Origin of the sequence: Hoeflea sp. CAU 1731 (genome assembly GCF_039888615.1) — a bacterium.
Classification (GTDB): domain Bacteria; phylum Pseudomonadota; class Alphaproteobacteria; order Rhizobiales; family Rhizobiaceae; genus Flavimaribacter.
The window spans coordinates 1-56,212 of sequence record NZ_JBDQQS010000026.1; the positions used below are offsets into that span (position 1 = coordinate 1).

Here is a 56,212-nt window from a genome sequence, read left to right on the forward strand (position 1 = left end):
TACACGCCGGCGAAGGTCACTGGAAAGTGCATGGGTCATCGAATCATCTCCTCGACCCAAAGAATCACACCGCCGGCACAATTGGAAGCATCCCTGATTCACTCAAAGCACACGATGCTCTAGGACAGAGCCCGGGCGACGGCCGCCTTTGCGTGCAGCGCTGTCGTGTCGTAGACGGGCAGCGCGCTACTAGCGGGATCAACAACCATGGTGATTTCCGTGCATCCGAGGATGACGGCCTCGGAGCCGGTCTGTTTCAGCCGCCCGATGCATTCAGCGAACGCCTCTTGGGAGGCTTCGGTTACGACGCCCCGGCACAGTTCCTCGTATATGATGCGATGAATAGCGGCGCGATCGTCGGCCTCCGGCACTGTTACGCCCAGTGCGAACCGGCGCTCGAGATAGGACCGGTAGAAATCTTCTTCCATCGTAAACCGCGTTCCGAGAAGGGCCACGCGCTTGACGCCGTCAGTCACAAGAGCTGCGCCGGTCGGCTCGGCGATATGAAGAACCGGAAGGCCAGAGGCCCTCTCGATCCGGTCGGCGAGTTTGTGCATCGTGTTGGTGGCGATCACCAGGAATTCCGCACCGGCCCTCTTCAGTCCGACCGCCGCTTCGCAGAGGATATCGCCGGCGCCATCCCAATCGCCGGCATGCTGGAGCGTCTCGATGTCCTGGAAATCGACCGAATGCATGACAATCCGCGCGGAATGCAGTCCGCCGAGCCGCGCCTTCGTCTCCTCGTTCATGAGCCGGTAATAGAGGGCGGTGGATTCCCAGCTCATGCCGCCGAGCACGCCGATGCATCTCATTTTGCCGGCTCGACCAGATGGGCGAAGGCCGCGACGACGTCTTCATAAACCTTGCGCTTGAACGGCACGACCATGTCCGGGAGGTCCCGCATTGGCGCCCAGCGCCAATCATCGAACTCCGCATCATGTCCGTCCGGCGGCGGATTGATCGCAATCTCGCTCTCGTCTCCTTCAAATCGGAAGGCGAACCAGCGTTGCGTCTGTCCGCGATACTTGCCCTTCAGCGCGACGCCTATCTTGTCTTTGGGCAAATCATAATTAATCCAGTCGGGCGCTTGCGCCAGCAGCGAAACGCTGCGGATGCCGGTTTCCTCGTAGAGTTCGCGCTTGGCAGCTTCGAGCGGGTCTTCCCGTTTGTCGATTCCGCCCTGGGGCATCTGCCAGAGTTGCAGCATGTCGGGCGTCACCTCGCTGTTGACGTCGTTGACGCGCCGTCCAATCCACACCTGCCCTTCGCTATTCAACACCATTGCGCCCACACACGGGCGATAGGGCATATCTGCGTGCTTGTCCTGTGACACGAATGCTGTCCTCTTCAGTGTTCAACGAGCGCCGAGACCGGAACGATTTCCACGCCCCGCCGCTCGACTTCCCCGATCCATGCGGCCACAGCGTCCACGCTGACTTCGAAGGCGGAAGCAACAGCTATGGCTTCACCGTTTCTCCGGGCGATCCTTTCAACCTCGTCGAGGCGCTCCATGATGACGTCTTTCGACAATTTCTGGTCCACCACCATGTCTGCCTGTGCGAACGGAACGCCAACAGATTGCGACACGACGCCCGCCAGCGATTGCGCCGACGTGCCGTCGTCGAGGAAGAGGATGCCGCGTCCGGCGATATCCTGCAACACCGGTTCGATGGCGTCCGGATCGGACAGGAAGCGGGATCCCATGAAATTCATGACGCCTGTATAGTTGGTGATTCGGCCGAGCGCCCAGTGCAGATCGTCAATGTTCTGCCTCGTCCCGTCTTCTGTGACCAGCGTATGCGGACCCGGGTCCGTTGACGGATAGCCGAAGGGTTCGAAGGGAATCTGCAGCAGAACCTCGTGGTTGCCGCGCCTGGCCTCCTGCAGCCAGCGCTGCAGGCTGTTGCCGCTCGCAGCAAACGCCAGGGTCACGCCTTCCGGCAGCATTCGTATTGCATACTGGGTTCCGGTCTGGCTGACGCCCAGGCCGCCGACAACGATGGCGATCCGCGTGCCCCGCGCCTCCGACCAGGGACGCGCATAGGCGTCTAACGGTTTCTTCCCGTCCGGGCCGATAACAGGCAGATCGCCATGTTTTCCCGGCTCCAGCAGCTCCGGGATCGGCAGATGCGCCATGTGTGTGCTTTGGCCGATGGCGCGGGCGCCGGTCAGGATCACCGGCCCGTCCTTCGGGCGGTCGAGCGGCGTGACCTTCGTCACGATGCTTCCGTCGCCATTGCGGATCGTCTCCACATCGGCTCCGGATTCGCCGCTTTGAAAGATGGTCGAGTCCGATTTCAACTCCGCTCCCTCGACAACGGTGCTGACGATGTCCGTCGCGGGAGCCATGGGCGCTGTCGCCATGGACTGGTCGCGAAGGGAAGGGCGATGGAGAGCGGTCGCGGTAGAGGCGGCGATGACCGCCAAACACAGAACTCCGGTCAACCACGCTCCAGGGCTCCCCGGAATAGCGACAGTTCGTCTCCGCTCCGGACGGTCCTGACCCAATGGCTTGTTGATTTCGGAATCGCTGTTCAAGGGAGTCGTACGGAAGTGTCGATGATTCGCTGTTCCGACACAATCCACGGGCGATGATGATTTGGCAACTGCAATAAGACGGCGGGTGGGTTGATCAACGCCACCCGCCGCCAAAAGCCTTATTCAGTCGTGGCCGGAGCCTCTTCCTTGTCCATCTGAATGGCGGCCGCCTGATCGGACTTCGGAGGATAGGCCGGATTGGTGATTTCGCCGCGAATGAGCTTCAGCGCATATTTGAGCTGCTCGTCGTCCTCGGCTTCCGGCGGCACGTAAGCGATCGATCCGGAACCTTCGTCGGTTTCGTTATCGCCTTCGATATGGCCGCGCAATTCGGATTCACCGGTTTCACGTACGCGTCCCTTGAGGTCGTTGGGCAGCGGCTGTTCGACGATGATCTCGGGCTCGATGCCGGACCCCTGAATGGAGGTGCCGGATGGCGTGTAATAAAGCGCCGTGGTCAGGCGCAAAGCGCCGTTTTCGCCGAGCGGGATGATCGTCTGTACCGAGCCCTTGCCGAACGACCGGGTGCCGACGATAGTCGCGCGGTGATGATCCTGCAAAGCGCCGGCTACGATCTCGGACGCGCTTGCCGATCCGCCGTTGACAAGCACCACGACAGGCTTGCCGCCCGTCAGATCGCCCGGTCGCGAATTGTAGCGCCGCGTCTCGTCAGGATTGCGTCCGCGCGTCGAAACGATCTCTCCGCGGTCAAGGAAGGCGTCGGACACGCTGATCGCCTGATCCAGCAAGCCGCCCGGATTGAGCCTCAGATCGAGGACGTAACCCTTGAGCTTGTCTTCCGGAATCTGCTCCTTGAGTTCCTTGATCGCATTGTCCAGGTCGTCATAGGTCTTCTCGGTGAATGAGATGAGGCGAATATAGCCGATATCGTCTTCGGCGCGGAACTTCACCGCCTTGATCTTGATGATGTCGCGCTCGATGTCGATGTCGATCGGCGCGTCTGCGCCTTCGCGCAGGATCGTCAACTTGATGTTCGTGCCAACCGCGCCGCGCATCTTGTCGACCGCCTGGCTGAGGGTCAGGCCGCGCACCGGCTCACCGTCGATCTCGGAAATCAGGTCGCCGGCAAGTACGCCCGCCTTGTGGGCCGGCGTATCGTCGATCGGCGTGATGACCTTGACCAGTTCGCTGTCCTGGTCGAGCGTCACCTCGATGCCGAGCCCGCCGAATTCGCCACGGGTCTGGGTGCGCATATCCAGCGCGTCCTTGGCGTTGAGGTAGCTCGAATGCGGGTCGAGGGAAGTCAGCATGCCGTTGATGGCGTTTTCAACCAGATCGCCCTCGTCTGGCGGCTTGACGTAATTCGCCCGCACCCTTTCGAAAACTTCGCCGAAAATGGAGAGCTGCTTGTAGGTGTCGGAATTGGCTGCGACCGCCGTCGTTCCCGCATATTGCAGACCGGCGACGGACATAGCGCCCATCACAGCGCCGGCAGCTAAAAGAGATACCTTACGAATCATTGCTTATCCTTCCCGAAGGAGACTTGACCCACCATGGGCCGGGATCGATGGGTTTGCCATCTTTTCTGAATTCAATGTAGAGCGTCGGGGCATCCGACGCCAGACTCAAAGCGCCCCTTGCCGCAAGTCTTCGTGAACTCATGCGGCCGACGGGTTCGCCGGCGACGACGAACTGGCCGATGGAGGCGTCGATGCGGCCCATGCCGGCGAGAACGAGATTGTACTCCTCGCCGACGTTGAGAATCAGCAATTGTCCGTAGGATCGGAAATTGCCGGCATAGACGACCCAGCCGTCCGCAGGCGAGGTGACCAAAGCGTCCGGTTGCGCCGAAACCATGGTTCCCATCAATTCGTTGCCGGTTCCGTCATCGTCGCCCCAACTGGCCGTGACTTCGCCCCTGACCGGCAATTCAAGGCTTTCCGACAATTCCGAAAACGCGTAGGCGGGAGCCATGCGCTCGATATCAGGGTCTCCCTCGCGTTTACGGGCCTTCAGTTTCTCGCGGCGGCGTTCGGTTTCCTCCAAGCGACGGATTTCGGCAAGCCGGGCCTGCTCGGCGGCCTCGCGGGCTGATTCAATCTCGCTGCCAAGCGAGGCGATCAGATCGTTCAGGCTGCTCGCCCGCATCGCCAGTTCCTCGGCCTTGCGACGTTCTTCGTCCAGCCTGTCATTGCGCGCTGTCGCGAGCCGGTTCTTTTCCTCAAGCAGCAGGTTCAGTTTTTCCTCTTCCTCGGCCTGCTCGCCAAGCGTCGCAATCAACCGTTCACGCTCATTGGCGATTGAGGCGTGAATCTCCGTCAGTTCCTCCAGATCAGCCACCAGCTTGCCGGTTTCCTCGCGAATTTCGGGCACCACTGCGCCAAGCAAAATGGCGCTGCGCACCGAGGAAAGAGCGTCGTCAGGGCTGATCAGGATGGCCGGCGGGGGGTTGCGCCCCATCCGCTGCAAGGCGGCGAGAACTTCAGCCAGGATCGCCTTGCGCGATCGCAGCGACGCTCTGATTGCTTCCTGGCGCCCGGCAAGCGCAACAAGCCTCTTTTCGCCGTCCGATATGTCGTCGGACAGTTTCTTTTGCGTTTTCGCGCTTTGCAGCAGCGCTGTGCGCAGCGAGGCCTGGTCGTGCTTGAGCGACGCGATTTCCTGCTCGAGCTCAGCGCGACGTTGCTCCGACACATCGATGTCGGCCTTGATCTGTTCCAGCCGCTCGCGGCCTTCCACCTGCTGTTTTTCGAGGGTTTCGATCTCGCCAGCCGGCTCATCCGTCGGCTGAGCGCCGTCCCGGGCGGCGACGGGAGGCGCTAATGCCGGCGACAGGCCGAAAACAAGCAGCAAAGCGATGGTCCGGATGGTGCCGAACCCGCTTCTGCCTGATCCGTTGCTGTTGCCTGCCGAAGACCGCATCTACGAAACTTTGCAATAATCTTAGGAGCCGAATGGTCTGGCCGTGAATGAAGATCAGAACACGCTCTGACTTTTGCCTGTGACAGTCAAGCGTGGCATGGATAAGGCAGGGTTGAAAAGACGCAAAACCTGCATCCTGCGGGCAGCCGCCAACACTGCGTCAGGAGCGGTGATAGGGATGGCCTGCAAGGATCGTCGCCGCGCGATAGAGCTGTTCGGCAAGCAGTATCCGCACGACCTGATGCGGCCATGTCATGCGGCCAAAGGATAAAACGGCGTCGGCTCTCGATCGCAAGGCTTCGTCGTGCCCGTCTGCGCCGCCGATCGCGATTGCAAGATCGCGGCGTCCGGCGTCGCGCCAAGTTCCCAGCATTTTCGCGAATTGTTCGGAACCTGGCGTCTTGCCCCGTTCGTCTAGGACGACAAGCAGGCTGTCGCCGGGCAGGGCGGCCGCGATTGCTGCGGATTCGTCGCGCATGCGTGTATTTGCGTTGGACGCTCGACTTTCCGGCAATTCGATCACCCGATTGAAGTCCAGACCTTGCGAGGGGCCGAATTTCGCGAACCGGTCGATATAGCGCGCTGAAAGATCTTTTTCGGGGCCGGATTTCAGCCGGCCCACGGCGCAAATTGTCACCCGCATTCAGCCTCGCTTACGCTTGGATAAGCCAGCGATTTGCGTCCACTGGCATGCCTAGTGGACTGTGCCTTCCTCGATGTCCGGAGCCATCCACAATTTCTCGATATTGTAGAACTCCCGGATTTCGGGACGGAACACGTGAATGATGATGTCGCCGGTGTCGATCAACACCCAGTCGCCTGTAGACAATCCCTCGACACGGAGATTCCCGTATCCGGCGGATTTCATGTCGCGAAGCAGATGGTCGCAGATCGCCGTGACATGACGGCTCGACCGTCCCGACGCGACCACCATGTAGTCGCCCAGCGCGGACTTGCCCGTAATGTCGATGGAGACGACGTCTTCCGATTTGGATTCCTCGAGGCTGGCGAGGACCAGTTTCAACGCATGTCGGGCGGCGGCGCCACTCTCCATGACGGTAGAGGAAATATCAGCGATACTTCTCTTGCTTTGTGCTGTTCTCAGTGTTTTTCCTTTCTGTAACAGAACAACCTCTTCAGATTTGCAATATGGGACTCAATACCTGCCGCACAAGGCCGGTCTCCGCTACTTGATTGTAAGGGGAGGGTCGAAACCTGCTCTGCATGACAGCCGCATCGCAAATCATGGGACAAGAATAGCCATGGTTTTGTTAAGGTTTCAAGACGGTGGCTATCACGAATTTGCATGAAATCTTTCGATTTTCTCGCAATTGACGAATTTTCGCGCCGTCACAGACCGTTCGGATCGGCCCCGTCCTTGCGAATCGCGGTTGATGAAAGCGCTGATCGCGGTCCATGGATGAAGGTCCAGGCCGGTGGTTTCATGCGCGCCAGAAGCGCTGCGTCGTCTTCGTCGACCCGCGCAAAATCATAGGTTTTGGCCATGCGCGAAGACAGGTACGCCAGCGTTGAGCCGGGCCGGTCGAAGACAGCGATCGGCACGGTTTCGGCGATGTTGCGCCAGTTTTGCCAGCGGTGAAACCCAGCCAGACTGTCGGCGCCCATGATCCATACGAAATTGACCCCGGTGTTGCGGCTACGCAGGTAGCGCAGGGTCCCTTCCGTATACCGGAAATTATGGGCCGCCTCGAAGGTGGTGAACCGGATTCGCGGATTGTCGACAATCTCCCTGCACCATTGCAGTCTCTCGGCCATGCCGGCCAGATCAGCGGTGTTTTTCAGCGGATTGCCCGGCGTGATCATCCACCAGAGCTGGTCGAGGCGCAGGCGGCGCAACGCCGTCTCCGCTACAAGCGCATGACCGGCGTGCGGCGGGTTGAACGATCCTCCGAACAGGCCAACGGCCATGCCTCTTTCGGCATGAGGCGTGCGCATGGCCTGCGTCAGGTCGGAATTCGCCGTCACCGGCTCAGGGACGCGTCTGTCCGGAACCCCGGACGCGATATTTGAACGAGGTGAGCTGCTCGACGCCCACCGGTCCTCGGGCATGCATCTTGCCGGTGGCGATGCCGATTTCGGCGCCCATGCCGAATTCACCGCCGTCGGCGAATTGAGTCGAGGCGTTGTGCAGCAGGATCGCCGAATCGATCTCGTTGAAGAAACGTTCCACCACGGCCGGATCCTCGGCGATCACCGCCTCGGTGTGGTTCGATGACCAGCGGGCGATGTGGTCGATCGCGCCGTCGACGCCGTCGACAAGCGCGACGGAGATGATCGCGTCGAGATATTCCGTCGACCAGTCGGCCTCGGTCACCGGTTTCGCCTTGTCGAACCGGGCGCAGACCTCTTCCGAGCCTCGGATCTCGCAGCCAGCTTCCGCCAGGGCCGACAGGACAGGCGTCAGATGCGTGTCAGCGGCGGACCGGTCGACGAGCAGCGTTTCCGCCGCTCCGCATATGCCGGTGCGGCGGAGTTTCGAATTCTCCGTGATCTTCACCGCCATGTCTACATCGGCTGATCTGTCCACATAGACGTGGCACAGGCCTTCCAGATGCGCGAAGACGGGCACACGCGCTTCGGTCTGTACACGTTCCACCAGGCTTCGGCCGCCGCGCGGCACGATCACGTCGATGGCGCCGTCGAGCCCTTTCAGCATCTCGCCAACCGCCGCGCGATCCGTTGTCGGCACGATCTGGATCGCATGTTCGGGAAGTCCCGCCCTTTTGAGCCCTTCGACAAGACAATCATGGATGGCTGTCGACGAATTGATCGAATCCGAGCCGCCGCGCAGGATCACCGCGTTGCCGGCCTTCAGGCACAGCGCGCCGGCGTCGGCCGTCACGTTCGGGCGGCTTTCATAGATCACGCCGATGACGCCGAGCGGCGTGCGCACGCGCTCGATCTTCAGGCCATTCGGCCGCGACCATTCGGCAATCACGTCGCCGACCGGGTCCTTGAGGTCTCTTATCGCCCGGATGCCTTCCGCCATCGCCGTCACCCGAGCGGCGTCCAGCTTCAGCCGGTCGCGAAAGGAGGGGGTCATGTCGGCCTCCTCTGCGTTTTTCATGTCGATCGCATTGGCGGCCAGGATATTGTCGCGGCCGGCGAGAATGGCGTCGGCCATGGCGTCAAGCGCGCTGTCCTTGGCGGCGGTCGGCGCGGTTGCAAACCTTGCGCTGGCTTGCTTGGCGTTCCTGCCGAGGGTCGCCATCAGTTCGGCGATGTCGCCGCGGCTTGCCGAATGTTCCAGCATCCTCTCGCTCCCTTACTTCTCAACCGTCTTCATTCGTTGCTAAATCACCGACTGTCAACACCATGTCGTCGCGGTGGATCATCGCGGTGCGGCCTGCATAGCCGAGAATCTCGATGATCTCGGACGATTTACGGCCTGCGATCCGAGTGGCCTCTTCGGCGCCATAGGCGGAAAGTCCCCGGGCAATTTCCCTGCCTTCGAGATTGCGGATGACAATCGTGTCGCCGCGCTCAAAACTGCCGTCGATGTGTCTCACGCCCGCCGGAAGCAGGCTTTTGCCGGAAAGCAGCGCCGCAGCGGCGCCCTCGTCGATGGTAAAGACGCCGGCCGGCTGCAGTTGGCCCGCGATCCAGGTCTTGCGCGCGGTGACATGGGCGTTGCGCGCGGCAAAGAAGGTGTGGCGCGCACAGTCATCGATGGCGGCGATCGGGTGATTCACCTTGCCGGACGCTATGATCATGGCGCAACCGGCTCCGGTCGCGATGCGGCCGGCCTCGATTTTCGTCTTCATGCCGCCGCGCGACAGTTCCGATCCGGCGTCGCCCGCCATTTCGAAAACGCTGGCCGTGACTTCAGGCACGTAGTCGATGAACTGCGCCTGCGGGTCGACGCCCGGCGCCGCCGTGTACAGCCCGTCGACATCCGATAACAGCACCAGCAAGTCCGCGCCGGCCATGGTTGCGACGCGGGCCGCCAGTCGGTCATTGTCGCCGTAGCGGATCTCGGAGGTGGCGACCGTGTCGTTTTCGTTGATGACGGGAACAGCGCCGAGCTTCAGCAATTGCCCGATCGTGGCGCGGGCGTTGAGATAGTTGCGGCGCGCGCGCGTGTCTTCCAGAGTCAGCAACAACTGGCCGGCGAGGATGCCGTTTGCGGACAGCGTTTCCGACCAGGCCTTGGCGAGCGCGATCTGACCGATGGCGGCGGCTGCCTGGCTTTCCTCGAGCCTCAGGCTCTTCGCCCTGGCGAGCGCGGATCCGGAGGGCAAGATGGTGCGGCCAAGCGCGATGGCGCCGGAGGAGACGACAATGATCTCCACGCCCGTGGCGTGCAGGGCGGCGATATCCGCGCACAGCGCCTCCAGCCAGCCGTGGCGCAGGCCGCGGGCGCGGTCAACCAGCAAGGCGGAGCCGATCTTTATGACCACCCTGCGGTATTCGCGCAGTTGCTTGCCCCTTTTGCCCATTCTCAAACCATCATTGTCCGGTGTGTTACGTCACTCATCGGCGTTGACCGTCTGGTCGATGGCGGCGCGCAATGCGCGCAGCGCTACTGTCATGCCTCCGCCGGTCACCGCAGATAGCACCAGCGGAGCCTTGCCTGCAACGGCCTGCAACGCTTCGCTCTTTTGCGCCCGCTCGTCATCGTCGAGAATGTCGCATTGCGACAGCGCCAGTATTTCCGGCTTGTCGGAAAGGCCATGCCCGTAGGCTTCGATCTCCGCGCGGACCGTCTTCCATGCGGCTGCGACGTCTTCCTCCTGCGCCGAGACGAGATGCAGGAGCACGCGTGTGCGCTCCACGTGGCCGAGAAACCGGTCGCCGATGCCCACGCCCTGATGCGCGCCCTCGATCAGTCCGGGAATATCGGCGATGACGAACTCGTGGCTGTCCACCGTCGCGACTCCCAGATTGGGATGAAGCGTCGTGAACGGGTAACTGGCGATCTTCGGCCGGGCGCGAGTGACGGTTGCGAGAAAAGTGGACTTGCCGGCATTGGGAAGGCCGATCAATCCGGCGTCGGCAATCAGCTTGAGACGCAGCCAGATGGTTTTTTCGACGCCGGGCAGGCCGGGATTGGCGCGTCTGGGCGCCTGGTTGACGGAGGTCTTGAAATGCGCATTGCCGAAGCCGCCATTGCCGCCGGCTGCAAGGAGAAATCGTTGGCCTTCCTCCGTCAGGTCGCAGATCAGCGTCTCGTTGTCTTCCTCGTAGACCTGGGTGCCGACCGGAACCTTCATCGTCACGTCAGCGCCGCCGCCGCCGGTTCGATTGCGGCCCATGCCGTGCATGCCGGTCTTCGCCTTGAAATGCTGTTGGTAGCGGTAGTCGATCAATGTGTTGAGACCCTGGACGGCCGCCACCCAGACATCGCCGCCGCGTCCGCCGTCGCCGCCGTCCGGACCGCCGAACTCGATATATTTTTCCCGGCGGAAAGAGACCGAGCCGGCGCCGCCGTCGCCGGACCGGATATAGACCTTCGCCTGGTCGAGAAATTTCATCGTTTCAGCATTCCGTTTGTCAGGCGCCGGTGACGTCGCCGGCCCATTCGCATGGTCTTCTTGATAAAGCGTTGCCCGCAAACGTCAATTGTCGCGGGCAACGCCGATTTACCGGCTTCACGCAGCGGCCCAGCTTCTGAGCGAAATCCAGGTCTTGCGATCCAGTCGGTACCATTCGACCGGCACGGACGCCCCCAGCGCCAGTGACGTCACCATTCCGGTGCCCTGGAACTGGAAACCGCATTTGTGAATCACCCGCCGAGACCCCGGATTGGTTACCCGGCAGCGCACATCGATGAACTCGATATCCCGCGTGCGGAAGGCCATGTCGATGACAGCGTGGGCGGCTTCGGTCGCATAACCCTTCCCCCAAAAAGGCTCTCCGATCCAGTAGCCGAGTTCCAGTGTTACCGCGTCCTGTTGGGGCTCGACGCCGCAGCAGCCCAGAAAGCGGCCATTGTCGGCGTCCGTCACAGCATAGATACATTTGCCGAGCGCCCCCGTTTTCGTTCGCTTGATGAACTCCGCCGCGTCCTTGCGCGTATAGGGGTGCGGCATGCGAGACACCATGGTCGCGACCTGCACATTGTTGGCGAGACACGCGATCGCGTCGGTGTCTTCCTTGTGCGGCGCTCTCAGCACCAATCTGTCGGTGACCAGAACAGGGCAGCCGCCCCGGTCACTGCTGCTTTCATCTTCCCGTTCTTGCTGTCCCATGATCAAGACCTCCAGTTGCAAAGGAAAAGGGAGATGGCGCCCCATCTCCCTTGAACTTTTGGTCTGATTTCTCAGCCGGGTCGATGAGACGCCGGCTGTTAAGACTTTAACCGGCTATTCCGCTGCTTCCGCATACGGCATTACGGACACATACGTGCGGCCGTTTGCTTTTTGACGGAAGGTCACATTGCCTTCCACGGTGGCGAAGATCGTGTGATCTTTGCCGAGGCCAACGCCTTCGCCCGGATGCCATTTGGTGCCGCGCTGACGCACGATAATGTTGCCGGGAATCACGGCTTCGCCGCCGAACTTTTTCACGCCGAGACGTTTGGATTCTGAATCGCGACCGTTGCGCGACGAACCGCCAGCTTTCTTGTGTGCCATTGGTCTACTCCTTTTCCCGCTCGATTACTTCTTGGCTTCTTCGGCCAGAGCCTTCGCCTGGCCCAGCCAGTCGTCGCGCTCGATACGGCCCTTGAAGTTCAACGTGTCGTCGAGCTTCGCGATGTCTTCCTTGCTGAATGCGGCGATCTGCGCGAACTGGGTCACACCTGCTGCACGCAGCTTCTTTTCCAAAGCCGGGCCGACGCCAGAGATCTTCTTCAGATCGTCGGGCTCGCCTTCAGGCGCGGTGAAAGCCGCGGCTTCGGACTTGGCGTCTTCCTTTTTCAGCGCAGCCTTGGCTTCGGCCTTGGGCGCGCTGTCGGCCTTTTTGGCGGCAGCCTTCTTCGACGGCTTTGCGCCTCCGGTCAGGATCTCGGAGATGCGGATCGTCGTCTCGTGCTGGCGATGACCGCGCGTGCGCTTCGAGTTCTGGCGACGGCGCTTCTTGAAGGCGATGACCTTGCGGGCGCGGCCTTGCTCGACGACTTCCGCCGTAACCATGGCGCCGTCCACGAAGGGCGTTCCGATCGTGGCGTCGGCGCCTTCTCCGACCATCAGCACTTCGCCGAACTCCACGGTGTCGCCGGCTTCGCCGGAAAGCTTCTCGACCTTCAGCAGGTCGTCGGCGGAAACGGTGTACTGCTTACCGCCTGTCTTGATGACTGCGAACATCTTTTACCTTTCCATGTTCAGTACGGCTTGTGGCGCATCGCCCAGCCGTCTTTTTATCCAGTCGGTTTCGGGTTGCCGTCCGGTTTGCTTGAAGCCTTTCCGTTCGGCGTTTCGTCAGCGGTTTACGCGTGCGCGCAATCCTGCCAAAAACATATGGCGCAAGTTCCCTTACGCCATCGATAGCGCGCAGATACGGGACTGCGGTTGCAAAGTCAAGGCGAGAAGCGCGATTCCGGAGCAGTTTGGGCTTGTGCGCGAACCGATTTGTGCCTGTGACAGCGCCCGCGCCGGACCACACGCCGACAAGCGCCTTCAGGAGAGGTGGCTGAGTGGTCGAAAGCACCGCACTCGAAATGCGGCATACGGGCAACCGTATCGGGGGTTCGAATCCCCCCCTCTCCGCCAGAAAGTATTTTAACACATTGTAATTATTGCCACATTATATTGCATTTTTAGTCAGACCATCATTCAGACCCACATTCGCCACAGCATAGTTCAGCTTCCACTCTCAATAAGCCGCAAACAGGTTGACAGTAAATTGGCTGTTTCTCGTTCCAACAAGACTGAGTGTTGCAGGCTGTTAGCGAATCAGACAGATTGAGGTCATCGATTGACGAAGCCTCAGCGCAGGATGTGCGTGGCTCCAACCGCTGCTTTGCAGCATGGGAGCACACATGTCGCGCAAACCATCATATTCACAACAATCTGAGCTGTTTGAAAATCTGAGTTCGAGCACAGCAAGACTCCTTGTTGATAGCTCTGATCAGATCCCTCGTTTCGATCAGGCTCAAGCAGCACCTTCATTTCCAATCGGAAGTGAAGCTCCTGCCGCAGAAGGGGAGGAAAAACCACCCTCGCGGACTGTTCAGGCGCCGAATGTCCGCCCACGACCTACTCCCCAAAACTATTTAAGCGTTCGTGACCTTTGCACGCGTTTTCATGTAGCGAAAGCAACGATCTGGCGCTGGGCTGCAAATAGTTCGGGATTTCCTCGACCCGTCAAGCTGTCACCCGGGACGACCCGATGGCGAGAAACTGACATCCAGGCTTACGAAGAGGGCTTGGAGCATTAGCCGTGACCAAGGACCAGGAATGTGACGCTGGATCTTTGATTTTACCGACCACATCCAGTCACACCAAATCCGGCCCGGCTTTTCGTCGTCTACATTCTTCGCATAAGGCAAAGAAGCATTGGGTTTACGATCAGAAAGCCATCCGAGAACTCTATGGTGTAAGTCGAAACACACCTCTCAACTGGATCAAGGCTGGTCTGAAGCCGATTGACGATCAGAAGCGCATACTCGTTTCGGGCGGCGAATTGAACCGTTTCCATCATGAGCGCTGGCTGAATTCGAGACGCCCGCTGGAGGTCGGAGAACTCCCTTGTTACTCGTGCGGTTGTCCAAGGCGGTGCCCAATAGAAACAGTACGTTTTGTTGAGATAAAACGTGGCGCAGGCCAGCTTTCTGGAACATGTCCCAAATGCCTCAAACCCTGCTATCGTTTCGCCAGTGCCCGTCAGGTCGAAGAGTTTTACAGGAGCTATGAGTCAACTACCGAGAGGGATTCCCACACTAGTGTGGCTGGTCACACGCCTCGGCACTTGTGCATTCCGGACCTCACAGACGATATCGGCAAGAATCCTGGCAATGCACGGATTCGATATCTACTTCAGCGCCACCTCGTTCAAGGACTGGGATGGGATACGACAACCGTCGATGCGATCCTTTACGGATGGACCCGTTTCGAGGTCTTCTCAGGTCATCGCGACTTCGCGAAACTTGATGGCGAACAGGTCATCCAGTTTCGGGATCATTTGAGAGATGCCATCAGCGAACAAACCGGCAAGCCGCTTAGTCGCTCATCAGTCTTGCACATACTCGGCGATTGCAGAATCTGCTTTGAATGGCTGTCCGGCCGCAAGGGTTTTCGAGGCATCGATCGCGATGCAATCTCCTATTTCGGCATGCCACGCAAGGACCGGAAGCTTATTCGAAATCCAAAAGAGCGACGCGTGGCTAACATCGCTGACCTGAAGCAGGTGCTAGCGCAAATGGAGGGATCAAGCCTCGTAGATCGGCGAAACAGGGCAATAGTATCCGTATTCCTGCTGACCGGTCTTCGTATCAACTCCGTAGCATCCGTGTTGCTGAAACTCGTCGACCTTGAGTGCAGATGCATTAATGCGGATGCTACGCAGATGCGGATGAAAGGCGACCGTTCCGAAAAAGTGTTTTTTGTTCCCATCGACGCTCTTGCCGAAAAGTACTTTATCGAATGGGTTGAAGAATTGAGATCTTTGAGTTTCCCGGAGGAGTCCGCCCTGTTCCCCAAGACGCCCACCCTGCAGGCAATCAGGAACGGAGCAGTGCCTGCTTCTGTTGATTTCAGCGTGTGGAAAGGTCCGAAGCAGGTTCGGAAAGTGTTCAAAGATGCATTCGATCAAGCCGGGGTCGATTATGCCATTCCGCACAATGTGCGAAAGTCCATCGTGGCGCACTATTTTTCATTCGGCTTGACGCCTGAGGAGATCCTGGCGTTGTCGGCGAATTTGGCGCACATCTCTCTGGATACGACAATCAAGAGTTATGCAAAGCCGACTGATGAACGGCGACGGCACCTCATTGCAAACCTGAAGCGATTCGAGAATGAAGGGTACACAGAGAGCATTCAGCAAATGACCATTGCAGATTTGGTCCGTAAGCACCCTGATCTGGCTGCTCACATAATCTCTGAATTATTGAAAGGCGCGAAATAGCTGACAGCAAGTTATTTAAACAACATAATAGGTTTTCCGCTGTCAATTCCGGTGAAAAAACCGGCCATTGGTGGAGTGCGCCCCTGAGGGTGGACAGTTTAGCACTGAGATATTGACCGGGCCGGGGTTCTGTTAAGGAGAGCCCCATGACGAAGAGACACCGACGCCCCAGCACGGCCAGGAAGCGCGAGATTGTCGAGGCCTATTTCAATGGCGCGTCAATGCGCGCGCTCAGCCAGAAATACGGTGTTTGCCGCACCCTGATCCCGATCTGGATCGACAAATACGAGCGCGGTGAGTTTGACGATGACGCCGTCGAGGAAGAACTGTTGCCCGAATATGAGACGCGGATCGCGGCACTCGAGCGGCTTGTTGGACGTCAGGCGCTTGAGATCGAGTTTCTAAAGGGGCTCGTCGGCGCGAACGATCGCAGAAAAGCGCGCCTGGATCCGTGATCACCGGCCCGCCGCAATCTCCGTCAGACGGGGGCGCGAGCTGATGGATCTGCCTCGTTCCAGCTTCTACGCAGTTCCCGCGTCGGCAGAGGAAGATCCGGTGATCGGCGTGATCCGGTCGATCAGCGAAACCTGCCGGAACTACAGTTATCGTCGTGTCACCGCCGAACTTCGCCGCCGCGGGTTTGTCGTGAACTCGAAGAAAGTCCGGCGGATCATGCGGGAGAACGATCTGAACCCAAAGCGGAAACGCCGCTACGTCTCGACGACCGACAGCGATCACAACAGCCCAATCTACCCCAACGTCGCAAGGAATCTCGAGGTTCACAGTCCCAACCAGCTCTGGGTCGGCGACATCACATATATCGCGATAAGCACCGGCTTTGTCTATCTGGCGGTCGTTCTGGATGCCTGGTCGCGCAAGGTCGTTGGTTACGGTCTCGGCCGCAACATCGATACCCGTCTCACCGCAGCGGCGCTGAATGCGGCGATCCGGGCCCGCCATCCGCTGCCAGGCTGCGTCTTTCACACCGGCAGAGGAGCCCAGTACGCCGCATCTCGACATCGACGCATCCTGAAAATCCACGGCTTTGTCGGATCCATGAGCCGAAGAGGAAATCCATATGACAATGCCCAGACCGAGAGCTTTATGAAGACGCTCAAGGTCGAGGCAGTCTACACCACCGAATATGATACCTTCGAGGACGTTGTCGCGGACTTGCCGGCCTTCATCGATAACATCTACAATGCCACCCGGTTGCATTCAGCGCTCGGATATCTGAGCCCCGATCAGTTCGAGGAGATCAACACTCCGGCACGGTCAAAACAGGCTGCCTGACGTGTCCACCCTCAGGGGCGCACTCCAGGTAGCGGCGGGAAAGTCCTGCTGCGGGCGGCGTAAAAGTCGTCCACCTATTGTCCTTCTGCAATGAGCGCAGGAGGATTAGATGTTTGATCCCAGGGATTGATGGTTCATTCTTGTCATCCGAATCAAAGGAGGCACTATGGGCCATGTATGGACGGCCTCCGCATGGCAAGGATTTTCTGGCGCTTCTGACGATTTGGTCGGGTGCAGGCATGTATACGGCCTCGAAGCTGCGGCCGCATAGCGGCGCGGGCCCTGATGTAGTCCGCTGATCGGGTTCCTTTCAGGTTCGCGCGCTCTTGGCGCATGGCCCATAACGGAGTCTCCCGATCACGGCTCGACCGTTCGTCATCACACCATCAGCACCTCACCAATTGGTAGCTGCCTTGCCCAGCTCCAATGCTACGCGTTGGCAGTTTCGAATCTCTTCCCGGTCGTCATTAGTGCCCAGACGATCCGCGCCATCTTGTTGGCTAATGCGACTGCGACGACGTTGTAGGGCTTGCTTGCGAGCAATTCTGCCGCCCACCGCGCCGATTGCGTTTTGGCTTTGCGACTGTATCGAAGAACAGCGTGGGCTCCGACAATCAGTAATTTGCGAATGTAAGGATCGCCTTGCTTGCTGATCCGGCCGAACCGCTCCTTGCCGCCGGAGGAGTTCTGCCTCGGCACAAGGCCAAGCCAAGCTGCGAGTTGCCGGCCGGACTTGAACAACGAGACGTCCGTAACGGTGGCGGCAATTGCGCTCGCGGTGATCGGGCCGATACCGGGGACCGATTCGAGACGGCGGCTCACGTCACTCGCGCGATGCCAGCGTTGGATCTGCCGATCCATATCGCCAACCTTCGCATGGACCCCGCGTAATTGTTCGACAAGAGGAAGGAGAGCAGCCCGTGCAAGTTCCGGGAGAAGGTCTTGATCTTCGTCCTCGACCATCGCAATCAGTATGCCGGCACCGGCAATGCCTTGACGTGTCACGACCCCGAACTCGGCCAGATGGCCGCGCAGAGCGTTCACAAGCATTGTCCGCTGCCTGATCAGAAGCTCGCGGACGCGATGGAGCATGAGAAGGCTCTGCTGTTCCTCACTCTTAACAGGAACGAAGCGCATTGTGGGCCGCGTGACCGCCTCACAGATCGCCTCAGCATCCGCAGCATCGTTCTTCTGCCTCTTTACGTATGGCTTCACGTAGGATGCCGGCATCAGTCGAGCGTTGTGCCCAAGCTTTTTCAGCACCCGCGCCCAATAGTGGCCTGTTGCACAAGCTTCGATGCCGATCAGACACGGCGGCAGTTGCTCGAAGAAGGCGGTGACATCGTTCCTGCGCAGCTTTCTCCTCAAGACAACGGTGCCGTTCGCATCGACACCATGGACCTGGAAAAGGTGCTTGGCGATATCCAAACCGATTGTTGTAATGTTCTCCATAGAAGACTCTCCTTGATATGAACCTCGACAACCACACTATGGCACGTCGGTGCAGGGGCGGAGGTCGTCCATCACATCAGGTTCTTCATGGCAGCGCCACGACGACAAAGGCAATTCGTCGAGCGATACAACATAGTCAAGAGAGCCTGAGGGTGCTGGCAAAGCGCTACGGCATCAATCCCAAGACGGTTTCCAAGTGGAAGAAACGGACTTCGGTTGCAGACCTGCCAACCGGACCGCGAGAGCCGAGATCGACGATCCTGTCAGTGGAGGAAGAAGCCGTGATCGTTGCTTTCCGGCGCTACACGCTGCTTCCCCTTGACGATTGCCTCTACGCCCTGCAGCCGACGATCCCTCAATTGACCCGCTCATCGCTGCATCGCTGCCTGCAGCGCCATGGTGTCAGCCAGTTGCCGAATGTTGAAGGCAACAAGCCGGACAAGAAGAAGTTCAAAAGCTATCCGATCGGCTACTTCCACATCGACATTGCCGAGGTGCGTACCGAGCAGGGTAAGCTGCACATGTTCGTCGCCATCGATCGGACGTCGAAGTTCGTCTTCGTCGAACTGCACGAAAGAGCCACCACAGCTGTATCCCGTGAGTTCCTGCTGCGGCTGATCGAGGCCGTACCTTACAGGATCCACACAGTTCTCACTGATAACGGCATTCAGCTCACTACGCCTGGCGCCGGAGGGTCTGCCGTGCCGCTGATCAGGGAAGCCATCGCAAATGGAGAATTGTTCCGGGCTCATGCCTTCGAACTTGCCTGTGCCAAAAACGATATCGAGCATCGGACGACCAAAGCAAAGCACCCATGGACCAATGGCCAGGTCGAGAGGATGAACCGCACCATCAAGGACGCGACCGTCAAGCGCTTCTACTATGAAAGCCATGACCAGCTAGGCGGACACCTCGCTGACTTTATCTCAGCCTACAATTTCGCCCGCAGGCTCAAGACCCTCAAGGGTCTCACGCCGTACGAATTCATCTGCAAGACATGGACTTCACAGCCGCAACGCTTCAAACTCACCCCGATCCATCAGATGCCGGGACTGAACATCTAGAGGATCTACACCGTTGAATTATATCTGAAGGTCCGTCTGGCCTGCTCGGAAGGGATGATACGCTGCCAGGCCGCGAAGCATTTCAACATATCGCGCGCGAGCGTGCGCAAGATGCTGTCCTATTCGACCCCGCCCGGCTATCGACGCCAGGCACCGATCCGGCGACCCAAGCTGGATGCGTTTGTTTCAACAATCGATCACTGGCTTGATGAGGACATGAAGGCTCCGCGCAAGCAGCCGCACACGGCCAAGCGTGTGTTCGACCGTCTTCGGGACGAGTGCGGGTTCACCGGCGGCTTTACGATCATCAAGGATTACATGCGCGAGCGCGATCAATGCCGGCAGGAAGTGTTCGTGCTGCTGTCGCATCCGCCCGGCCATGCCCAGGCCGACTTTGGTGAGGCGATGGTGGTGATCGGCGGTGTCGAGCATAAGTCGCGCTGGTCAATGGCGGCACCCGAAAGAGCGGAGATCCTATTTCTTATGTATCGATTGAAGGTAAGCGGTGTTTTGATCACACCCTGGCGTCGTAATTCCACGGCAGGAGTTCATCGATGCGGCTTTGTTTGTGGCCATTTACGATGGCGGTCAAGGTCGCAGCCAGCCAGGCTTGGGGGTCGATAGCATTGAGCTTGCATGTCTCGATGAGTGAGGCGATTGCCGCCCAGTTTTCGGCTCCGGCCTGATGACCCGCGAAGAGAGCGTTCTTCCTGTTGAGGGCAATCGGCCTGATGGTCCGTTCGACGGTGTTGTTGTCGATCTCGATCCGCCCATCGGTCAGGAACAGGCACAAGCCCACCCAGTATTTGGCGATATACTTCAGGGCTTCGCCCAGGGGCGATTTGGCGGCGACACGGGCACGGTGATACGTGAGCCAAGTTTCCATGTCCGCGATGAGCGGCGCCGTTCGCTCCCGCCGGGCAGCCAGCCGCGCCTCGGGATCGAGCCCGCGCAATTCGGCCTCGATCCGGTAGAGTTCGCCAATGCGCTTCACACCTTCTTGTGCGATCGGCGCAGAGCCGGTGCGGGTGACCTCGACGAGCTTGCGGCGGGCATGGGCCCAGCAATAGGCTAGCCGGATTTGCGAACCGACGCGATCGGGTGCGATCAGCCGATTGTATCCGGCGTAGCCGTCCACCTGCAGAATGCCCGAGAAGCCCTGCAATATCTGTTCGGCATGCTGCCCGCCGCGGCCGGAGGCATAGGTGAAGGCCACACCGGGCGGCGCCCCGCCGTTCCACGGCCGGTCGTCGCGAGCCAATGCCCAGAAGTAGCCGGTTCTCGTTTTGCCGGAACCGGGATCGAGCACCGGGGCACGGGTTTCATCCATGAACAGCTTGGCGGACCGCTTCAGGTCTGCGATCAACGCATCAAAGACCGGACGCAACTCGAAGGCTGCCCGGCCAACCCAGTCTGAAAGCGAGGAGCGGTCAAGATCAATGCCCTGATGGCTCATGATTTGAGCCTGCCTGTATAAAGGCAGGTGATCGGCATACTTGGATACCAGCACGTGGGCGATCGTGGCCTCGGTCGGCAGACCCGACTGGATCAGCCGAGCCGGCGCCGATGCCTGAACGACGCCATCGGTGCAGGAGCGGCAGGCGTATTTCGGGCGGCGGGTGACGATGACGCGGAACCGGGCTGGGATCACGTCCAGCCGCTCGGAGACATCCTCGCCGATAGGATGCAGACATCCGCCGCAGGAACAGATCAGGCTTTCCGGCTCAATGACCTCTTTGATACGGGGAAGATGCTTTGGCAAGGATCCGCGATTGACTGATCGTCGTTTAGGGGTTCGTCGGCTGTCGGAGCTATCTGCCTCCTCCTCGGCATGAACCGCCGCAATGGCCGTTTCCAGATCCTCCAGCGCCAGGTCGAACTGATCCGGGTCCCGTCTTTCGGATTTGCGCCCGAAGGCCGCCTGCCTGAATGCGGCAACCAGCTTTTCCAGACGTTCGATCCGCTCATCCTTGCGCAGATTGCGCGCTTCCGAGGCAATCAGCATCGCTTTTAGGGCGGCAGGATCATCGGGCAGATCGGTGACGGTCAGCATGGCCCGGCTCTATCAAATCCGGCGCTGGCTTGCGCGCAAAAAGCAACGCCCCAGTCATCGTGCCGCAGCTATTCGACGGCCGCTGGCGCACGCGCCTCGACGGCGCGAACGCGACGACAGTCCAGCCCTGCGAACAGAGCCTCGAACTGGGCATGGTTGAGCGTCATGAGCCCATCCCTGATGCCCGGCCAGGTGAACGCATGCTCCTCCAGCCGCTTGTAGACCATCACCACCCCGCTGCCGTCCCAGTGGATGAGCTTCAGCCGGTCCGACCGGCGCGAGCGGAAGACGAACACCGTTCCCGTGAACAGATCCTTGCGCAATTCGTTCTTCACCAGGGCCGCCAGACCGTCGTGGCCCTTGCGGAAGTCCACCGGCTTCGTTGCAACCACGACCCGCACCCGGTTCGACGGAAAGACCATGAGGGCAGCGCGCCGAGAGCGTGCGCGACGACTGCAATCCGCTTCGCGGACACGCCTGTCTCCAAACGGATTGTAATCTGGCCGATAAGGATCTCGGGGCGCTCTGCTTCAACCGCAGTTTCACATTCATCCGGAGCCGCGACGATCATCGCCGCAAACTCCACGTCATCTTCCGGAGCCGGCAGAACCAGCTCGCCACGCCGCGCCAACGTTCGCCATTCGGACAGGTGGTCCGGCTTCAGACCGTACCGTCCCGCTACCTCATTGACCGTCACACCCGGGCGCAAACTCTTCGCAACGATCCGCGCCTTCACGTCGTTCGGCCACCGGCGTTGGCCACCTGTATCACGCCTGTCCGAGAGAACCTCAATCGTAGTCTCCATGGAGAAACTCCCTAGCAATCCAACAGGATCAGCCGATCACAGATAAAGAGGGGCAAAACTACGTGGGGGTAGAACAGCGGTTACGATTGAAGGGCGTGTGCCTCGACATTAATCACCGCGACAGATCTGAGAGATAGTGAAAAAAGTTCTTCAAGGTTTGAGCGTCGATTCTACATCGACCATTTCCCGGCTTGGCCTCCCTCAACCCCACCGGAGCATCTACGCCGTGTGCTTCTCCTGCAGGCGTTTCATTCGATCCAGTCGGAAAGGCAATTGATGGAAAAACTGAATATCATCATGCTGCTAAGCGAATATGGAACCGGGATAGTATCCGATGCTGGCGGGTGGGAATCCACCGCATCAGTTCAAAGTGCTTTCGAACTTACTTTGGTTAGCGGTCAGAGCGTTCTGATTGATTCACTTCCTTGGCGTAATGTGATCATGTATTATTGCACGCCGCATTATCTTCTCCACCAGCGTTCTATTTCGTCTTCCGTGATGCGATCGGACAAACCGATTGCCACCAGTGTTGTCGCAAGCGGTTGTCCAACCGGCTTGATACTTGTTGTCGGGCCGACGCATTGAACCTGCCAAGCTGTCTCGTCGTCATTTGATACAAATCCCTTCAGACGAAGTATGTCATCAGGTCGTTGCTTAAGCTTGGCCAAGAGGGCCGCGCGGCATAGTTTGATCTTCCCCGAATACTGCCAGGATATGTACGAGTTATGTCCCGTAAGATATCGTGCGGGAATATTCGATGGTCGAAGGCCAAGCAGTGCTGGAGAAATCTGATCAACCTTTGCGAGATTCACAATGGGTGCGCAGGCTTGAGCGTCCAGAAGGGGTTCGCTCGCCGGATCTGAAGACGTTGCTTTGCTGATACAAACCAGATCAGCCGCCGCGATTTGCTGGCGTACCTGCTTGCCAATGCGTAGGTCTTGGAGTTGCTTTGGCAACAATTGTGCGTCCACGACGGTAGTTATGCCCCCGTAGGCTAGTTGCGGTTCTGCTTTCGCCACCTGTGCTATGCGTGATGGATCCGCAATACCAGAAGCTTCGATGAGGAGGTGATCCGGACGATCGGCTCGGTCCAGTATGTCACCCACGGCCAGAAACAAATCCGCGCCCATGGTGCAGCAAACACAACCATTTGCCAATACCAGCGTATCCTCCGTCGCGGACTCCAGCAAACATTCATCTATACAAATTGCGCCGAAATCATTCACCAGAACAAATAAGCGCTGTCCATGTTTTTCGGCAAGAACCCTATTTATCAGCGTCGTCTTACCTGCGCCAAGATAACCAGATATTACACTGAGTGGCAGACGGTCATTCATAGAAGGTTCACTGCTCCGCCAAAGACTGTTCCCAAGACCTCAACGTCTTTCAAGTTCATAGGATCGACCTCGTACGGATCGGCACCAAGTATTGCAAAATCCGCACGTTTTCCAGTTTCCACGCTACCGATTTCGCCATCCAGTTTCAGTGTGTAAGCGGCGCCCATTGTAATTGCAAACAGCGCTTCTTGCACAGAGATGCATTGCGCCGCTCCCAAGGTGCGTTCGGACATCGTCTTGCGATTGACAGCACACCAGGCCGTAAACAATGGAGCCATGGGCGTCACCGGCGCATCGGAATGAATGGCAATGTTAACCCCGACGTCTAGTGCTGTTCGACAAGCGTCCATACGAAGCGCACGATCTTCTCCAATTGTAATCGCTGCGTGTTGATCTCCGAAATACCAAATGTGGTTTGCGAATATGTTGCAGCATACGCCCAGCTCAGCGGCGCGGCGATAGAGATCTCGCCCCATAAGCTGACAATGCTGCAATACATGGCGATGGGACGGCCAGGGGTGTTTGCACAATGCTGCCTCGAGAGCATCAAGTGTCACTTCAGCAGCCTCGTCTCCATTAACGTGAATATGCATTTGGATGCCGCACTGATGCATTTCTTCAACCAGGGCAAAAATTCTTTCGGGCGGAGTATTCCAGATGCCATTTGGCTTCCCCCCTACATAGCCCGGAGATTTAACCCGGGCAGTCCATCCTTGAATTGCGCCGTCGGTCATAATCTTCACCGCGCCGAGGCGCAGATTATCTCGAGATCGCTTGCGGATCTCCATCGCCCTCTTTGCGACATCCATCGGCGCTTCCTGCGCGGCCAACGCAGGAACTATCCGCAACATGAAATCGGTCTGCCCGGTCACCTGCAACATGGTGTCGATGTCACAATCCTGCAGACGGGAAAACAGGTCCGTTGCCGTTGTTACTCCAACGCGGCGCGCGACTTCAGCATAAGCTCGTATCGAATCTGGTTGTCGATTGAGACCACGAAAGTCGATGTTGAGACGATGCATTACCGGGAACATTGATGCGTGTTCGCGCAACTCTCCGGTCGGCTCTCCAGCGGAATCCTTGGTTACGCCTTCTGCGTCCGTTGTTGAATCCAATCCGGCCATTTCAAGTGCAACTGAATTAACGCACATGATATGAAAGTTCGAGAACATGATTGCAACGGGACGTGCTCGACTGATCCTGTCCAGATGATGCCGATTAAGCCGCTCACCGGGCAGAAAAATTGGATCAAATCCCCAGCCAATCAGTGGCATTTCGGGTTGGAGCTCATCGAGCCGTTCCCTCATTCGTATAATGAAGGCATCAATGTCACGGAGGCCCGGCCAGAGGACGCCGGAAGGATCATAACGATCATGATAGCCTGCGTATGCGTATCGCCAAATTGCACCGGCTGTCATGTGGGCGTGCCCTTCAACAAAGCCAGGCATTAAGACTGCATGCTTCAATGATCGATCGAGTCTAGCGGTTCCCCACTGTTGCGCACAGTCTTCGCCGCCAACTGCCAGTATCTCACCCTCTCGGACCGCGACATGCGTTGCTAGGGGACGGTTCACGTCCATCGTTATAATATTACGTGCTTCGAAAAGCGTAATTTCACTCATAGCCAACTCCCCGCGGTACCTTCCGGATCGATAAATCCCATGACTAGCAGACCACTCTTCGCGTTGTAAAGACATTGTGAAATTTCACTATTGCTGAAGACATTTGTAGTGTGATAGGCTCGTAGTCAGGAAACGTAAGAGAGGAAAGAGATGTCCATATTGATGCGAATGCTTGGCGCGGCCAGTGTGGCAGCTATTACATTAGTGAGTCAGCTATCTCATGCTGATGATGGATCGCTAGTTATAGTTTCAACGCAGGTACCCAGACACCTCAATGCTGCGTTCCAGTCTGGCAGTGCAACCGCCGTACCATCGGCGCAAATTTTTGCTTCACCGCTACGTTATGACGAAAATTGGGAACCTCAGCCTTACCTTGCCAAAAGCTGGGAGTTCTCCGAAGATGGCTTGAGTCTGACTTTGAACCTCGTAGATAACGCGACATTCCATGACGGCGAGCCCATAACATCGGAGGATGTCGCATTTTCAATTATGGCAATCAAGGAGAACCACCCTTTCAAATCCATGTTTGCCCCGGTTGATCGAGTGGAAACACCTGATGAGCATACAGCTATCATCAAGCTGAATAGCACGCATCCTGCGCTTCTGCTGTCTCTTTCGCCGATACTCGCACCCATTATGCCTAAGCATGTCTATGGTGACGGACAGGATTTGAAATCACACCCAGCGAATTCATCTCCGGTCGGCTCCGGACCGTTTATGCTTGAATCCTTTGTTCCGGGTGACGCCATCGTCCTAAAGAAGAATCCAGACTACTTCATTGAAGGTCGTCCTAGACTTGACGAAATCATAATTCGATCGATCCAGGATCCAGCTGCGCTGCTGATAGCAATGGAAAATGGCGACGCAGATATGTACCCCTTTATGGCTGGCAGTCAGGAAATCCGGCGGCTGGAGAAGGTCGACTCGCTTAACGTCACCTCCGAGGGATACGATGCCGTGGGCCCTATCAACTGGCTGGCATTTAATCTGGCGTCCGACAAACTCAGCGACGTTCGCGTTCGTCGCGCGATTGCCTATGCCATTGATCGTGATTTTATCACGCAGGCACTTCACCGTGGCGTGTCCACCCCGCAAACGGGTCCGATTGCGAGGACATCGCCATACTTCGAGGAGAAAGTAGAAAAATACGACGTCGACCTTGAAAGGGCGAAAGCTTTGATGGAGGAAGCAGGATACGCAGACGGCATGGATCTCACGATTGACTACATTCCTGGTCCGCGTGAGCAGCATCAAAATGTGGCGGAGTATCTCAAATCTCAACTGAAGAAGATCGGCATCAATCTCACAGTTCGGGCCGCTCCCGACTTCGCTACATTCGCAGGACGGGTTGGGTCACATGATTTCGAGTTGACCATGGATATTCTATTCAACTGGGGTGACCCAGTGATCGGCGTACATCGCTCGTACCTGACAAACAACATCCGGAAGGGAGTCATCTGGTCGAACACGCAGTCGTACAGCAATCCGAAGGTTGACGAGCTACTGAATGCTGCCGCAGTCGAACTTGATGTCGATAAAAGGAAAGCGCTCTATTCTGAATTTCAGAAAATCGTGACTGATGACCTTCCAGTATATTGGATCAATGCCCTTCCGTATCGGACCGCTTATAAGCAAACATTGATGAACGTTCCCAACGGTATCTGGGGAACGATGCATCCCATGGACACTGTCGAGTGGTCCAAGTGACTTAATAACGTAGCCCGGGGGCGGCGTGCCGCCCTCGTACGCTTTGTAACCGGAATCTCTGTATGTCACTAAATTTTGTTCTGCGTCGTATCGGCTACGGGGTCATTCTGGTGCTCGCGGTTATTGTTCTCAATTTCCTGCTGATCCGTCTTGCCCCGGGTGATCCCGCATTGGTTATTGCGGGGGAAATGGGGGGAGTCACACCTGAAATTTTGGAGTCGATCCGTACGAAATACGGTCTCGACAAACCTTTATTTCACCAGCTGTGGATTTACGTAGCCGGGGTGCTGCAGGGGGAACTCGGGCAAAGCATGTTCTTCAACAAACCTGTCTTGTCCCTAATAGCACAACGGATTGGTCCCACAATATTGTTGGTATTTTCTGCACAACTGTTGGCAATGGTAATCGGTATAATTCTTGGCGTCCTTGCAGCGAATAAACCAAATGGCAAACTGTCTGGGCTTGTGTCAATTTTTGCATCAATTGGTTACTCGGTTCCCATATTCTGGACTGGGATCATGTTGATAATTCTGTTTTCGTCTATGTTTCCGATTTTTCCGGTCGAAGGGATGCGATCGGTCAGACTACGAGATGCTGGGCCGTTCATCCAGTTTGTTGATGTTCTGCACCATTTATGCCTCCCAGCAATTACTCTCGCCATCGTATACTTGGCTCAGTATGCCCGTCTGAGCAGGGCCTCAATGGTCGATGTTCTAGGGTCTGATTATATTCGTACGGCCAGAGCTAAGGGCTCGCCCGAGCGGACCGTCCTTTTCAAACATGCGTTGAGAAACGCTGCGCTACCGATCATTACCGTTGCCGGGTTGCAGTTCGGAAACCTGATCTCTGGTGCGGTGCTTGTAGAAACAGTTTTTAACTGGCCCGGATTGGGTCGATTGGCTTTCGATTCGATATTGCGTCGTGACTATTCCACAGTATTGGGTGTGCTTTTCTTTGCAGCATTGATGGTCGTGTCTGCCAATATCCTTACAGACATGGCCTACCGCTGGGTAGATCCGCGTTTAAAGGAGGGCGGATAATGCAAGTTTGCTTCTGCTTGCGCCTGAACTTAACCAAAAGTGTATGGGCAGTGGATCTCTCGGACCCCCATCTTACCCATTTCTTCAATCTCGGAAGAGCATCGGTTAGATGACATGAAAAACCATGAAGTCAATATGACTATTGATAATGATCCAGTTCGAACGATTGCCGAGCCGTTACAAGCGGTAAGCCCAGGGCGCGATGCGCTCAGGATGTTCATGAGAAATCCGCCTGCAATGTTCGGGCTGATACTGTTTCTAATCGTTCTGATTCTTTCTGTATACGGAGGCCTGTTCTATACAGGAGACCCCTACAACATTGTTTGGACGCCGCACGAGCCGCCACTAAGTAAACCTGGGCTTCCACTTGGCACAGACTATCTTGGGCGCGACATCGTTGCAGGAATGTTTGCGGGCGGCGCACCCACGTTGATGGTAGGTGCAAGCGCGGCAATCTTGACAATGGCTATAGGCGTCTCACTCGGCGCCTTGTCCGGGTACTATGGAGGTTGGGTTGATACCCTTTTAATGCGGGTAACCGAGTTTTTCCAGGTTGTTCCAACACTGCTTTTTGCAATGGTTCTGGTAACATTGTTTTCTCCTTCTCTGTGGACGGTCTCATTCGCAATAGGTGTTGTAAGCTGGCCCCAGACCGCACGGTTGACGCGGGCAGAATTCCTCAGAATACGAGAACTTGAGTACGTCCTTGGGGCGCGCGCGATAGGCTCACGAAACTCTCGTATTATCTGGAAAGTCATACTGCCAAATGCCGCGCCACCCTTGATTGTTTCTGCCACTCTCGCCATCGGTGTCGCAATTCTGTTTGAAGCGGGCTTGTCGTTTCTTGGTCTGGGCGATCCGAATGTCATGTCCTGGGGGTTGATGATTGGCGCCAACCGAAACGAAATTCTGGAAGCCTGGTGGCCTGTCACATTTCCCGGCCTGGCGATCTTCGTAACGGTTTTGGCAGTATCTCTCGTTGGAGACGGGTTGAATGATGCTTTCAATCCAAAACTTAGAGAACGATGAGTATGCTTCTGGAAATTGAAGATCTCGTTGTAACTTTCAAGTCTCAGCATGGAGAAGTGACGGCGATTGACGGGGTCTGCCTTCAGGTGGAAGAGGGTGAAACACTTGGGATCGTTGGCGAATCCGGGTGTGGTAAGTCGATTACCGCGCTGTCGGTTATGGGACTGGTGCCCTTTCCCGCTGGTCGGATTGCAGGTGGTTCTATCCGCTTGCGGGGCGAGGAAATGACCAAGGTAAGCGCGGCGCGCGCGCGTGCTGTGCGGGGAGGCGAAATGGCGATGATATTTCAGGAGCCAATGACCTCCTTGAATCCGCTTTTTTCGGTCGGATCGCAGATTTCAGAAGCGATCATGCTTCACAAGAATGTACGCTCGGACCAGGCGATGGCGGAGGCGATCGAGTTGCTGGAGAGGGTTGGCATACCCTCACCGGAAACAAGAGCGCGCAATTTTCCGCATCAAATGTCCGGCGGCATGCGTCAACGTGTCATGATTGCTATGGCTGTTTCCTGTCGGCCGAGTGTCTTGATTGCTGACGAGCCAACCACGGCCTTGGATGTGACGGTACAGGCACAAATATTCGACCTGCTGAATGAAGTTCAAAGAGAGTCCGGTGCCGCCATCATACTTATTACCCACGATATGGGTGCCGTATCAGAGATGGCCGACCGGGTCGCGGTGATGTATGCAGGGCGCGTGATTGAAGAAGGCATGGCTGACGATGTCTTGGACAATCCTCAACATCCCTATACCCGAGGACTGATTGATTGTGTTCCCAATGTTTCCAAGGGGTCTGCCGAACTCAAAGAAATACCTGGTATGGTTCCACCTTTGCATGCGTTAAAGGACGGTTGTTCGTTTGTTGACAGATGCTCGCATGCCTTCGCAAGATGTCGCTTGGAAAAGCCTGCTCTGAATGCATATCAATCTCACCCTGTCGCCTGTCACCTTTTGGAATCGAGCAAGTGATGAACCCCATACTGGACGTTCGCAATCTCACGGTTCGCTTTAGGTTGCCGCGTTCCTCATTGTTTGCGCCACCACGCTTTCTCGAGGCGGTTCGTTCGGTATCGTTCACGGTCGAAAGAGGCCGTGCGAGAGGGATCGTTGGAGAGTCCGGATCCGGAAAGACGACCGCTGCGATGGCTTCGGTATGTCTTACAAAAGCATCTGAAGGGAAAGTCTGTCTCGAGGGCGAGAATATTCTTGACCTGAAAGATGAAGCAATGCGTCTGCGGCGGCGTGATATCCAGGTCATCTTTCAGGACCCGTATTCCTCCTTGAATCCGCGGATGCGAGTTGGCGATATTGTTCGAGAGCCTCTTGATCTTACGGCTATTGGTAGTCGAACTGCTCGTGACGAGCGTGTAAGGGAATTGTTTTCGCTTGTCGGACTACGTCAAGACCAGATGGCGTTGTTTCCTCATCAGTTTTCGGGAGGGCAACGGCAAAGGATTTCGATCGCACGGGCATTGGCGACTAATCCGAAGGTTCTGGTCTGTGATGAGCCAGTCAGCGCATTAGATGTGGCAATCCAAGCTCAGATTCTGAACCTTTTGACCCGATTCAAACAGGAGCTTGGTTTGAGTTATTTGTTTATCAGCCATGATCTAGGGGTGGTTAGATACATATGTGACGACGTTAGTGTGATGTATCTGGGCAAGATTGTCGAACAGGCTCCAGTCGAGTCACTTTTTTCTAATCCCCAGCATCCCTATACACAAGCGCTGCTTGCAGCGGCACCCTCTCTGGAACGCCGAAAATCAAAAGGCTATGTTCGCGCTCTAGGTATTGAGGGTGATCCGCCATCTCCTATTGATCCACCACCTGGGTGTTCTTTCGCCTCCCGGTGTCCGCGAAAGCAGGAAATCTGTCTTAAGCAACAACCTACACTTGGGGAGACGGGAGTCCATCAAAGTGCATGCTTTTTTCCCGGGGCGTAGCCGTCCACCTGCAGAATGCCTGAGAAGCCCTGCAATATCTGTTCGGCATGCTGCCCGCCGCGGCCGGGGGCATAGGTGAAGGCCACACCGGGCGGCGCCCCGCCGTTCCACGGCCGGTCGTCGCGAGCCAATGCCCAGAAGTAGCCGGTTCTCGTTTTGCCGGAACCGGGATCGAGCACCGGGGCACGGGTTTCATCCATGAACAGCTTGGCGGACCGCTTCAGGTCTGCGATCAACGCATCAAAGACCGGACGCAATTCGAAAGCCGCACGGCCAACCCAGTCGGCAAGCGTGGGCCGGTCAAGATCAATGCCCTGGCGGCTCATGATTTGAGCCTGCCTGTATAAAGGCAGGTGGTCGGCATACTTGGATACCAACACATGGGCGATCGCGGCCTCGGTCGGCAGACCCGACTGGATCAGCCGAGCCGGCGCCGATGCCTAAACGACGCCATCGGTGCAGGAGCGGCAGGCGTATTTCGGGCGGCGGGTGACGATGACGCGGAACCGAGCCGGGATCACGTCCAGCCGCTCGGAGACATCCTCGCCGATAGGATGCAGACACCCGCCGCAGGAACAGATCAGGCTTTCCGGCTCAATGACCTCTTCGATACGGGGAAGATGCTTTGGCAAGGATCCGCGGTTGCCTGATCGTCGTTTGGGGGCTCGTCGTCTGTCGGGGCTATCTGCCTCCTCGGCATGAACCGCCGCAATGGCCGTTTCCAGATCCTCCAGCGCCAGATCGAACTGATCCGGGTCCCGTCTTTCGGATTTGCGCCCGAAGGCCGCCCTGCCTGAATGCGGCAACCAGCTTTTCCAGACGTTCGATCCGCTCATCCTTGCGCAGATTGCGCGCTTCCGAGGCAATCAGCATCGCTTTTAGGGCGGCAGGATCATCGGGCAGATCGGTGAGGGTCAGCATGGCTCGGCTCTATCAAATCCGGCGCTGGCTTGCGCGCAAAAAGCAACGCCCGAGTCATCGTGCCGCAGCTATTCGACGGCCGTTGGCGCACGCGCCTCGACGGCGCGAACGCGACGCCAGTCCAGACCTGCGAACAGAGCCTCGAACTGGGCATGGTTGAGCGTCATGAGCCCATCCCTGATGCCCGGCCAGGTGAACGCATGCTCCTCCAGCCGCTTGTAGACCATTACCAGCCCGCTGCCGTCCCAGTAGATGAGTTTCAGCCGGTCCGACCGGCGCGAGCGGAAGACGAACGCCGTTCCCGTGAACGGATCCTTGCGCAATTCGTTCTTCACCAGGGCCGCCAGACCGTCGTGGCCCTTGCGGAAGTCCACCGGCTTCGTTGCAACCACGACCCGCACCCGGCTCGACGGAAAGATCATGAGGACGCTGCAAGCGTACGCGCAACTGCAGCAATACGTCGGGCAGACGCACCTTCCTTCATGCGAACCGTTGCCGGGCCTATGATGATCTCAGGTTGCAGGTTAGCGCCGTCGGCGTTACTCCCGCTGGGATCGCCGACAACCATCGCCCCAAGTTCCACCGCGTCCTCGTGCGCAGGCGGAACCAGCCCGCCCCGTTGCGCAATCTACACTTTAACCCTGAGTGCACCCCCTGAGGGTGGACAGTGATCAGACCGCCGGGTTGTGTGCTGAATCACGAATAGCAAAGAAGCTCAAACACCAGACGACCCTAAAATTCCGTTTGCAGCTTCGAGCCACTGACGCCTAATCTTTCAGGGGTGCCGAACAGGAGCCTCCATTGCAAACGACCGAGAAGGTCGAACAAGATCTGTCTATTGATATTCTTCAGAAGAGATGCTGAAATTTCACTATTGAAACATAGAAATATTCATGCTATCGAAATGTTTAATGAGGTAAAAAATTGTCTGAAACATCATTTTCTGTCGCCGACGCTTTCCTGTCGCAACTCGCAAATCGCGGCGTTGACGTATTGTTCTATAACGCAGGAACTGATTTCCCGCCTATTGCTGAAGCATACGAAAAGGCCGAGCAAGAGGGACGCAAAGTACCGCGCGCGGTCCTGGTGCCTCACGAAAACGTCGCCGTGGCCGCAGCTCACGGCTACTATCTCGCCACTGGGCGAATGGCCGCTGTCATGGTTCACGTTGGATTGGGAACGGCAAACGCGATAAATGGAATCTTCAACGCGTGTCGCCAGAACATTCCGATCCTGCTGCTTGCAGGCAGGACGCCCTGGACAGAATCAGACCTGCTGGGTGCTCGCGATAATTACATTCATTGGGCGCAGGAGATGTTCGACCAGGCGGGAATGCTGCGAGAACTCGTAAAATGGGATTTCGAGCTCCGCCACCCGCATCAACTTGAAACGGCGATCGACCGTGGATTGGCGGTTGCAAATAGCGACGCAAAGGGACCGATTTACATGGTTCTGCCGCGTGAATTGCTCGCTTTTCCTGCCTCCGAGCCTCATCAAGTTGCTAAAGCCACCTTCCCGGCTCTTCAAGCAACGGGATTGCCCGAAGACGAATGCAGACACATAGTCTCTCACTGGCGGAAGGCCAAACGCCCCCTGGTGGTCACATCTTCAGCAGGCGCCGACCCCGACGTACCTGCCTTGCTTGGCCGGTTGGCCGAAATGTCTGGAACGCCTGTCGTCCAGTTCCGGCCCAGATATGTCAATCTCACTGGCGATCATCCCTGCCACGGCGGCTGGGACGCGTCGTCGCGATTGGCGCAAAGTGATTTCGTGCTGGTTCTTGATTCGGATGTACCGTGGATCCCGGACCAGGCAGAGCCCGATCCCAACGCCGTCATTGTGCATATCGCCCCGGACGCCTTGTTTTCGCGATATCCGTTGCGCGGTTTCCGCGCCGATATTGCCGTAAGCGCGAACATTAAGCGCGCCTTGCAGGATCTTCTCAACGCCTGGCCCAAAGTGTCCGAGGTCGTAGAAATGCGTCTCGAGGCGTTGCGCGCAGAAAGTCGAGCCCGGCGCGATGCGCGCGCCTCGCAGGTTGAAGACCTTGCCCTGCAGGAACCGATCCATCCATCCTGGGTCAGCCATTGTCTCGATACCATTTGCGACAGCGAAACCGTGCTGGTGAATGAATACCCCATCGATCTGGGAATGATGAGCCATGCGCACCCGGCGGGTTATTTCTCGCACAGTTCGGCTGGCGGCCTTGGCTGGGCGCTTGGCGCGGCGCAGGGCATCAAGCTGGGCTCGCCGGGAAAAACCGTCATAGCTGCAGTCGGTGACGGAGCCTACATGTTCGGCAACCCGGTTCCGGCGCACTACTCCGCGAAAATCAATGATGCGCCCACCCTTACCGTCATCTTCAACAATGGAATGTGGCTCGCGGTCCACCGCTCGACCGTGAGTATGTATCCTGCTGGAGCGGCGGCAAAGGCTAACCAACCGCCAATGGCGCAGCTCGATCAGGACGCCGCCTTCGAAGAGGCGATCAAGGTGAGCGGCGGATGGGGCGCCAAAGTCACCAAACCCGGCGATGTGCTGCCGCAACTGACTGAAGCACTGCGGGTCGTGCGTGAAGAACAACGGTCAGCCGTTTTAAATGTCTTGGTGAAGCCCGTTCTTGAGCGGAAAAGTTGAGATGAGGCCATGAAGTACATAAGGACAGGCGATTTCAATCCTGAAGCGGTCGAAATTCCACTGGGTTCGTTCATCAACGGTGAACTGATCCAGGGTGCAGGGGATGAACTCGATATCTTCCGACCGTCAGACGGCAAACTGGCGGGTACAGTCCGCCAGGCAAACGCTGCGGATGTCGAACGCGCCGTTTCGGGCGCCAGACAGGCTTTAGAGGTCTCAAACTGGGCCAGACTTGCGCCACGCGCCCGTGGCGAAATCATGCGGAACTGGGCGCAGCTTCTCGACGAGAATGCGGAATACCTGTCCCGACTGGAAGCCCTGAGTTCGTCGCGTCCCATAAAGGAATGCCGTGATCGCGACATTCCCGCTTCGGCTGACATGATCCGGTATTATGGCGAATGGACGGACAAAATGGCGGGCGACACTTTCGCCAGCGCCGACGCCATATTCAACACGACCATACGAGAACCCTACGGCGTCGTCGGCGCGATTTCTCCATGGAACGTGCCGATCCTGCTGGCGACGGTAAAATTCGCGCCGGCTCTCGCCGCCGGCAATGCGGTCGTTCTGAAACCATCCGAAATGACTCCCTTTTCCGCAATCGCATTCGCCCGGCTGGCGGTGGAGGCGGGCCTGCCCGCGGGCTTGTTCAACGTACTCGTGGGAACCGGCGAAGTGACGGGACGCCCTCTTGTTGTCCATCCCGACATCAGTTTCGTCGCCTTTACCGGCTCGACGAAGACCGGCCAGAGAATCATGACCGATTGCGCGCTTTCCGGTCCTAAACCTGTCAGTCTGGAGCTCGGCGGCAAAAGTCCGCAAATCGTCTTCGACGACGTCTCGGATCTGGATCGGGTCGCAAACGCCATCACAGCGGGTATGACGCGCAACAGCGGGCAGTTGTGCTTTTGCGGGAGCCGCCTTGTTGTTCAGAATGGCGTAGCCGACAGATTGCTTGAGATGGTGCTGAGCAAACTTCACTCCGTCATGAGTGGACCAACCTGGTCGGAGACAACCGGTCTGCCTCCCATAATATCTGATCTGCAGCGCCGGCGCATCGCGGGAATTCTGGCAAAGTCGGACGCCGCCGCCAGTAACACTCTTACGGGCGGCAACAGTTTCGATATGAACGGCGGCAAGTATTTCGAGCCCACCATCGTCATGGATGTGCCGACTGACGACGCGCTCTTCACCGAAGAGGTGTTCGGGCCCGTGCTCGCAGTCCAGCGGTTCGACGACTTCGATGAGGGACTGCGACTGGCGGATCATCCGGACTACGGCTTGACGGCCTCAGTGCATACCTCCAGCATCGATCGGGCAATGGCGGCCGCGCGGCGCATTGAAGCCGGCACTGTCTGGATCAACAATTTTGGTCGTACTGCAGACGTGTCCAGTCCGTTCGGCGGCTTCAAACGCTCCGGGTTCGGTAAGGAGTTCGGCCGAGAGGGTTACGAAAAATATCTTAAAACAAAGGCGATCTGGTTTCAGGGTGTGGAGACCGTGCAGTGACTGGTGCAATAGTCGTTACTGGTGGAGCTAAAGGAATCGGGCGCGCAATAGCTGAGGCGCTTCTGGATGATGGAAAGAAAGTGATTCTAGCTGATATCACTGGCGCTCCGCAAACAGCCGAACAACTGCAGAATGATCGCTGTTATGGCGTGAAATGCGATGTAACGTCACCAGACAGTATCAATCTTGCATTGTCCAAAGCGTGTGAGGATTTTTCCTCCATTTCTGGGTTGGTGAACAATGCCGGGCTTTATGCAACTCTTGAGCCGGGGTCGTTTCTTGAACAAACATCCGAAGATTGGCATCGGGTTCTGGACGTGAACGTTGTTGGCACGTTTAACATGTGTAAGGCTGTTGTTCCTTTGCTTAAAAAGAACGGTGGCGGTTCGATCGTGATGATCGGTTCCGGTGTTGCTTTTACCGGATTGCCAAACCTCCTTCACTATGTCGCTAGCAAAGGTGCGATTGTGTCGATGACACGCTCACTGGCCAACGAACTTGGTGACGATGGCATTCGTGTAAATTGCATAGCTCCTGGATTTACAATTTCAACAGGTGTTGAAGCAAATAGACACAAGTTTGAAAAAGTAAGCAAGCTGGCGATTTCTACGCGGGCCATTAAGCGCGACCAGTATCCGGCAGACATCACCGGGGCCGTAACCTTCCTTTGCAGCAAAACTGCATCCTTCATCACTGGCCAAACGCTTGTGGTCGATGGCGGTCGACACTTCCACTAAAATAGGAGACTGGGATGACTTGTATGACGATCAGAATTGCAGCGATCGGGGTGATGTTAGCGACTTTGTGTACAACTGGTGTCGCACAGGTGACGACATTGCGGGGAGTAAGCTGCTTTCCTGAGGGTACATATTACTCCCAGCGATTTGAGACTTTTGTTGAGAAGGTTAATGAACGCGGAGAGGGGCTTATCAAGATCAATTATCTTGGTGGCGCACCCAAGGTCATGGCAACCCTAGAGGTAGGTAAAAATCTCAAGGACGGAATCGTCGACATCATCGGCTGCACTCTGGGTTTTTACTTGAATGTGGTGCCGGAAGCGGATGCGTTAAAGATGATTGAGGTTCCTGTTTCAGAATTGCGCCAAAATGGCGGTATGGCATTGCTTGATGAAATACATCTCGCAAAGATGAACGCTCACTATTTGGGGTTAGTAAACAGCCATGCACAGTTCCACATTTACCTTACTAAAGAAATTGATAAGCCAGATCTTTCAGGACTCAAAATTCGGGTGAGTTCTGTTTATCGTAAACTGGTGGAAGCGCTGGGCGGGACTGCGGTTACTGCACCGCCATCGGACGTATATACCATGCTGGAGCGAGGCACAGTTGATGGGCTTGGGTGGCCGTCAGCTGGCATATTCGACTTCAGTTGGGAAGATGTCATTAAATACCGTGTGGATCCAGGTTTCTATCAGACAGAGATCAATATCCTCGTTGGCAAGGATGCTTGGTTAAGGCTCACGAAGGAACAGCAGGCAATCCTAAACGATGTGATGCTTGAACTAGAGGCGGAGGACGCCAAAGAAGCAGAATACGCTGCAAAACAAAAGGAAATGCAGGCTGATGCTGGTATCGAGGTGATTGAATTTTCGCCAGATGCGAAAGCTGTCTTTTTGGAAACTGCCTACAATGCTGCTTGGGACGATATTATCGAGAAAAGTCCCGCGTACGGTCCTCGCTTGAAAGAACTGTTCTCCAAGTGAGCGACTACACCAACAACTGTATTTGGCGGGCAAACATGGTCAGATTCGACTATTGGCTTGGCTATCTTGTGAATGGGTTGGGTATGACTTCTGCTCTTGCGATCAGTGCTGTCACAGTGCTGATCGCACTCGATATCGCAGTGCGTTACTTGAAGCTAGGGGCACTGCCGTGGGCAGTCGAGATCGTCGAATATGTCATCTACGCTGCTACTTTTGTCGGTGCGCCCTGGGTGCTGCGAAAACATGGTCATGTCCGCATGGACGCCATGCTCACCAAGCTAAATAGCGGTGTGCGCCGCTTTGTTGATGCAGTTGTTTCGCTAATCGGCATATTCGTGTCTGCTATACTTATGGTGTACGGATATATTGCGGCTCACAATGCGTGGCAGGAAAATCTATTTGCATACAAAAGTTTGACATATCCGGAATGGTTGCTGCTTTCACCGATCCCGGTATGTGGTTTCGTTCTTTGCCTTCAATTCTTTTCACGGCTATTTTTAAGTTCTGATAAAGAAGCCGTCACTAGTACGGGGCTTTGAGATGGAGTGGGGTTATGCACTCCTAGTAATGCTTGGCACCGTGGGTTTTCTCATGTTACTCAGTGTGCCCGTTGCTTTTGCTTTTTTGTCAGCGAATATTCTCGGCGCCGTTCTGTTCCTCGGCGGCAGTGCGGGCTTGGTATCCTTTGTGCGTGGGATGGTCAGTTCAGTGGCCAACTACAATCTTGCACCTATTCCACTATTTATCTTCATGGGAGAGATACTTTTTCGAACTGGTGTAGCTTATTCGGCTATCAACGCTGTTGATAGGCTTATAAGCAAGGTTCCTGGTCGTCTGTCGATCGTTGCTTTGGGTGGAGGAACCGTTTTTTCGGCTCTCTCGGGGTCAACAATAGCGAATACCGCCATGTTGGGCGGTGTAATGCTCCCTGAAATGCAGAAACGTGGATACAGCCCAGCGTTGTCCATGGGGCCGATTATGGCGGTGGGTGGAATTGCGATGTTGATTCCACCAAGCGCACTGGCTGTTCTGTTGGCAAGTCTGGCGCGCATGCCGGTCGCGGAACTCTTGGCCGGGGGGATTATACCAGGTCTCTTAATGGCCGGCCTGTTCATTAGCTATGTCGTGGTGCGAAGTTCACTCAATCCTCGGCTAGCACCTACTTATGACATGCAAAAATTCACCTGGCGTGAGCGGATTGTTCCGTTTCTTACTGACGTATTGCCTTTATCCTTGGTGTTTATATCGGTGTTAGGCAGCATCATTGCCGGAATTGCATCGCCAACAGAGTCTGCTGCATTGGGCGCGCTCAGTGCCTTGTTGTTGGCGGCATACTATCGAAAATTGAGTTGGCGCTCTCTGTGGATGGCCATTGAAGAAACCGGAAAAACGTCAGTGATGATATTATTTATCGTTGCCTGTTCGACCACGTTTTCACAGATCCTTGCTTTTTCTGGTGCAACTGATGGCGCTCTGACACTAATCCTCCAGCGCGAAATGACCCCGTTAGTGGCGATGGCCGTCATGATGATGGTGCTTGTTGTCCTTGGGTGCTTTGTTGATCAGATCAGCATGATGTTGATTACCTTGCCATTTTTCTTACCAATGGCTGATGCACTTGGCGTAAACGAGATATGGCTCGGTGTAATGATGCTCATCGCTATTGAACTGGGGCTTATTACACCGCCTTTTGGTCTACTGATATTTGTGATGAAGGGCGTAGTAGGCGATAGCTACGGAATTCGGACTATTTATGCTGCCGCGTTTCCGTTTGTGCTTCTTGAACTGATTGTTCTTGCGGTACTTTTATTGATTCCGAACATTGTAACATTTTTACCAAGTTACCTTTAAATGTGTGGGGGCGTTATGACTCTTGAATGTGACGTATGTATTGTCGGAGCGGGTCCGGCGGGCCTGTCCCTGGCGGCCTGGTTGTCTGCTCAGGGGATTGAGACAATATGCATCGAACGTAACGACAGTCTGGCGCTGGATCTGCGTGCATCTACTTTCCACCCGTCCACGCTGGATATGCTTGATGAACTTGGCGTGGTGGAGAGCATGAAACGCGGAGGCGTTGTCGTGCCCAACTACCAGATATGGGACCGACAGGGACTCGAGATATTGGCGGATTTTCAGTTTGAACTGATTTCCGATCGCACCAAGCACCCGTACCGCCTCCAGTTTGAACAGCACAAACTTACCCCTCTGCTGGCGGCGTATCTCGAAAACCTGCCCAACAACCGGCTTTTGTTTTCCACCAGCTACACATCGCATGAAGCAAAGAGCACGGGCGTTGTCACAACTGCCGAGGGGCCGGACGGACCTGTCATCATTTCCTCGAAGTTTCTGGTCGGAGCCGATGGCGTAGGATCTGCAGTACGCACCAATGCCGAAATCGAATATGAAGGCTTCACCTATCCCGAACGGTTTTATTCAATGAGCACGCCGTTTCGCTTCGAGGATAATTTGAGTGACCTGTCCTACGTCACCTACATCGCCGATCCGAGGGAGTGGTGCCTGATGCTGCGCACGCCCGAATTATGGCGCCTGATGTTTCCTGTGCCGCCGGACGAAGATGAAAAACAGACATTATCGGACGAGGCGACACAGGGCCGCTTGCAGGGATTTTACCGGCTGGGCGAAGACTATGAGGTTCGGCATCGCACCCTGTACCGCGTGCAACAGCGCGTGGCTGAAACCTATCGTCGGGGTCGAGTGATCCTGGTGGGCGACGCCGCCCACGCAAACAATCCGCTGGGCGGGATGGGGCTCAACAGCGGCGTTCACGATGCCTATAACCTGAAAAACAAGTTGCTGGCGGTGCTTGACGGATCTGCGGACGAAACATTGCTCGACACATATTCCAACCAGCGCAGGATGGTTTCCATCGAACACGTGAACAAACAGTCGGCGGAAAACAAGAAACGTCTGGAAGCTTCCAGCCCGGAGGCCCGTAAAGCCTATCGGGAGGAACTGGAAAACGTTACCTCCGATATCGAAAAAACCCGGGCGCATCTGCTGCGCACCTCGCTGATCGAAAGCCTCGATCAGGCGTCCAGAATATAAACGCCAAGGAGGCTCACATGCCTGTCAACAAACTGCATCTCGAATTCACTGGCCTGAACATGGACGACGGCTGGGAAGTTCCTGCTGGCTATCCGTCGGGTATTCAACAGAAAATACTTTCCGGTTCGCTGGATGAGGACGGCGAACGCGGCAGCAGATCGCGTTTGCTTCGCTTCGATCCCGGCGTATTCACCACCGCTCCCTTTGTACACCCATACTGGGAAGAGGTATTCCTCATCAGTGGCGACCTCACGGTTGGAAACGACGAAAACGGAGAAGGCGGCGAGGCCTTCAAGCCATTCACATACGCCTGCCGGCCGCCGGGCGCCTATCATGGTCCGTTCAAATCCGAAAAGGGCTGCCTGCTCTTCGAAATCCATTACTTTGATCCTGTGTGACCAACGACATGAATGGACGCAAATTTCCACGTTCTTTGCGCGAAGCCGCAGACCAATTGTCGAACGCCGATACGACAGCGCGTAACCTTGTCGAGGAGGCGCTGTCCAACATTCACCGACCGGACGGCGAAGGCGCCCGTGCATTTGTGGAGCTGTACGAAGACGAGGCTCGCAGATCCGCGGACTACTGGGACGGCCAGCGCAAGGCAGGCCGTCTGCCGTCCCCGTTTGCCGGCGCGCCCATTTCGATCAAGGACCTGTTTGACGACGCCGGCCATACGACACGCGCCGGATCGAAAGTCATGTCGGACAATCCGGTTACCGGCCGTACCAACATTGCTGTCGAAAGGTTGCGCAAGGCCGGCTTCATTGTGATGGGCCGGACAAACATGACTGAGCTTGCCTATTCCGGGCTTGGCATGAATCCGCATTTCGGCACGCCCCTCAATCCATACGACAGGGAAACAGGCCGCATCCCCGGAGGTTCGAGTTCGGGCGCGGTCGTCTCGGTAACGGATGATATGGCGCTGATGGGTCTCGGATCAGATACCGGCGGTTCATGCAGAATTCCCGCCGCCCTCTGCGGCGTTGTCGGATTCAAGCCCACCCAGGACAAGAGTCTGCTGGCTGATATGGTTCCGCTGTCGCCGACCCTAGATACGGTAGGCTGCATGGCCAATTCCGTCGAATGCTGCAGAATTGCGACAGAATTCACGACTGGCAAGGCGCTTACTGAGAATGCGGAAGCCATCGGCGAGATTCGCCTGGTTGTGCCTGAAAGCATCGTATTCGATCAGGTGTCGGACTACGTCATGGCTTGCTTTGACAAGGCCATGAAGACCCTCGAGATCGGCGGATTCTCCATTCGGAACGCGCCAACTTCGCTATTCGCCAATGCTGGCGACCTGTCCAGCAAGGGCGGGTTTCCGGCGGGTGAGGCCTATGCTCATTTCGCCGCCCTGTTGAAGGAAAGAGGGGAAGTGTTCGATCCGCGGGTGAAATCACGCATCGAAAGGGGAAAAGCGCAGGACGACACCGACCGTGCAATGCTGAAGACGGCGAGGACAAGGCTGATCGAAGACTTCAATTCGCTGATGACTGAATTGAACGCCGTTGTTTATCCCACCGTGCCCGATACTGCGCCTGCCCTGTCCGACCTTTCGGATGAGGAAGAATACGGCAGGGTCAATCTTCTGTTCCTGCGCAACTCGACATTGATCAATCTCGTCGACGGATGTGCTATCTCCATTCCGATTCACGAGAAGGGAAACGCGCCCGTCGGCCTGACCATTGCGATGCCGCGAGGCCAGGACGCACGGTTGATTGCGCTGGCTGCAAGGGCCGAAGCCATTGTTAACGGATCCAGTTTGCCTCGATAGGGCTCAAATACTCTTTGAAATATTCGACAGGAAGGATGATATGTGGTCTTCCATTGCCACGCGCGCTGCTTCAGCATCGCGTCCGGCAATCGCCTCGCATATAGCTTCATGTTCTGACTGTACACGTCGCAACTGTTCGATATTGTTCAGAGAAATGAACCAGACGCGGAGGGATTTTTCCTGTAATTGTCTGGACACATCGGCGAGGATCCTGTTCTGGGTAGCTGCTGCAATCTCCGAATGGAAATCCCGGTCCAGCAACATTAGCTGCTCGACGTCACGGTCCTGCGCCGCTTCTTCCGACAGCTTCAGCAATTGCTTCATGCGTTCGATCTGTTCACGGGTCGCGCGATCCGCAGCCATTGCCGCGCAGGACGTTTCGTTGACCTGGCGAGCTTCAGCCACATCGGAAATTTCATTCATCGAGATGGGCTTGATGATGATTCCCTTGCGCGGAATCATCTCAATAAGTCCCTCGATCTTTAGCCTGTTGAACGCGTTATGAACCGGCGTGCGGCTCAGTCCGAGATCACTACATACCAGAGTTTCATTGATGTACTGGCCAGGCTGGTAAGCACACGTAATGACATTGTGCTTGACTATTTCATAGGCCTGATCATTCAGTGACGTTTCCCCGGAGCGACTGGCGGGACGCCACTCGATTGGTGTCGTATTTCTCTTTGCAGTTGACGCAGACGATTTAGTTTTGCTCACTACGATCTCAATTCAATTTCTGAAACGCTGTAAGTGTGACCAAGTTTCCGATCAAGGACCGGATCCTCTATCTCAAGCCGATAGGAGACAGCCGGACGAATACCGCCTATGGCGCCGAACGTGCCGCAGAACATCAAATCACCATTGCGCATTGGATCACTCCGCGTATCCCGCTCTGCGAGCAAAGTTTCAGGAGACATTAGCTCGCTCATAGCACCTTCTTGATACATTTCGAAAGCTTCTCCACCGAAATTCGCCCAGCACCGCATGACAAGCTGATCCCAATGGTCCTGCACCTCCTTGTAGGACCACAGTCGGCTTGCAATCGGCTTGTCGCAAAGTTGCTTGGAGTGCATGATCCCAAACGCTTCCAGATCACGGTCCGTATGATCGGAGCCCACACTGACAAAGAGCTCGTCGCCATCCATTATAAGCACGCACTCTACTTCGCCGCTGGAATTGCCGCCGATCATGTCAACAGTCGGAGACTGGGTCAGGCGGGAAGGAGATACCTCATAAAACATCGGTACGCGGGATGGTGGTGAAACGCCGATATCGCTGAGCTCATCGATATGGTGCTGGGTGGCTTTTCTATCTCTGCCAGCAAAACCCGCAATCAGGACTCGGTTTAGCAGGAACTCGCGCAAAACTACTCTCTGACTGTGCTGGAGTTGGAACTGGATAGGGAGCGACGCGCGCTCTGCTGGAACCGTGGTTGGGCGAGGGTCTATCTTTGGGTTGTGCATTTGTTACTCGTGAGTGCTTTGGGATCCAAGCCGGGTAATCCCGGCATCATCGCTGTAGTAACACAAGTGAAGCTGTAATGAAAGCATTGTGAAATTTCAGAATAAGTGTAATGATCAAGCGTCTGAAACCGGAGAAATGCAATGATTTCGAAATCAAAACGTTTGTTTTCTGCAACGATATTTGTCGGCGCAATCTTGCTGACGCCAGCCTCGGCGCAAGAAGAAGTTGATCTGACCTTTGCGTCCTTCTCTGTTGGCGGAAGTTGGTATGTGTACGCCTCCACCATCGCGGAATTTCTACGTGATGTTTTGCCGGAAGGCTCCAATGTCGACGCCACGCCATTGGGTGGCGGAGTCGTTAACTCCCTGCTCATCGACGCCGACAAAGCGCAGATTGCTCTGAGCCACGCAATGACCAACAAATGGGCGACGAATGGAACTGTGGCCTATGATGCGCCGGTCGCGACAACCCGCGCGCTGGTCGGCGGACTGGACACCTATTACCTGACAGTAACCGCGGTTGACGCAGAGCCCGGGACAGGTCTTCGGGAATATTTCGAAACCGTCAATCCCGACGCCAAGATCGGCGCCAATCCCGGCGGCAGCGTAGCCACCTTTGCCGGCAAGCTCATGTTGACGGCCGCCAATGCTTCGGAAGAAGAGGTGGAAGAACGTGGCGGCGCCTACCTGTCCATGCCGCTCGGCACCATTAAGGACAGCTTCCCGACGGGTGTTGTCGACGCCACGCCGCAGATCATTACACGCGGACATCCCGCCATCACCGAAATATCCGAAAACAACAACGTGACGATTCTTCAACCGGAAGACGACGTGCTGGAAACCATGAAAAGCACTTACGGTTTCGACCTGGGCACGCTTCCGGCCGACAGTTTCAGGGGACAGTCGGTGGATGTGAAACTGCCGACCACGTCCACCACCGTAATCGTGAGTGAGGAGATGTCGGACGATCTGGCCTACACGATAACCAAGGCGATCGTGGAAAACGCCGACAAACTGGCCGCAGCGCATCAGGCGTTGGCGGGGTTCGATCCGAACAAGGGCTGGCAGCCGGAAGTCGTGAACCTGCCGCTGCATCCGGGTGCGGAGAAGTACTACCGCGAACGCGGCTGGCTGAAATAGCTGTAACGAAGAAGACATGCGGAAAAGCTGTAGAACGATGGCGACCACTGACACACGCACTGAATCAGACGACTCCATTCAATCATTGCGTTCGCCTGTCGCCGTCATAGGCCTCTTGTGGATTGCGTTTCAGATCACAGTCTGGCTGCGTCCCGAAACCAGCATCTATGTCATTCGCGCAGGACACGTCTGTTTCGGACTCGCGACGTTTTTCGCCCTTTTAACAAATAGCAAATCCGCCCTTAACCGCATCATCGGCATCGCAGGCATTATACTGTCTGCGGTGCCGGTCATCATATACCAGATCGAGCAGGAGCGTCTGATTACCCGCTACGCAGGTCTCGCCGACCTGGAATTCGCGGATATCACTGTTGCGATCATTCTCGGAACGCTGCTCCTGTTTGCGTCCATCAAGAAACTTGGCGTCGGAATGGTAGTCGTGGTTGGCGCCTTCGTCGCCTACCAGCTGGCGGGCGGCCTTCTCCCGCGTCCCTTCGGTCATAAACAGACCGACTTGACGGGCTTTGTCGATCAGCAGTTTATGACCATAGACGGCTTACTGGGAATTCCGCTCGGCGTTTCCGTCAACATCATTTTCTACTTCATCCTATTCGCGACCATATTCGAGGTCTACGGCGGCAGCCGCATGATCATCCAGTTGGCGCTCGCCTTGACCGGGCGTTACGCCGGCGGTCCGGCAAAAGCCGCAGTTGTCGGATCTGCCGTGACCGGTCTGGTGTCGGGCAGCGCCGTCGCCAATGTCATGACCTCCGGCATGTTCACGATTCCGCTGATGATCCGCGGCAAGTACCAGCCGAGAATCGCCGCGGCCATTGAAGCTGTGGTGTCAACCGGCGGACAGCTTGTGCCGCCCGTCATGGGCGCGGCGGCCTTCATCATGGCCGACTTCCTGCAAATGCCGTATCGCGAGATCGTGGTGGCCGCCATTTTGCCGGCGTTCTTCTACTTCTTTGCGATGTTCTTGACCGTGCACTTTCAAGCCAGAATGTCTGGTATCGGAGCAACTGACCCAACTGACATCGATAGTCCCTGGCAGGTGCTCAGGCATAGCGGCCAATTGCTGCTGCCTCTTGGCTGGCTCGCGGGAAGGATCAGTTTCGGTTATCCAATTCCTAACAGTTGCGTAGAAAGCATAATAGGAGTCATCGTTGTAGGCACGCTGTTTCCACAAACAAGGATACCCTTAAGGGAACTGCTTCTGGGAGCCGCCGAAGTCGGAGCCCGCGCCATGCCGGTGGCCCTTGCCTGCGCGCTGGCGGGCGTTATCGTTGGGGTGGTGTCCTATACCGGACTGGGTAACAAGCTGACATCGATCATTGTGGACGTTTCCGATGCGTCGGTGGTGCTTGCGCTTGTTTTGACCATTCTGGGTACGATCCTCATGGGCATGGGAATGCCCACGACTTCCGCTTACATCATGTCCGCGATCCTGCTTGCACCCGCCCTGATCCAGCTTGGATTTGATCCGCTCGCCTCACACATGCTGGTGTTCTATTTCGCGATCCTGGCGATGGTGACGCCCCCGATAGCTCTGAGCGCCTATGCGGCCGCTACCATCTCGAACTCTCCACCCGGAGAGGTGGGGTGGGTTGCGTTCAGGCTGGCGGCGCCCGTCATGCTGATACCAGTGGTAATGATCCTGCGTCCTGCGATGCTCTTGCGCGGCACGCTCACGGAAATCCTGGTTGTCATGCTGATCGCTTTGCTGACTATTCTATTCAGCTGCGCTGCTTCTGTTGGATGGCTCTACAAACCGCTTAGAAATTGGCAACGCGGACTTGCCGTCTTTTGTTCTTTGTGTTTCGTCTCAAGCTCTGGCGGCGGAATATTCATGTGGCTGGCGTTGCTGGGAGTAGTTACGCTCATCTCTACTATTTTTGCTACAAAACACGGCTCCAGCCAGAGCTGAGCAACAGGCGTTTCAGGCTGTTTTGAACAAACCGGCTGATACCGATGATGTTAAGTTACAATATGGTGAGTTCCGACTATCCAGTGGGTGTGAAGAATCACGCGGTCTGTTGGCGGATGCTAAACGCCTTGTGAACGCTGCCAAAATTTCGCTGTGAACCGCCCCGGATTTGCCGGAGTCTCCAACTTCTGAGAGATTGGATGCGATATGAGCAAGACAAAGAACAAATTTTCACCTGAAGTGCGTCAGCGAGCCATCCGCATGGTGCTGGACCACGAAGCCGAACATCCGTCCCGGTGAGCGGCCGTTTCCTCAATCGTCGCCAAGATTGGCTGCTCGCCTGCGACGCTGCATGAATGGGTCAAGAAGGCCGAGGTTGACAGCGGCAAATTTCTGACGTCAGCATCCATCGGACAAATTTTGGGGTTTGAGCAACGGAGGATTTCCGGTTCATCGAAGCCATTATGGAGCGAATCTATGGACGCCCCCTGCGCAAGGTGTATTTCACGATAGTATCAACGGCATCGGATGCGTGAATCTATCCGGCCTTTATCGAAGCGTTTCTTTTGCTTCTGGCCTCGATGGGATCCGCGTGTTTTCAGTGCCTTCTAAGTGTCTGTCCAAGAATGGCCGGTTAGGTATCGGGGGGTGAGTGAAGGGCGGCAATCAGATTCTTTGTATTTTGCGACAAATACGGAGAGATCGAATGGCCTAGACACCCTTCACCCGCCGTCACCATGACAGAAGCGGGCTGAGTTCGCCCTGGAACACGAGGACCTGACGCCTCGGGAACTGGCGGTCAAATACACCAACGAGAAGCGGTATTTTGTCTCCGAGTCGTCTGCCTACCGCATTCTCAAGGCCAAAGACCTGATCACGGCGTTGGTTTATGTGGTAATCCGGGCCGCCGACGAGTTCAAGGACAAGACCAGCCGCCCGAACGAGCTCTGGCAAACCGACTTCACCTATCTCAAGGTGATCGGCTGGGGCTGGTTCTATCTCAGCACGATCCTCGACGACCACAGCCGCTACATCATCGACTGGAAGCTCTGCACGACCATGAAGGCCGAGGATGTGACGGACACGCTGGACCTGGCCCTGCAGGCATCGGGCTGTCATCATGCCAATGTCGTTCACAAACCCCGGCTTCTCAGCGACAACGGCTCTTCCTATGTCGCAGGCGATCTGGCCGACTATCTCGATGACAAGGGTATGGAGCACGTGCGCGGTGCGCCGCATCATCCGCAGACACAGGGCAAGATCGAACGCTGGCACCAGACGCTGAAGAATCGCATCTACTGGAAAACTACTTCCTGCCCGGTAACCCCTCGAGAGGCAGATCGGTGCCTTTGTCGAACACTACAACCACCATCGATATCACGAGAGCCTGGGCAATCTGACCCCGGCAGACGTCTATCATGGCCGAGGCGCGACAATCCTGAAAATGAGAGAGGAGATCAAGAAGCAGACCATCCACAAACGCCGCTTGCAGCACCAATACGCTGCCGCTTAAACTGAAACGGAAATCGGACCAGAGCCTCCGTTATGAAAAGTTATGAAAACCACCCAAGTATCCGAAAGCCTCTGACAACGGACAGTTTCATGATGGTCTCCTTTCGCTAGAGTGTTTCTCAAGACACGAAAGAAGAGAGCCGGGGGCATCAGCCGGCCGGTCCACCGGTCACACGGACCCTTGGAGCGGGCAGCCGGTTGATCGGACGGCGCGTCCGGCCAGTGCCGAACCGCCTGCGCAGATTTACAGCCTCGCCGATATAATGGCGCACACCGTCGGTACCGATCAGACGCAGGCGGTAAAGGGCCGGCAACTGCGGTGCCGCTGGAAACGACAGCTTGTCCCCCTCGTCGATTACGACAACCCCGAGGCGTTTCCACTGCATCGCGATGGCGATCCGGACATCGCCTTCGGGCGCATCGGGCAGATCCTCGACCATGTCTGGAGAGGCAGCACGATCGGGCCGGCTTCTTGAGGTGGTCTGCCTGCGCAAAACTTTGGCTGCATTCTGAGCGCGACGGAAGGTCACCGCCTCGCCTCCAAGATCGACATCTTTGGTTTCCCAGCCGGCAGCAAGCCAGGCATTGGAGTGCCGGTTGGGGTTCGGATCGTTGGCCCACCATGCCGGATGGTTGCGCGTGCTACGCGGCAGCGCGAAGCCGAGTATCTTCTCGATTTCGGCAAAGCGCAGACGACGGGACTCCGGACCCGGCGCGATCAGATAATCTTGCAGCTTGTCATACTTACTCAGGGCCGGCCTCCTTGCCGTCTTGGGTCCAGCATCATTCGAACGCGCCGACGCGCTCGCGACAAATCGCGAGCATCTGCTCGGCCTTGCCCGCAATGTCGTCATCTATGCCGGCAACATCCGGAGTAGTGACCGCCTCAACGCCCGCGCGCAGTCCTGCCAGCATGTCTTCGATTGCTTGATTCGCTGCCGTGGCAGTCAGGCCCGCCGTCGCTGCCATCTTGAGGAAGTCAGCGCGGCGCAGGCGATTATCCTTGCCGTTGATCTTCAGGGCCATGCGGTCATGTTCGAGGCCGGGAAAGACGACCGTGGTGACGGCGTCATAGAGCGGCGCGAGCCGTACGGTCTCAAAGCTGCGCGCATTCGGCTGCGCAATCTTGAGCAGCGCGAGATTCTTGAGGTGCATGTCTCCGTCCGCAATGATCCAGGCGAATAATGCGCGCTTGAGCACGAGGAGCAGATCGGCTTCCGGATCGGTCGAGAGCGGCCTAACGGCGCGGGCGATACGCTCGATCGTGCCGTCATATTTGGCTTCGGGGGGAAGATCGAGGACCGAGCACAAATCTTCGAGCGCGAGACGCCGCGTGTCATCGGCAGAAGCGCGAATATCGAAGCGCTCGACAATCAGCGCCGGCGGCATGCCGTCCGGCATAGCGGTCAACGCCGTCAGCGGCGCGTCGAGCCCGGCATGGCGGCCAAGCGCCATGGCGAGAAACTCGATCACCGGCAGCGCCTGAAACCCGCTGGTCCCGGCAGGCTTGAGTATGTGCGTAAAAGGCAGGCCGGTACCGGGAACAAGTTTACCGTCCTCACCGAGGAACATCGGCGCTTTGATCTGAACGCCCGACAGTCGCGGTGTGTCGGCGCTGGCGTAAAGGCGCGCGAGCTTTTCTTCGAAGCTCTGCTCGATGTCCCCGCGGCTCGGCCCGGCGTAGGTACCGGTGAAGATGCCGCCGGTTTTGAAATCGTCCAGACGACTGACCAGAACATCCGCGGGCAAGGCGTCAAGATCGGCAGCCTTGGTGCTGATCGTGATATTCGACATGTAGCGCTTGCCCGAACGCAGTACGGCGCGCTCGTCACTTTCCTTGAGGACGCGCTCCAGCCACCCTTCGGGCAAAAGAGAGAGAATGAAGGGCGGCAACTTGCCGGGAACGCGCTGCTGGATCAGTGGCAAATCGAAGCCCTTGTCCGGCTTCCAGCGCCATTCAAAGCCGTCATACATAAGATGCCCGATGTGGGTCCCATGCCAGGCGACGATAAAATCGAGGGCCGCCTCGTTACGAACCTCAATCTCAGCCGGTGTATGGAGCAGGTAGCGCTCGGCTTGCTCGCCCTCGCGATACCATTTGTTTTCACGAGCCAATGCCCAGAGGGCGTCAGCGGCTGCTTTGGGATCGCCGTACTCGGCAACCAGCCGCTGCGCGATGTCGGCGCGCATCGCCTCATCGATCGAGGCAGCGTGTTCGCTGCGCAGCCGGAAGGCTTCGAGAAAGCGCTGACGAACGGACGAGACATTGGTCCGGAACTCTCCCATGCCATCATCGACGGTAGCAGAAGCAACCGCCGGGTGATCGGGTGCAGTGTTCTGGATAATTTCCAGGGTCCTGATCCGGGTGCGCTGGTTGCGCGGCCCGCTGATAAAGAGCCGGCCATCGCGGGTCGGTGCGAGCAGGACGGCGCTGGCGGCGGAGAGATAGGCACGCGGATAGAGATAGTTGGCGATCCGGATCGCATGCCTGAGCACATCAGCGTCGGCATCGGCGTCGGCATCGACATAGATGCCGCGCATGAGCTGCACGATCTTGCCGGTTTCGGCCTGATAGTGGGCACGGGTTTTGTCGAGGTTTTCGCCGACGAGATAGAGCAATTTTCTAACTTTCGCGTATTTCACTTACGGGAAAGTTATAATTTTTTGCCCCAAATGTCAAGGATTTCTAACTTTCACGTATTTCTGATACGCAATAGTTAGAATCTCACCACCATCCCGCCCCACCGGGCGGGACCAAGGGGGGTGCAACCGGCACCGGGCTTGCGCCCCACCGCAGCTACAACGCCGACACGATCGGCACCAATATCGGCATGATGATCATCATCGCCGCCATGGCGCCCATGATGCCGAAGTCGGCGCCGACGATGATGACGACGATCATCATGGTGATCACCATGATCGTGCGCAGCTAATCAGCGTAGCGCGGCAACCGCTCCTTGAACAGCGCGACCAATTCGGGCTGCATGAACTCGTACTCGTCGGGAATGCCGAGTGTGACGACCGGCGTCGTGCCGAGCGCCTTCTTGAACTTCTTCCTTATCTTCTCGCGATGGTGATTTCCATCGCGTAGATCTTGTCCGCCACGCGACCAGATCGGCATCGAGCCGGCAAGGCGCTTCCGGATCGAGACCGGCCGACCGAACGGCAATATCCGCCCGCCCCGAAAACACCGCTGCAGCGGTCGGGCTGCGCAGCTTGTTCGCGGTGCAGACAAACAGGATATTCATCGTCCGGCTCCCATCCAATGGTCTCCATACAATATAGGTCATCGCGCAAGGTCGGTCCTGGTCAGGCTCTGGTCAGAGAAAAGAGGCCGCCTATGCTGCGGCCTCAGACTGTTGACAAACCTCGCTAATTTTTTAGCGGGGTTTTGTTTTGCGCGCCTTTGCAAATGAGCGTTTTGGGACTTCACCTATGCCTATCCAGCCTATGCGGGCGCGGACTGCGTGGTTTTGGTGAGGGCCATTGCGATCTTCTTGATGTTCTGGGCGGTGGCTGCAAGCAAACACTGGACTTTGACCCGCCACAAACTTCGGAGCCGCGCATATCGGTGGCCGTGAAGCTGCTTTGCATCGGCGAAGGAGCGTTCAACCGTCTCCTTGCGCCGCTTGTAGATCGCCTTGCCCCACGGCGTCAGGCGATGAGCGTCAGTCCGCTCGCGGACAGTAGCCCAGACATGTGGGTGATGGTGCGCTGGGCCTTGGCGTTGGTCGTGCATGAAGCCAGAAGCGGGCAGGTCCGGCAGACCTCCGGGTCGCTCCTGTAATGCCTGTAGCCGTTCCGGTCGGTGGTGGCGTACGGCAGCGCCTGCCCCCCGGGACAGCGATAGCCATCCAGCTCATGGTCATAGGTGAACTTTGATTTGCGCATCATGCCCGGTCGCGGCGGCGTGGGATTGCGGTAGCCGGTGACGCCGAGAATGTCGCGGTCCTCCAAACCCTTGGCGATGCCGGCGGTGGCATAGCCGGCGTCAAGCCCCACGGCGCGAGTATCCAGGCCGAAGCGGACCCGCTGGCGATCAAGGCGGCCGAGATAGACGATGCTGTCATGGACATTGGCCGGTGTGGCGTGCGTGTCGGTAATGATCCCGAGCTTGCCGTCGACGGTGCGGTGGTCGAGATAGAAGAAGCCCTTCGGCTTGCCGTCGCGCACCATGTAGCCCGCTTCCGGATCGGTGCGGGACACCTTCGTCTCTTTCTCCACCGGCTCGCGCGTGCCGGGCTTGAGCGGCTTCTTGCCGTGGGCGGCGCGATCTTCCGCGATGGCAAGATCGAGATCGTCCCAGTAATCAGACCGCGACTTGGCGACCACTGCCTTGTCGTAGCGGTTCTTGTTGGCGTTCGCCTTGAGATGGGTGGAATCGGTATACAGCACCGCGCCATCGACAAGGCCGTGACCAATCGCCTGTTCGACGATTGTATCGAATATGTCCTGGGCCACGCCCGGATCGGCGAACCGCCGGCGTCGGTTCTGGCTGAGCGTCGAGGCGTCGAACACAACATCCGAAAGCTTCAGCCGCAAAAACCAGCGATAGGCGACGTTGACCTGGATCTCGCGGACAAGCTGGCGTTCCGAGCGGATGCCGAACAGGTAGCCGATGAACAGCACCTTGAACATCAGCGTCGGATCGAGCGCAGGACGACCATTGTCGGCGCAGTAAAACCCGGCAACCCGGTCGTGGATGAAGGAGAAATCGATCACAGCGTCGATCTTGCGAAGCAGATGATCTTTCGGGACCAACTCGTCAAGCGTCACCATCTCGAGAGCCGTCTGTTCAGGGCCAGGTTTCTTCAACATGACCCACGGAATCACAACCCCCCGGAAAATGCCAGGGGTTTGTCAGCAGTCTGAGGGCCCCGATCGGGGCCCTTTCTGCGTTCGGCGTCGTGACGGTCACTGCTTGCGTTTCGATCGGCTTTGAGCAAGGCGATAGGACTGTCCGTTCATTTCCAGGATGTGGACATGGTGGGTGAGCCGGTCGAGGAGTGCACCGGTCAGGCGTTCGTCACCGAAGACGGACGTCCACTCGTCGAATGGCAGATTGGACGTGATGATCGTGGCGCCGCGCTCGTAGCGCTGGCCGATCAACTCGAAGAGAAGTTCGGCGCCTGTCTTCGACAGTGGGACGAAGCCGAGCTCATCGATGATCAGCAGTTCGTGCCCAGCGAGTTGCTTCTGCAAACGCAGAAGCTTCTTGTCGTCACGGGCCTCGATCAACTCATGCACAATCGCCGCGGCCGTTGTGAAGCGGGTCTTGATGCCGCGCTGACAGGCCGCCAGTCCCAGGCCGATGGCAATGTGGGTCTTGCCAACGCCGGAGGGTCCGAGAGCAATGATGTTCTCGTGCCTGTCGACGAACTCGCAACGGGCAAGGTCGAGTAAGAGTTTCCGGTTGAGCGCCGGGATGGCATCGAAGTCGAAGGTCTCGAGGCTCTTCTTGGCAAGGAACTTCGCCGACTTGATGCGCCGCTCCACCATGCGCGCCTCGCGGCCGATGAGTTCCAGTTCGATCAGCCTTGCCAGATAGCGAACGTGATCGACGTTTTCCGCCGCACATTGCCGGGCCAGCTTCTGGTAATCGCGCAGGACGGTCGGAAGGCGCAGCTTCTTCAGGTGATGCTGCAGAAGAAGGTCCGGTGCCTCATTGGCCGTGGTCATGGCGGATCTCCCGATAGCAGGCTCATGTAGCTGGATGCCGATGTCGTGGCCACGTTGGTCACTGGCAGGTGCGGATAGGCCGACAGGTCGAGCCTGGGCGGCTTCCGCTCGACCCGGCACAACGCAAGATGATTGACCGCGTCGTAGCTGATCGTCCCCAGCCGCAATGCATCCCGCACGGCCCCGTGTACCGTTGCCGGCGGGAACGTCTCCATCAGGCGCAGAACCTGTACATATTGCCGGCGGCGCATCGGTTCTTGCCGCTCAGTCGCGCTTCCAGCAGGCGGCGCAACGTGGCGAACTCCGTCGGCAAGTCCCAGCCCTGGAGTGGAGCCGTCTGATCCAGCGCGCCCACCTTCCGTTCGATGAGTGGCAGGTAATGCAAGGGATCGAAAACGAAGTCGCCGGCGTCATAGGAGCGTCGATGACGGGCGATCTCATCGCCTCCCGATACGATCAGCACCTCATCCACGTATGCCTTGACCAGGACATCCCGGTGGGCATGGGCAACCGGAACCGAGTAGTCGGTGTTCCTGTAGCGTACCAGCGCCTGGCTGGTGACACGGCCAGGTCGCTTGTCGCAGGCCTCGAAGGGCGTGACCGGAAGGTCCATGAAGGCCGCCTGATCCGTTGTCAGACGTTTGCCGATCGAGCTGTCACGACCGCGCAGGACCTTGCCCTGCCGCTCGCGGCATCGCTCCTCCAGCATGGCGTTGAGTTCGGCGAAGTCACTCACCTGCGGGATCGGAACCAGGAAGGTGCGCCGGGCATAACCGACCATGCCCTCGACCTTTCCCTTGTCATTGCCCTTGCCGGGACGGCCGTAGCGGTCCTCGAAAACGTAATGGGACTGCAGGGCATCGAACAGGGCACTGCGTTTGCGCGTTCCATCGCCGAGAATCTGCGCCACTGCCAGCCTGGTGTTGTCGTAAAGGACAGACCGCGGCGCGGCGCCGAAGAAATCGAAGGCCGCCACGTGCCCGTCGCAAAACGCCTCCGCCGTCTCGGCCGGGTAGGCCTTCATGAAGATCGCATCGCTATACGGCAGATCGACAACAAGAAAATGCACCTTCCGGCGCATACCATCCATGACGACCCAGGCTTCGCCGAAATCGGCCTGGGCATGGCCCGGCGGATGCGCCAGCGGAACAAACACTTCCTTCATCTGTTGCCGGCGCGGGCGCACATAATCCCAGACCGTCGTGTATCCGCCGTCAAAGCCGCGCTCTTCCCGTAACCGGTCATGGATCCGCCGGACCGTGTGCCTCTGCTTCTTCGGGGCGGCCAGGTCATCCACAAGGATCTGGTCGATGAAGTCGATGTGCGGGTCGAGTTGAGGGCGTCGTGGTGTGGTCTTGCGGCGATAGCCGGGTGGCTGCGGCTGCTCCAGCATCTTCTTGACGGTGCCGCGATCAATGCCATGGCGAAGCGCAACTTCCCGCTGGCTGATCCCGTGCTGAAAAACGTCAATCCGAACACGCTTTTACAAATCCAACCCGTACATCCTCCGCCCCCGGCCAGAACAAAGACCAGAGACTTAAACGTGGCGGGTTTTTACTCCGGTAAAACTGAAAACCCAGCCGGCCAATTCATCGGCTGGTTATTGCACCGAATTTTACAAAGGCCGTTGAGGGCGCAATGATCGCCAAGTGCCGCAACTCGGGCCAGACCTGCGTGTGCGCCAACCGTATATTCGTGCAGAGCGGCGTAGCCGCAGCGTTTGCCGAGAAGCTCGTTGCCGCCACCGCCAAGCTCAAGGTCGGAGACGGCATGGATGACGGTGTGCAGATCGGCCCGCTGATCGATGAGGCGGGCCTCGAGAAGGTCGAAGATCATGTCAAAGACGCAGTCGGCAAGGGCGCCAAGGTGCTTGTCGGCGGAAAGCGCTCGGACTTGGGCGGTACCTTTTTCCAGCCGACGGTGCTGACGGGTGTGGCAAAGGGCATGAAGGTTCTCTCTGAAGAGACCTTTGGACCGGTTGCGCCGATCATCTCGTTCGACACGATCGATGAAGGCATCGCGCTCGCCAACGACACCGAGTTCGGCCTCGCCGCCTACTTCTATGCG

Annotated in this window: 49 protein-coding genes, 1 tRNA gene and 6 pseudogenes; 26 read left to right on the forward strand and 30 right to left on the reverse strand. The window is 57.1% G+C overall.

What is annotated here, in order from left to right:
* Positions 1-119: 119 nt before the first annotated feature.
* The 14 genes from AAFN47_RS25995 to AAFN47_RS26060 form a co-directional block, all read right to left on the reverse strand.
* Positions 120-812 (reverse strand): aspartate/glutamate racemase family protein, encoded by a 693-nt coding sequence (locus AAFN47_RS25995; RefSeq protein WP_499812146.1) that lies wholly within the window; start codon positions 810-812, stop codon positions 120-122.
* Positions 809-1,309, reverse strand: coding sequence for an RNA pyrophosphohydrolase (locus AAFN47_RS26000; RefSeq protein WP_499812188.1), 501 nt, complete (start codon positions 1,307-1,309; stop codon positions 809-811). Before AAFN47_RS26000 ends, AAFN47_RS25995 begins: the two co-directional genes overlap by 4 nt.
* 38 nt (positions 1,310-1,347) lie before the next feature.
* Positions 1,348-2,427, reverse strand: coding sequence for a divergent polysaccharide deacetylase family protein (locus AAFN47_RS26005; RefSeq protein WP_499812147.1), 1,080 nt, complete (start codon positions 2,425-2,427; stop codon positions 1,348-1,350).
* Between the two features lie 230 nt (positions 2,428-2,657).
* Positions 2,658-4,019, reverse strand: a complete 1,362-nt coding sequence (locus AAFN47_RS26010) for a S41 family peptidase (RefSeq protein WP_499812148.1) — start codon at positions 4,017-4,019, stop codon at positions 2,658-2,660.
* Positions 4,009-5,421, reverse strand: a complete 1,413-nt coding sequence (locus tag AAFN47_RS26015; RefSeq protein ID WP_499812149.1) for a murein hydrolase activator EnvC family protein — start codon at positions 5,419-5,421, stop codon at positions 4,009-4,011. Before AAFN47_RS26015 ends, AAFN47_RS26010 begins: the two co-directional genes overlap by 11 nt.
* Positions 5,422-5,581: 160 nt before the next feature.
* Positions 5,582-6,064 (reverse strand): 23S rRNA (pseudouridine(1915)-N(3))-methyltransferase RlmH, encoded by a 483-nt coding sequence (rlmH, locus tag AAFN47_RS26020; RefSeq protein ID WP_499812150.1) that lies wholly within the window; start codon positions 6,062-6,064, stop codon positions 5,582-5,584.
* Between the two features lie 51 nt (positions 6,065-6,115).
* Complete coding sequence (gene rsfS / locus AAFN47_RS26025) at positions 6,116-6,499, reverse strand: ribosome silencing factor (RefSeq protein WP_499812189.1); 384 nt, start codon at positions 6,497-6,499, stop codon at positions 6,116-6,118.
* 272 nt (positions 6,500-6,771) lie between these two features.
* Positions 6,772-7,377: a nicotinate-nucleotide adenylyltransferase gene (locus tag AAFN47_RS26030; protein WP_499812190.1), complete on the reverse strand. Its 606-nt coding sequence runs from the start codon at positions 7,375-7,377 to the stop codon at positions 6,772-6,774.
* Between the two features lie 34 nt (positions 7,378-7,411).
* A complete protein-coding gene (locus tag AAFN47_RS26035; protein ID WP_499812151.1) occupies positions 7,412-8,695 on the reverse strand; it encodes a glutamate-5-semialdehyde dehydrogenase in 1,284 nt (427 codons plus the stop codon).
* A 19-nt stretch (positions 8,696-8,714) separates the two neighbouring features.
* Entirely contained in the window at positions 8,715-9,881 is a 1,167-nt protein-coding gene (gene proB, locus AAFN47_RS26040) for a glutamate 5-kinase (RefSeq protein ID WP_499812191.1), read from the reverse strand.
* 30 nt (positions 9,882-9,911) lie between these two features.
* On the reverse strand, positions 9,912-10,916 hold the full coding sequence (obgE, locus tag AAFN47_RS26045) for a GTPase ObgE (protein ID WP_499812152.1): 1,005 nt from the start codon (positions 10,914-10,916) through the stop codon (positions 9,912-9,914).
* Positions 10,917-11,033: 117 nt separating this feature from the next.
* The gene (locus AAFN47_RS26050; RefSeq protein WP_499812153.1) at positions 11,034-11,633 is read right to left on the reverse strand and encodes a GNAT family N-acetyltransferase; all 600 of its coding nucleotides are present in this window, start codon (positions 11,631-11,633) and stop codon (positions 11,034-11,036) included.
* Between the two features lie 114 nt (positions 11,634-11,747).
* On the reverse strand, positions 11,748-12,017 hold the full coding sequence (gene rpmA / locus AAFN47_RS26055) for a 50S ribosomal protein L27 (RefSeq protein WP_499812154.1): 270 nt from the start codon (positions 12,015-12,017) through the stop codon (positions 11,748-11,750).
* A 24-nt stretch (positions 12,018-12,041) separates the two neighbouring features.
* Positions 12,042-12,689, reverse strand: coding sequence for a 50S ribosomal protein L21 (locus AAFN47_RS26060; protein WP_499812155.1), 648 nt, complete (start codon positions 12,687-12,689; stop codon positions 12,042-12,044).
* Positions 12,690-13,004: 315 nt separating this feature from the next.
* Between AAFN47_RS26060 and AAFN47_RS26065 the strand changes: the two genes are divergently transcribed.
* The 4 genes from AAFN47_RS26065 (at position 13,005) to AAFN47_RS26080 (ending at position 16,740) form a co-directional block, all read left to right on the forward strand.
* Positions 13,005-13,094, forward strand: a tRNA-Ser gene (locus AAFN47_RS26065).
* A gap of 670 nt (positions 13,095-13,764) precedes the next feature.
* On the forward strand, positions 13,765-15,447 hold the full coding sequence (locus AAFN47_RS26070) for a tyrosine-type recombinase/integrase (RefSeq protein WP_499812156.1): 1,683 nt from the start codon (positions 13,765-13,767) through the stop codon (positions 15,445-15,447).
* 146 nt (positions 15,448-15,593) lie between these two features.
* A complete protein-coding gene (locus AAFN47_RS26075; RefSeq protein ID WP_499812157.1) occupies positions 15,594-15,902 on the forward strand; it encodes a transposase in 309 nt (102 codons plus the stop codon).
* A 16-nt stretch (positions 15,903-15,918) separates the two neighbouring features.
* Positions 15,919-16,740, forward strand: coding sequence for an IS3 family transposase (locus tag AAFN47_RS26080; RefSeq protein WP_499812192.1), 822 nt, complete (start codon positions 15,919-15,921; stop codon positions 16,738-16,740).
* A 429-nt stretch (positions 16,741-17,169) separates the two neighbouring features.
* Here AAFN47_RS26080 and AAFN47_RS26085 read toward each other — a convergent pair whose 3' ends face one another.
* The gene (locus AAFN47_RS26085; protein ID WP_499812158.1) at positions 17,170-18,192 is read right to left on the reverse strand and encodes an IS110 family RNA-guided transposase; all 1,023 of its coding nucleotides are present in this window, start codon (positions 18,190-18,192) and stop codon (positions 17,170-17,172) included.
* A gap of 38 nt (positions 18,193-18,230) precedes the next feature.
* Here AAFN47_RS26085 and AAFN47_RS26090 point away from each other — a divergent pair, with 38 nt between their 5' ends.
* Together AAFN47_RS26090 and AAFN47_RS26095 are read left to right on the forward strand one after the other, a co-directional pair.
* Positions 18,231-19,256, forward strand: a complete 1,026-nt coding sequence (locus AAFN47_RS26090) for an IS481 family transposase (RefSeq protein ID WP_499812193.1) — start codon at positions 18,231-18,233, stop codon at positions 19,254-19,256.
* 54 nt (positions 19,257-19,310) lie between these two features.
* Positions 19,311-19,694: pseudogene (locus tag AAFN47_RS26095) on the forward strand (IS21 family transposase); the annotation flags it as partial.
* Positions 19,695-19,770: 76 nt separating this feature from the next.
* On the opposite strand, the gene tnpC (AAFN47_RS26100) reads toward AAFN47_RS26095, so the two are convergent.
* From tnpC (AAFN47_RS26100) to AAFN47_RS26120, 5 genes are all read right to left on the reverse strand, one after another.
* Positions 19,771-21,309, reverse strand: a complete 1,539-nt coding sequence (gene tnpC, locus AAFN47_RS26100) for an IS66 family transposase (RefSeq protein WP_499812159.1) — start codon at positions 21,307-21,309, stop codon at positions 19,771-19,773.
* A gap of 68 nt (positions 21,310-21,377) precedes the next feature.
* The gene (gene tnpB / locus AAFN47_RS26105) at positions 21,378-21,731 is read right to left on the reverse strand and encodes an IS66 family insertion sequence element accessory protein TnpB (RefSeq protein WP_499812160.1); all 354 of its coding nucleotides are present in this window, start codon (positions 21,729-21,731) and stop codon (positions 21,378-21,380) included.
* Positions 21,641-22,114, reverse strand: a complete 474-nt coding sequence (locus AAFN47_RS26110; RefSeq protein ID WP_499812161.1) for a transposase — start codon at positions 22,112-22,114, stop codon at positions 21,641-21,643. Before AAFN47_RS26110 ends, tnpB (AAFN47_RS26105) begins: the two co-directional genes overlap by 91 nt.
* A gap of 461 nt (positions 22,115-22,575) precedes the next feature.
* Positions 22,576-23,451, reverse strand: a complete 876-nt coding sequence (locus tag AAFN47_RS26115) for a CobW family GTP-binding protein (protein WP_499812162.1) — start codon at positions 23,449-23,451, stop codon at positions 22,576-22,578.
* Positions 23,448-25,073, reverse strand: a complete 1,626-nt coding sequence (locus AAFN47_RS26120; RefSeq protein ID WP_499812163.1) for an amidohydrolase — start codon at positions 25,071-25,073, stop codon at positions 23,448-23,450. The genes AAFN47_RS26115 and AAFN47_RS26120 overlap by 4 nt, the downstream gene beginning before the upstream one ends.
* Before the next feature lie 150 nt (positions 25,074-25,223).
* Between AAFN47_RS26120 and AAFN47_RS26125 the strand changes: the two genes are divergently transcribed.
* From AAFN47_RS26125 to AAFN47_RS26145, 5 genes are all read left to right on the forward strand, one after another.
* Positions 25,224-26,780 (forward strand): ABC transporter substrate-binding protein, encoded by a 1,557-nt coding sequence (locus AAFN47_RS26125; RefSeq protein ID WP_499812164.1) that lies wholly within the window; start codon positions 25,224-25,226, stop codon positions 26,778-26,780.
* A 62-nt stretch (positions 26,781-26,842) separates the two neighbouring features.
* Positions 26,843-27,820: an ABC transporter permease gene (locus tag AAFN47_RS26130; protein ID WP_499812165.1), complete on the forward strand. Its 978-nt coding sequence runs from the start codon at positions 26,843-26,845 to the stop codon at positions 27,818-27,820.
* Positions 27,821-27,934: 114 nt separating this feature from the next.
* Positions 27,935-28,849: an ABC transporter permease gene (locus AAFN47_RS26135; protein ID WP_499812166.1), complete on the forward strand. Its 915-nt coding sequence runs from the start codon at positions 27,935-27,937 to the stop codon at positions 28,847-28,849.
* Positions 28,846-29,817, forward strand: a complete 972-nt coding sequence (locus tag AAFN47_RS26140; protein WP_499812167.1) for an ABC transporter ATP-binding protein — start codon at positions 28,846-28,848, stop codon at positions 29,815-29,817. The genes AAFN47_RS26135 and AAFN47_RS26140 overlap by 4 nt, the downstream gene beginning before the upstream one ends.
* On the forward strand, positions 29,817-30,791 hold the full coding sequence (locus tag AAFN47_RS26145; RefSeq protein WP_499812168.1) for an ABC transporter ATP-binding protein: 975 nt from the start codon (positions 29,817-29,819) through the stop codon (positions 30,789-30,791). The genes AAFN47_RS26140 and AAFN47_RS26145 overlap by 1 nt, the downstream gene beginning before the upstream one ends.
* Here the strand turns inward: AAFN47_RS26145 and tnpC (AAFN47_RS26150) are convergent.
* Both tnpC (AAFN47_RS26150) and tnpB (AAFN47_RS26155) read right to left on the reverse strand, forming a co-directional pair.
* Positions 30,785-31,712: pseudogene (gene tnpC / locus AAFN47_RS26150) on the reverse strand (IS66 family transposase); the annotation flags it as partial. The gene AAFN47_RS26145 and the pseudogene tnpC (AAFN47_RS26150) overlap by 7 nt on opposite strands.
* A gap of 68 nt (positions 31,713-31,780) precedes the next feature.
* Positions 31,781-32,134: an IS66 family insertion sequence element accessory protein TnpB gene (tnpB, locus tag AAFN47_RS26155; RefSeq protein WP_499812169.1), complete on the reverse strand. Its 354-nt coding sequence runs from the start codon at positions 32,132-32,134 to the stop codon at positions 31,781-31,783.
* A 502-nt stretch (positions 32,135-32,636) separates the two neighbouring features.
* Between tnpB (AAFN47_RS26155) and AAFN47_RS26160 the strand changes: the two genes are divergently transcribed.
* From AAFN47_RS26160 to AAFN47_RS26200, 9 genes are read left to right on the forward strand one after another with little or no spacing between them, the layout of a single operon-like run.
* On the forward strand, positions 32,637-34,349 hold the full coding sequence (locus AAFN47_RS26160) for a thiamine pyrophosphate-requiring protein (protein WP_499812170.1): 1,713 nt from the start codon (positions 32,637-32,639) through the stop codon (positions 34,347-34,349).
* Between the two features lie 9 nt (positions 34,350-34,358).
* Entirely contained in the window at positions 34,359-35,858 is a 1,500-nt protein-coding gene (locus tag AAFN47_RS26165; protein WP_499812171.1) for an aldehyde dehydrogenase family protein, read from the forward strand.
* Positions 35,855-36,595 (forward strand): SDR family NAD(P)-dependent oxidoreductase, encoded by a 741-nt coding sequence (locus AAFN47_RS26170; RefSeq protein ID WP_499812172.1) that lies wholly within the window; start codon positions 35,855-35,857, stop codon positions 36,593-36,595. The genes AAFN47_RS26165 and AAFN47_RS26170 overlap by 4 nt, the downstream gene beginning before the upstream one ends.
* A gap of 23 nt (positions 36,596-36,618) precedes the next feature.
* The gene (gene dctP, locus AAFN47_RS26175) at positions 36,619-37,581 is read left to right on the forward strand and encodes a TRAP transporter substrate-binding protein DctP (protein WP_499812173.1); all 963 of its coding nucleotides are present in this window, start codon (positions 36,619-36,621) and stop codon (positions 37,579-37,581) included.
* The gene (locus tag AAFN47_RS26180; protein ID WP_499812174.1) at positions 37,578-38,120 is read left to right on the forward strand and encodes a TRAP transporter small permease; all 543 of its coding nucleotides are present in this window, start codon (positions 37,578-37,580) and stop codon (positions 38,118-38,120) included. Before dctP ends, AAFN47_RS26180 begins: the two co-directional genes overlap by 4 nt.
* Positions 38,121-38,172: 52 nt before the next feature.
* On the forward strand, positions 38,173-39,432 hold the full coding sequence (locus AAFN47_RS26185; protein WP_499812175.1) for a TRAP transporter large permease: 1,260 nt from the start codon (positions 38,173-38,175) through the stop codon (positions 39,430-39,432).
* Between the two features lie 15 nt (positions 39,433-39,447).
* Positions 39,448-40,647 carry an FAD-dependent oxidoreductase gene (locus AAFN47_RS26190; protein ID WP_499812176.1) on the forward strand — a complete coding sequence of 400 codons (1,200 nt, stop codon included), beginning with the start codon at positions 39,448-39,450 and terminating at the stop codon, positions 40,645-40,647.
* A 17-nt stretch (positions 40,648-40,664) separates the two neighbouring features.
* Positions 40,665-41,045 (forward strand): cupin domain-containing protein, encoded by a 381-nt coding sequence (locus AAFN47_RS26195; RefSeq protein WP_499812177.1) that lies wholly within the window; start codon positions 40,665-40,667, stop codon positions 41,043-41,045.
* An 8-nt stretch (positions 41,046-41,053) separates the two neighbouring features.
* A complete protein-coding gene (locus AAFN47_RS26200; RefSeq protein WP_499812178.1) occupies positions 41,054-42,424 on the forward strand; it encodes an amidase in 1,371 nt (456 codons plus the stop codon).
* Positions 42,425-42,427: 3 nt separating this feature from the next.
* Here AAFN47_RS26200 and AAFN47_RS26205 read toward each other — a convergent pair whose 3' ends face one another.
* On the reverse strand, positions 42,428-43,138 hold the full coding sequence (locus AAFN47_RS26205) for a GntR family transcriptional regulator (RefSeq protein ID WP_499812179.1): 711 nt from the start codon (positions 43,136-43,138) through the stop codon (positions 42,428-42,430).
* Entirely contained in the window at positions 43,138-43,785 is a 648-nt protein-coding gene (locus AAFN47_RS26210) for a DUF2848 domain-containing protein (protein ID WP_499812180.1), read from the reverse strand. The genes AAFN47_RS26205 and AAFN47_RS26210 overlap by 1 nt, the downstream gene beginning before the upstream one ends.
* Positions 43,786-44,025: 240 nt before the next feature.
* Here AAFN47_RS26210 and AAFN47_RS26215 point away from each other — a divergent pair, with 240 nt between their 5' ends.
* The 4 genes and pseudogenes from AAFN47_RS26215 to AAFN47_RS26230 all read left to right on the forward strand — a co-directional run.
* Positions 44,026-45,024 carry a TAXI family TRAP transporter solute-binding subunit gene (locus AAFN47_RS26215; protein WP_499812181.1) on the forward strand — a complete coding sequence of 333 codons (999 nt, stop codon included), beginning with the start codon at positions 44,026-44,028 and terminating at the stop codon, positions 45,022-45,024.
* A gap of 37 nt (positions 45,025-45,061) precedes the next feature.
* Complete coding sequence (locus tag AAFN47_RS26220) at positions 45,062-46,954, forward strand: TRAP transporter permease (protein ID WP_499812182.1); 1,893 nt, start codon at positions 45,062-45,064, stop codon at positions 46,952-46,954.
* A gap of 207 nt (positions 46,955-47,161) precedes the next feature.
* A pseudogene (locus tag AAFN47_RS26225) lies at positions 47,162-47,344 on the forward strand (transposase); the annotation flags it as partial.
* A gap of 369 nt (positions 47,345-47,713) precedes the next feature.
* A pseudogene (locus tag AAFN47_RS26230) lies at positions 47,714-48,467 on the forward strand (transposase); the annotation flags it as partial.
* Between the two features lie 148 nt (positions 48,468-48,615).
* Here AAFN47_RS26230 and AAFN47_RS26235 read toward each other — a convergent pair.
* From AAFN47_RS26235 to istA, 6 genes and pseudogenes are all read right to left on the reverse strand, one after another.
* Positions 48,616-49,320 carry a DUF7662 domain-containing protein gene (locus tag AAFN47_RS26235; protein WP_499812183.1) on the reverse strand — a complete coding sequence of 235 codons (705 nt, stop codon included), beginning with the start codon at positions 49,318-49,320 and terminating at the stop codon, positions 48,616-48,618.
* Positions 49,250-51,085, reverse strand: coding sequence for a type II toxin-antitoxin system HipA family toxin (locus tag AAFN47_RS26240; protein ID WP_499812184.1), 1,836 nt, complete (start codon positions 51,083-51,085; stop codon positions 49,250-49,252). The genes AAFN47_RS26235 and AAFN47_RS26240 overlap by 71 nt, the downstream gene beginning before the upstream one ends.
* Before the next feature lie 310 nt (positions 51,086-51,395).
* Positions 51,396-51,635 (reverse strand): hypothetical protein, encoded by a 240-nt coding sequence (locus tag AAFN47_RS26245; RefSeq protein ID WP_499812185.1) that lies wholly within the window; start codon positions 51,633-51,635, stop codon positions 51,396-51,398.
* A gap of 279 nt (positions 51,636-51,914) precedes the next feature.
* A protein-coding gene (locus AAFN47_RS26250) for an IS1182 family transposase (protein WP_499812186.1) occupies positions 51,915-53,284 on the reverse strand; the annotation gives its coding sequence in 2 pieces (ribosomal slippage) (positions 51,915-52,168 and positions 52,168-53,284; 1,371 coding nt in all).
* A 96-nt stretch (positions 53,285-53,380) separates the two neighbouring features.
* Positions 53,381-54,145 carry an IS21-like element helper ATPase IstB gene (istB, locus tag AAFN47_RS26255; protein ID WP_499812187.1) on the reverse strand — a complete coding sequence of 255 codons (765 nt, stop codon included), beginning with the start codon at positions 54,143-54,145 and terminating at the stop codon, positions 53,381-53,383.
* Positions 54,142-55,616, reverse strand: a pseudogene (istA, locus tag AAFN47_RS26260) (IS21 family transposase). Before istA ends, istB begins: the two are co-directional and overlap by 4 nt.
* On the opposite strand from istA, the gene AAFN47_RS26265 reads away from it, so the two are divergent.
* On the forward strand, positions 55,566-55,787 hold the full coding sequence (locus AAFN47_RS26265) for a hypothetical protein (protein WP_499812194.1): 222 nt from the start codon (positions 55,566-55,568) through the stop codon (positions 55,785-55,787). The pseudogene istA and the gene AAFN47_RS26265 overlap by 51 nt on opposite strands.
* Positions 55,769-56,212, forward strand: a pseudogene (locus AAFN47_RS26270) (aldehyde dehydrogenase family protein); the annotation flags it as partial. The gene AAFN47_RS26265 and the pseudogene AAFN47_RS26270, both read left to right, overlap by 19 nt.

What these genes read in the sequence shown, in the direction of transcription:
- AAFN47_RS26110 (WP_499812161.1), bottom strand. Translation starts at nt 22,114, where the DNA reads ATGGAGACTACGATTGAGGTTCTCTCGGACAGGCGTGATACAGGTGGC.
- AAFN47_RS26085 (WP_499812158.1), bottom strand. Translation starts at nt 18,192, where the DNA reads ATGGAGAACATTACAACAATCGGTTTGGATATCGCCAAGCACCTTTTC.
- AAFN47_RS26135 (WP_499812166.1), top strand. Translation starts at nt 27,935, where the DNA reads ATGAAAAACCATGAAGTCAATATGACTATTGATAATGATCCAGTTCGA.
- rlmH (WP_499812150.1), bottom strand. Translation starts at nt 6,064, where the DNA reads ATGCGGGTGACAATTTGCGCCGTGGGCCGGCTGAAATCCGGCCCCGAA.
- AAFN47_RS26200 (WP_499812178.1), top strand. Translation starts at nt 41,054, where the DNA reads ATGAATGGACGCAAATTTCCACGTTCTTTGCGCGAAGCCGCAGACCAA.
- AAFN47_RS26125 (WP_499812164.1), top strand. Translation starts at nt 25,224, where the DNA reads ATGTCCATATTGATGCGAATGCTTGGCGCGGCCAGTGTGGCAGCTATT.
- AAFN47_RS26035 (WP_499812151.1), bottom strand. Translation starts at nt 8,695, where the DNA reads ATGCTGGAACATTCGGCAAGCCGCGGCGACATCGCCGAACTGATGGCG.
- AAFN47_RS26090 (WP_499812193.1), top strand. Translation starts at nt 18,231, where the DNA reads ATGGCACGTCGGTGCAGGGGCGGAGGTCGTCCATCACATCAGGTTCTT.
- AAFN47_RS26195 (WP_499812177.1), top strand. Translation starts at nt 40,665, where the DNA reads ATGCCTGTCAACAAACTGCATCTCGAATTCACTGGCCTGAACATGGAC.
- AAFN47_RS26115 (WP_499812162.1), bottom strand. Translation starts at nt 23,451, where the DNA reads ATGAATGACCGTCTGCCACTCAGTGTAATATCTGGTTATCTTGGCGCA.
- AAFN47_RS26140 (WP_499812167.1), top strand. Translation starts at nt 28,846, where the DNA reads ATGAGTATGCTTCTGGAAATTGAAGATCTCGTTGTAACTTTCAAGTCT.
- AAFN47_RS26235 (WP_499812183.1), bottom strand. Translation starts at nt 49,320, where the DNA reads ATGACGACATTGCGGGCAAGGCCGAGCAGATGCTCGCGATTTGTCGCG.
- obgE (WP_499812152.1), bottom strand. Translation starts at nt 10,916, where the DNA reads ATGAAATTTCTCGACCAGGCGAAGGTCTATATCCGGTCCGGCGACGGC.
- dctP (WP_499812173.1), top strand. Translation starts at nt 36,619, where the DNA reads ATGACGATCAGAATTGCAGCGATCGGGGTGATGTTAGCGACTTTGTGT.
- AAFN47_RS26185 (WP_499812175.1), top strand. Translation starts at nt 38,173, where the DNA reads ATGTTACTCAGTGTGCCCGTTGCTTTTGCTTTTTTGTCAGCGAATATT.
- AAFN47_RS25995 (WP_499812146.1), bottom strand. Translation starts at nt 812, where the DNA reads ATGAGATGCATCGGCGTGCTCGGCGGCATGAGCTGGGAATCCACCGCC.
- proB (WP_499812191.1), bottom strand. Translation starts at nt 9,881, where the DNA reads ATGGGCAAAAGGGGCAAGCAACTGCGCGAATACCGCAGGGTGGTCATA.
- AAFN47_RS26075 (WP_499812157.1), top strand. Translation starts at nt 15,594, where the DNA reads ATGACGAAGAGACACCGACGCCCCAGCACGGCCAGGAAGCGCGAGATT.
- AAFN47_RS26030 (WP_499812190.1), bottom strand. Translation starts at nt 7,377, where the DNA reads ATGCGCACGCCTCATGCCGAAAGAGGCATGGCCGTTGGCCTGTTCGGA.
- AAFN47_RS26215 (WP_499812181.1), top strand. Translation starts at nt 44,026, where the DNA reads ATGATTTCGAAATCAAAACGTTTGTTTTCTGCAACGATATTTGTCGGC.
- AAFN47_RS26050 (WP_499812153.1), bottom strand. Translation starts at nt 11,633, where the DNA reads ATGGGACAGCAAGAACGGGAAGATGAAAGCAGCAGTGACCGGGGCGGC.
- AAFN47_RS26220 (WP_499812182.1), top strand. Translation starts at nt 45,062, where the DNA reads ATGGCGACCACTGACACACGCACTGAATCAGACGACTCCATTCAATCA.
- AAFN47_RS26010 (WP_499812148.1), bottom strand. Translation starts at nt 4,019, where the DNA reads ATGATTCGTAAGGTATCTCTTTTAGCTGCCGGCGCTGTGATGGGCGCT.
- AAFN47_RS26060 (WP_499812155.1), bottom strand. Translation starts at nt 12,689, where the DNA reads ATGTTCGCAGTCATCAAGACAGGCGGTAAGCAGTACACCGTTTCCGCC.
- AAFN47_RS26265 (WP_499812194.1), top strand. Translation starts at nt 55,566, where the DNA reads ATGGCGAAGCGCAACTTCCCGCTGGCTGATCCCGTGCTGAAAAACGTC.
- AAFN47_RS26130 (WP_499812165.1), top strand. Translation starts at nt 26,843, where the DNA reads ATGTCACTAAATTTTGTTCTGCGTCGTATCGGCTACGGGGTCATTCTG.
- rpmA (WP_499812154.1), bottom strand. Translation starts at nt 12,017, where the DNA reads ATGGCACACAAGAAAGCTGGCGGTTCGTCGCGCAACGGTCGCGATTCA.
- AAFN47_RS26000 (WP_499812188.1), bottom strand. Translation starts at nt 1,309, where the DNA reads ATGCCCTATCGCCCGTGTGTGGGCGCAATGGTGTTGAATAGCGAAGGG.
- tnpB (WP_499812160.1), bottom strand. Translation starts at nt 21,731, where the DNA reads ATGGTCTTTCCGTCGAACCGGGTGCGGGTCGTGGTTGCAACGAAGCCG.
- AAFN47_RS26190 (WP_499812176.1), top strand. Translation starts at nt 39,448, where the DNA reads ATGACTCTTGAATGTGACGTATGTATTGTCGGAGCGGGTCCGGCGGGC.
- AAFN47_RS26015 (WP_499812149.1), bottom strand. Translation starts at nt 5,421, where the DNA reads ATGCGGTCTTCGGCAGGCAACAGCAACGGATCAGGCAGAAGCGGGTTC.
- AAFN47_RS26165 (WP_499812171.1), top strand. Translation starts at nt 34,359, where the DNA reads ATGAAGTACATAAGGACAGGCGATTTCAATCCTGAAGCGGTCGAAATT.
- tnpB (WP_499812169.1), bottom strand. Translation starts at nt 32,134, where the DNA reads ATGATCTTTCCGTCGAGCCGGGTGCGGGTCGTGGTTGCAACGAAGCCG.
- AAFN47_RS26145 (WP_499812168.1), top strand. Translation starts at nt 29,817, where the DNA reads ATGAACCCCATACTGGACGTTCGCAATCTCACGGTTCGCTTTAGGTTG.
- tnpC (WP_499812159.1), bottom strand. Translation starts at nt 21,309, where the DNA reads ATGCTGACCGTCACCGATCTGCCCGATGATCCTGCCGCCCTAAAAGCG.
- istB (WP_499812187.1), bottom strand. Translation starts at nt 54,145, where the DNA reads ATGACCACGGCCAATGAGGCACCGGACCTTCTTCTGCAGCATCACCTG.
- AAFN47_RS26120 (WP_499812163.1), bottom strand. Translation starts at nt 25,073, where the DNA reads ATGAGTGAAATTACGCTTTTCGAAGCACGTAATATTATAACGATGGAC.